Raw genomic sequence first — 57,671 nt, forward strand, 5'->3', positions numbered from 1 at the left:
TTTTTACTTGATTTATTGTATAATATAATAATTTGGAAAATATATCTGTGATATTGTTACATATACGAAAATATTTAAAACTAAAATGTATCTATAATGCTGCCACCACCAATAACCATATCATCGCTATAAAATACTGCACTTTGTCCAATAGCAGGTGCACGTTCTGGTTTATTAAATTTAACTAAAACTTTTTCGTTTTTCAAATTATATACAATACAATCTATAAAATATCCCCATTGGCAAACTTTAACTTTACAGCTAAATTGTATTTTGTCTTTAAATTCATTATTTATATAGTTTATATTATCTACATATATTTTATTTTTATATATGTCAATTTCTTCATCGGTTAAAATTATTTCATTATTTTTAGCATTAATCTTCATAACATAATAGATTTTAGAAGTATTTAAATTAAGACCTCTTTTTTGACCAATCGTATAGTTGAATATTCCTTTATGGTTACCTAGAAAATTTCCATTTTTATCTACAAAGTTTCCTTCGCAGTTTTTTAAATTTTTTTTGTTCTTTATATAATCAGCTAGGGTAGTGCCAATAGTAAAGCATAAATCAGTGCTGTCTTTCTTTTTTGAAACAAGAGGCATTATGGGCAATAACTTTTTTCTTACGTCATCTTTATGTTTAAAAGAATTCAGAGGAAAAATTATGTGCTTTAGTTTTTCCTGGGTTAAATGATATAGAAGGTAAGACTGGTCTTTTCTTTCAATATTAGATTTCAGAAGATGATAGGTGTTATTATTTTCATCGTACTTTATTTTTGCATAATGACCAAATGCAATATAATCAGCTCCGAGGCGTATGCTTTCATCCAATAGTTTTCCATATTTTATTTTATTATTGCATATAATACATGGATTTGGAGTACCACCACTTAGGTAAATATCAATAAATTTATCTACAACTTCTCTGGAAAAATCATTAGAGTAATCAACGATATAATGTTTTATACCAAGTCTATTAGCAACATATATGGCATCTTCAACAGATTGTCCTTCAAATACCTTCATTGTTATTCCAAACACATTATAGCCTTGCTGTTTTAATATATAAGCAGAAACTGCACTGTCAACTCCACCACTTAGTGCAACTGCAACTGTTTTAGTATTCATATAAATTATTCCTTTAATATTTATTTCTACTGCATATTATACATGTAAATGGAAAAAATAAAAAGAAGTAATTTTTAGAATTAAAAACTACTTCTCTAAACTTATTTTATGATATAATTTTTTATATATTGTAATCCGTCTTTGTATCCTAAATTAATCATGTGGGATATTTTTTCTTTGTTAAAGTTAAGCGTTCCACTAAATAGATTACCTAAGTCAAAAGATGGTTTGATGAAATATATTGTAGAATTTGGATATCTACTCTTTAGTTTTGCATTTAGCACATTTCTGCATGAAATAGCTATTATGTGTTTGTAATACAAATTATTAATAGGGTTGATAGGAAGATTATCCGTTAAACCACCATCTGCATAGTATTTGCCATTTATTTGGACAGGTTGGTAAATTAAAGGTATTGCTGAACTGGCTAAAAGTATTTTATAAATAGTTTCTTCTGTTTGGTTGTTTATAGGTAAATAAGAGGCTTTACCATATTGTTTATTGTTATACCATGCAGTTGCTATTTCAATATTACTTGATTTTGAAGTGGTTTTTGTTACATCTGTACAAGTAGCGAATAATTTATTTTTACTATAGGAAAGATTTTTCAATTTAATTGATTTGAAAAATTTAACTAAACCAACTCTATCTTTTAAATAAGCTTTATCTGGAGGATTAGAAGTTTTAATAGTTCTAAGCATATCCATTATTTCGCTGGTACTTATGTTGTCATTAAAAAGAATCCTTCCTATATCATTTTTCCATATATCAATAGCTTCAAAAGTGCTTAATTGCTGTGTTAATACCATATTTAGTGCACCGATTGAAGTACCTGATATAGCAGTAATTTCATTATAAATTTCATAATGCGATAGTGCATGTAATACACCAATTTGGTACGCACCCTTTGCACCGCCACCCCCTAATACTAGACCATAATTTTTTATATTATCACCTCTAACATAAGTATATAATTTTATATTATTAATTTATGTTATATTACGATTAGTGTTGAATTAAATTTTTAAAAATTATTGAAAAGATAAATATTTCTTAATTTACTGTAAAGGTTTAGTGTGTTATAATATATGAATTATAAGTGAGAGGTTTATTTTATGTTTAAAAAGGAAAATAGATTTATTAAAAAATTTGACTTTTTACTATTGTTGACAACATTTGTGTTAGTATTTTTTGGACTTGTTATAATTAAAAGTTCTACTATGAGTTATGCTTCAGGTAGTTATAGATATCTAAGAACTCAAACATTAGCATTTGTGCTTGGTTCAATAGTAGTAATAGTGTTACTTCTTATAGATTATGAGATATATGGTTATTTTTATATTCCTATATATGTTATTTCAAATATATTGTTAATTGCAGTAATATTGTTTGGACATGGTGCAGCTGAGTGGGGGGCAAGTAACTGGTTGAAAATTGGACCAATAAGCTTTCAACCATCAGAAATTGCAAAGTTTGGTATTATTATTTCTTTAGCAAAATTCATAGATAAAAATAAAGAAAAAATAAATGAACCATTTATATTAATAAAAATTTTGGCTTTTGCATTTTTGCCTGTTGCATTAATTTTATTGCAACCTGACTTAGGAACAGCTTTAGTATTTGTGTTCTTTATTATTATTATGATTTTCTCGGCAGGATTGAGCTATAAATACATATGGCCATTTGTTTTGCTGGGTATAATACTTTTGATTGCTGGTGTAATATTCTTGAATTTCTATGTTGATGATTACATTATTGGTGATAATTATATGCTTGATAGAATAATGATGTTTCTATATCCTGAAATGGATCCTTCGGGGAAAGGTTATCAAGTTATACAATCTAAAATTGCAATAGGCTCAGGTGAAATGTTTGGTAGAGGTTTGTTTTTAGGTGTACAAAATCAATATGGATTTTTACCAACAAAGGAAACAGATTTTATCTTTGCAGTTGTATGTGAAGAATTAGGATTTGTAGGTGGAATAGCGCTGATTATGCTATATGCATTGCTTCTGCTCAGACTGATAAAAATAGCAAAAACTGCAAAAGACACATTTGGTTCTTTGATAGTTATAGGAATTATGGGAATGTTTTTGTTTCATATATTAGAAAACATAGGTATGACTATGGGGTTAATGCCTGTTACTGGAATACCATTACCTTTTGTGAGTTATGGAGGAACATTTATGCTAATGAATATGTTTAGTATTGGTTTGGTTTTGCAGGTAGGACTCCATAGGGGAAAACAGGATTTATATAATTAATGTTTCAATAATTTAGCTGTTAGATATAAAAAGCGTCTACAAAAAACAAATAGTAGACGCTTTCTTTATGTTATTTAAATTGTATATTCTCTAAACTAGAGAATAAATTTAAACTCATGTAGAGCATGTTGCTTTAATTGGCATAGAATTTTTCATCCAACCGTTATTCATTCCACCCATAAGAGAACAAGCATCATATCCTAAAGTTTTAAGTACACCAACAACTTGACCTGCAGTTTGTCCACTATAACAAATTACAACTATTTTCTTATCAATTGGTAATATATCTTCTTCGATAAAATCAAATACTTCGCTCCAATCACAATGAATTGAACCTTCAATATGGTTTTTAGCAAAATCTTCTTTTTTTCTAATATCAAGCAAAAACATATCTTCTTTTGCTTCAATAAATTTGTATAAATTTTGACAATCAATTAGATTATTGCATCCATTTTTTACATCTGAAAAATATTTTTTAACTGTATCTTGTTTAATAACCATAAAATCCTCCTAAAATTTGTAATGTTTTGTCATTATTATAACACATAATGTAACAAAATAGAATAGATATTGTGAATTTTTTATTTTACTTTTACAATAGATATCAAATTATCTAATAATTTCAATATTTGTTGAATTTTCTACTGCGATCAGCGTGACAGATAGTTACTTCCAGGAAAACAATTATATAATATAAAAATAAATATTATAAGTATTTTAAATTTTAAATAGTAAATTATATTTACTTTTTAAATGGTGAGTGCTATAATAAAATATATAGTAAAAATAACATATAATGTATATTATAGGAGGGCGTTATGATAAAATTTAAAAATTTAGTTATTATGTGTTTTGTATTATCGATATTGTTGTTTAGTGCTGGTTGTGAAAAATCAGAGAAAGTTATTTCATATGATTATACTGAATATGAAGGTATAGTTCAAGTTGGGGGATATTTAACAAAATTTAGTACAACGTCTACTGATAGTGTAGAGTATTATTTTTCTAAAGATGAATACAGTGAAGAGGAAACAAATAAATTTATTTACGAGTACGAAAAAATTATAAAAGTTATTAAAAATGAATGTAATTATGCATTTGATGGAAAATTGAAAGTATATGTAAGTGATAAATTACTTTGCTATGGTAACGAAAACAATGTCTATATTAATTCTATAAATGATATAGATGTAAATACTATAACATATACATTAAAGGCTTTAAATAAATCTGGGACAAGCTATGGATTATGCTATGGATTAGCTGGTGCTATAAACGAAAAAGTCTTTAAAAAATCAATTGAACAGGGATTAACAACTAAAGAAATTGTATCTTTTCTGTCAAATGATGAAGAAAGATATATGTTAGATTTTACAGTTCCAACATTAGAAACTACATACTTTACTGAAGAAGAAAATAAATATGCAGGCGCGATATCATATTATTTTGTTAAAGATTTGATTAAAAACAATGATTATAAATATGTATATGAATTAATTAAAAACTCGTCAAATCTTGATATGCAATTTGATAACAATATTACATCGCTTAAAAATGATTGGTTGAAATCTATAGGTTCTGATTTAGAATGTGTAGCTTTAGAAGTGCCAATTAGGTATGAAAAAAACTATGAGAGAGATAATACAACATTTCCGTATATTACATACACCAATTCAACTATTTCATATGTATCTAAAACAATGGTTGAACCGTCAATTGAAGTTGATATGGATTATAAATATTGTCAAGAATATTTTACTATGTATGAAAAGGATATAGCAGAGTTAAAAGACTATTTGTCTCCATATTTTGATACTGATTTGGAGCCTGTAGAGTGTTATTTCCTTGAGGAACTTGATGTAAACTATTCTAGTAGTTATATAATTCAATACACAACGCCACTATATGCAGGACTTCATGAATATGTTCATCACATTACACATAAATCTGGTGAAAGAAGGCCATTTTGGTTAATTGATGGTTTAGCTGAGTATTGCCATTATTATAATTTTAAAAATTTATCATCACGTATGACTAAAGAAATTTTTTATAATGACAGGTTAGAAAATAAGTTTGTAGTACAAAATAATGAAATAGTTTGTAATTATACAAATGAAGAGTTGGAAAAATATTTAAACTGTGTAAATAAGTTAAGTAAAGTAATAAAAAATCCAGATAGCATAGATAAAAATTACTTTTTTATAGAATTGTTTGTAGAAATAAATGCTATTAATGATTATTTGAATCCGGAAAGTGCAAGTACATTTGCAAGTACGTATCTATTTAATGAAATAGGTAGTAATTTAACTTATCCAACAGCTGCTTCTATGGTTAATTATCTGATAGATACATATGGAGAAGAAAAATTCTTTGAATTGTACAAGGATGGCTATAACTATCAGGAGTTATATGGAAAGTCATTTGAGGAGTTATATGAAGAGTGGGAAGCATATATTAAACCGTATGCTGATATAGTAAAAGAAGCATTTGAGAAATAGTAGTATAAAAAGAGAAAGCTTAGAATCTTAAACTTTCAGAATATCTATTTAGAAAAGAAAATGGATTTAATTTTGTAACATTCATGTAGTGTAGCTGAAATTGCACGAAGTTAAACGGAATGCCCTTTGGTCAAGGTTGACTGACCTGTACCCCGTTCAGCGCATTTGACCATTATAGAGTGTACTGAAGTTACAATTTTCTACACGCAATGTGATTATAAAATTAATGTAGTTTTATTTTTGCTTCATAGGCTAGCTTTATTTATTGAAATTAAAAAAGTCTGCTTCAAAAAGCAGACTTTTTCAACAAGGAGAAAGCTTAGAATCCTAAGCTTTCTCCTACTAATACAACTTTTATACGATTGTGAACTTTTGATAGTCTTGTTATTAACATTTGAGCACAAATAGATGTGTCAATACAATTTGTACATTTGCCTGTTACCGAACATGGATTTTTTAAATTAAATCTAATACAGTTTGGTGCACATGCATTTGTATGAACTCTATCAATTCCAGTTTCTACATTTGCTACAACCTTGTTCATCCCAGCAACAACTATTACGTTTTCTGGTCCGAAACATATTGCAGCAACACGGTTTGCATTGCCATCAATATTTATTAACTCGCCGTCAAGAGTGATAGCATTAGTACTTGTTAAAAAATAGTCGCATGTTAATGCATCTTTCATAAGCTTTTTCTTTTCTTCAGGAGTTTTTCCGTTGTCTCTATTAATTACATTTAAGTTTTTATTACCTAACGCTTCTTTTATACCAATTTCGTCAAGCGTCATTGAGCCACCCCAAGAAACAGACGAATTTTCACTAATTAAAGAAAGCACCTTGGTTTTAGCTTCTTCTTTAGTTTTACAATAATATCCTTCCATAAATCTTTTATTTAAATTTTTAATTATGGTATTAGCTTGTATTTTATAAGTCTCGTTTACAAAATTCATATGTTCAACCTCCTAATATTCTTTATCTTATTATAATTAATACTAGAAGTTTTGTCTATAAAAAAGTTGCTACGCAACACCGCTAGGGTGACCTATGTACTCTTCGGTGTAAAAATACTTAATTCATAAGCATTTTATCAATAAATGATTTCAAATTTCAATGTTTTTTATAAATTAATTAATTGCTTATATATTAAAAATATGATATATTATAACTACGAAAGTATCAAGTATAACTTCATAATATCATTTTGATGCACATGGGAATGAGATTCTTTGAAAAATATCAAAATAACTATTGACAAGCTAGTAAAATTTTGATAAAATTTTATCTTGTAAGAAACCGCTCGAATCAGGTTTATTAAACATTTTAAATGTACCTGCAATGGCGAGACTCAGAAAGAGGAGGTGCACTATGTACGCAGTAATTGAAACAGGTGGAAAACAGTACAGAGTTCAAGAAGGTGACGTTTTAAGAGTTGAAAAACTTAACGTAGCTGACGGAGCAGCAGTAAAATTTGACAAAGTTCTATTAGTAGCTAATGATTCTAACTTAAACGTTGGAAAACCATATGTTGAAGGTGCTATAGTTGAAGCAACAGTTGAAAAACAAGGCAAAAACAAAAAAGTTATAGCTTATAAATTCAAACGTAAAATTGATTATAGAAACAAAAAAGGACATCGTCAACCATATACACAAGTTAAAATAGAAAAAATAGTTGGTTAATCATATGACTAGAGTAACAATACATAAAACAAACGATAGAATTGTCGGTTTTATTATTGACGGTCATACTGGATTTGCTAATTCAGGGGAAGATATAGTATGCGCTTCCGTATCGCTTTTGGCAACAACTGTTATTAATTCACTTAATATAGTTGCTAAAATTGATGAAAAAGATATAAATTTTTATATTGACGAAGAGCTAGGTTTTTTAAGCCTAGATACCAAAAATAGTATTAATGATAAGTCGGATGTAATATATAATACTTTTTTAGTAGGAATTCAATTATTAATACAAGATTACAGTGATTATATTACACTCAAACTAGAGGAGGTGTAAAGAATGTTATTGAAGTTAAATTTGCAATTATTTGCACATAAAAAAGGTGTTGGTAGTTCTAAGAACGGTCGTGATAGTGAGTCAAAAAGACTTGGTGTAAAAAAAGGCGACGGACAACACGTTGTAGCTGGAAACATACTTGTTAGACAAAGAGGAACTAAGCTTCACCCAGGATTAAATGTTGGAATCGGTAGTGATGATACATTATATACAAAAATTAATGGTGTTGTTAAGTTCGAAAGAAAAGACAAAACAAGAAAACAAGTAAGTGTATATCCATTTGTAAAAGAGGCACAATAAATAATAACCTACCTATTAAGGTAGGTTTTTTTAAATAATATAGCACATTAAATTAATTATTATTATTAAGGGCGTGAAAATATGTTTATAGATATAGCCAAAATATATGTTAAAGCGGGAAATGGTGGAAATGGTTCCATGGCCTTTAGAAGAGAAAAATATGAACCAATGGGTGGACCAGCTGGTGGAGATGGTGGACATGGCGGAAGTATAATTCTTGTAGCTGATGAAGGTTTAAGGACGTTAATGGATTTTAGATACCAAAAGCATTATAAAGCCAAAGCTGGTGAAGACGGAAGAAATAAGCAACAGTATGGATCTAAAGGTGAAGACTTATATCTAAAAGTTCCGATTGGAACATTGGTTAAGGATGAGGAAACAGGGATTGTTCTTGCAGACTTAAAAGACCACAAGCAACAATTTGTTGTTGCTAAGGGTGGACGTGGTGGAAGAGGAAATATAAAATTCAAAACTTCTATTAGACGTGCACCACACTTTGCTGAGCCTGGTACAAAAGGTGAAGAAAGAAATATTGTATTGGAATTAAAGCTAATTGCAGACGTTGGATTGGCTGGTTTCCCAAATGTAGGAAAGTCAACTATATTATCAATTATTACAAGTGCTAAGCCTAAAATTGCTAATTACCATTTCACAACACTTAGACCAAATTTAGGGGTTGTTAATGTTGGCGTTGGTCAAAGTTTTGTTGTAGCTGATATTCCTGGATTAATTGAAGGTGCTTCTTCAGGAGCAGGACTTGGTCATGAGTTTTTAAGACATGTTGAGAGAACTAAGTTATTATTGCATGTACTTGATACCTCAGGACAAGAGGGTAGAGATCCGATAGAAGATTTTTACAAAATAAATGATGAATTAAAAAAATATAGCGAAAAATTATCTTATAAAAAGCAAATTATAGTTTTGAACAAGATGGATATACCAGAATCAAAAGAAAATGCTGAGAAAATCAAAAAAGAATTTGCTGATAAATTCGATATATATGAAGTTTCAGCTGCTACTGGCGAAGGGCTTGACGTATTAAAAAGAGTAGCATATGAACAGTTATTAAAAATAGAAGACGAAATAGAATTTGTTGATGAGACTGAAGTTGAAAAATTCTATGATGTAAAAGAAAGAGATACTATTGTTGTAAGAAGAGAAAACAAGACCTACATTGCTGAAGGTGAATTCTTAGAGCGTTTAGTTAACTTTACTAACTTTGATGATTTCGAATCATTTAGCAATTTCCAAAAGGTACTTATCGATAAGGGCGTTATTCAAAAACTTAGAGAACTTGGAGCTCTTGAAGGTGATGAGATTAGCGTATGTGGAGTTGTATTCGATTTTGTTGAATAAATTGGAGGTAAAAGGTGCTTACAGGAAAACAAAGAAGCTATCTAAGATCTTTAACTAATACATTAGAACCAGTTTTAATTATTGGAAAAAACGGTGTTACTGAAAATGTTATTAAACAATTAGATGATTTATTAGAAGCTAGAGAATTAATAAAAATAAAATTATTAGATAATAGTGGATTGAGTGCTAAAGAAGTTGCTAGTGAAGTATGTGATATACTTAAATCACAATACGTACAAAGCATTGGTAGTAAGTTTACTATATACAGAGAATCAAAAGAACCACTAATAAATATTCCAAAATAAATAGGATATACTAAGATTATTAATCTTAGTATATTTTTTTGGAGGTAATGATAATGAAAGATAGTAATTTTGAAAAACTACAAAAATTATATGAGCAGGGATATAGATGTATTAGGTACGATGATGTTAAAGATGAAAAAATGAATATTTACTTGCAAAATTTTGATATAGAAGAGAAAACAAAAGCGCTTGAGGTTTTAGATTTTAACGAAAAAGTTCAAGTAATAGATTTTATAAATAAGAATAATCTCTTTAAATAATATTTTAATTTATTATGTGTTATGGTATAATTGTATAAAGTGATTTTGGGAGGAAATATTAGATGAAATCAAACTTAAAAGTAAAATTAGTATCATATACACAAGATCCTGAAAAATTAGTTGCAGCTTCGGCTAAACTGTGTTATTCACAGTTTGGTGGTGATGAAATAATGGAGGATTTGACAGATGAAAATATTGAGAAATTTTTAAATATTCTCATGAGTTATGGTCATCAGTCTCCAATAGAGCATATAAGTTTTTCTTTTGCAATAGAAGGTGTATCAAGAACACTTACGCATCAATTAGTGAGACATAGAATAGCTAGTTATTCACAGAAATCTCAAAGATATGTAACAGAGGGACAATTTCAATATATAGTTCCACCAGCTATTCAAACTGATGAAAAGGCTAAAAAAATATTTATAGAAGCAATGGAAAATGACCAAAAATCTTATGATAAGATTGCTAATATTTTAAAGGATAAATATATCAAAGAATATATAAATGAAGGATTTAGCGAGAAAAAGGCTAAATCTACAGCAGAAAAAAGAGCTATTGAAGATGCTAGATACGTTTTACCTAATGCTTGCGAAACAAAAATTATGGTAACAATGAATGCCAGAACATTATTACATTTTTTCAATGTTAGATGTTGTAATAGAGCACAGTGGGAAATTAGAGATATGGCAGAAAAAATGCTAATTGAAGTTAAAAAGGTTGCTCCAAATATCTTTAAAAATGCAGGACCATCTTGTGTAGGGGGTGCTTGCGTAGAAGGAAATATGACGTGTGGTAAAGCAAAAGAAATGAGAGAAAAATTTTTAGAAATATAATATAACAATGATAAAGAAACATTTGCATAATATAAAATGTTTCTTTTTATTTTATGTAAATGTTTAGTATTATGTATATATATAAGTGGGGGAATATTGTGAAGAAAAAATTTAATATTGATGTTTTTATTTATATAATGGTTGCTATAATCGTTGTAGCTATAATTGTTTTGCCACATTTTGGTGATGAATTGCAAGCATTAGAAAAAGCTCAAGCTAAAAGAAATATAAAATACAAGTATTCAATACAAGAAAAAGATGGATATTATCAATCTGATTATATTAAATTCAACGTTGAAGAGTGGGATGATTTATATCTAAAGTATAGTGGATACAATGAAGTTAGCGAGTTCTTACATTATTTTGATAGACATGTTTGCGAGATAAATAAAATTTTAAAAACAGATTTACTTAATAACAAAAAAATACTATTTACACTGGATTCAAAGGGGTATGGGTATACAGATACTCAAAATTTAGTTATTTGCTATTCAAAGGGATGTTTTCTATTTGATGTAAAAAAAGCATCATTTATTAATGAATTATTATCAATTATGGTAGCACCAAGTAAATCAGATACACTTACATATGGTCTATATTATTATTTAGAACAAAAGGTCAACCTTGTTTTAAGAGTAAATGCTGTAGAGGCAGATATTATATGTCAATCAAAGATTAATTTAAATGAAGAAAATCAAGAAATGTTGAAATTTATTGGTACAAGTGTAAGTATTCCGAAAATAAAAGATGATGGAACTAAATATTTAGATAGACAGATATATTCAACATATCAATTCGGAAAATCTTTTGCAAGGTATTTGATAGATACATATGGACTTGAAAAATATATAGAGTTATATAAATCTGAAGATATTGAATCATCATATGAAAAGCTTTTTAATAAATCATTAGATGATATTAAGGTAGAGTGGATAGAATATATATATAAGAGATATAAAGAAGTTTATGGAGTATAATATAGAAAATCACACAGTTCATATTACTGTGTGATTTTTGTATTTATATTATTCAGTTTCTACTATACATGAATTCTTTGGTTGTTTGCTATATATATATTTAAATACTGTACTTCCAATCATTCCAGCTATTACACCACCTGCAATACCTAAAAGTATTGCTAATATAACATTTATTGGGTTATTGAAAGCAAAAGGTGCTAGTAATCCAGGAATTGGTGAAGCAGTTCCTGGTGCATTATTTATAATTTTAAATGCTGCTGCGGCTATACCAGCTAATCCACCACCCAAAAAGTTTGAGCAATAAATTGGCATTGGATTTTTTGTAATAATTTCTGCCTGTGTTAATGGCTCTAGCATTACTGCCATGATATTACTTTTGTCACCAAGATTCAATCTTTTAAATATTAAACCGTTAGTAAATGAACCTCCAACGCATGCAATAGAAGCAATACCCATAGCAAGCCCATTTAACCCTAGCATAGCTGTTAAAGCCATAGAACTAAGAGGTGAAGTACATATCATCTTAATAATACCACCTAGTAAAAATCCCATAATTATTGGGGACTGATCTGCAGCAAGTGTTATAGTTTCACCAATTTTTAAAAGTGTAGCATTTACAACGGGGTCAACGCCTATAGCAATGATTCTAGCTAATGGAGCAATAAGTAAAGCTCCAAATATTATATTTATACCTATAGGTAATTTCTTTTCAATAATAGGTGCTATCAAACCAACTACATATCCAGCGACAAAACCAGGAAGAATTCCATATCCGCCAACAGCAACACCTGCAACAACAGCAAATACTGGATTGACACCCATTGCTATCGGAACCATAATTGCTGCAGCTACACCACCCAAACTACCCGATGTAGCTCCTAATACTTGAAAGAAACCGATATTTAGTATATTGCCGAGTATATATTTATGCACAGCTTCTATCAAAAAACTTGCAATAGCTGCATTCGCCATTCCAGACATTGCTTGTTGTCCCTTTGGCATCTTCATACTAAATAAAGAGAATAAAGTTAATGTAAATAATAATAATCCTATACCTGATAATAAAGTTAACATATTTGCACCTCACCATTCTTAAGTTATCGTTTTCACAATCTTAATTGCTTGGTTACAAGAAGTTACACAAAGTTTCAAAAAATATAGAATTATTTTGAAAAATATACTCTAAAATCAAAAAGTAAAATAAAAAATTAACATGTTTAATAATTTTTAGTGCTATAATGTACCAAGGAATTTAAAAAATTTTTCATTGATATCTTCCCATGTTTTTTGCTTTTACCTCTTATGCAATCCATTTCTTTTTTTACTTGTTCAAAATTGTATAATGAACTAGAGAATTCTACAAATGTATCATTACTATAATCTTCAATTCCAAGATTAGCTATGTTGATAAGTCCTGTATTTGCAGCTCTTCTGATTCTTTGCTCTACAGTTTTAGGGTTTGAACTTAGATTGCTAAAAATATTAATTAGTGGAGTATCATGTATAGTTTCATTGTTGTCTATCAAATATGTAATTACATCAACGATGTCTTTACTACCTAACTCACCGATAATTCCTAGACGTTGCATTATATTTTCAAGTTTAGTTATGTATTTTTTAGGTTTGCTATTTTGAGTAGAGTTGGTTTTATCATCTACAGATAACTCATCTAAAAATAGATTTTGCATTTTTTTAAAGGCTCTTTCCATTGAAACGTTTTTACTAATCTTTGTTATAACTTTTTCAATCTCTATGCTATTTATAGGCTTTTGAATATAAAATTCAATACCACTATTGTATGCTGATGCAACCATGTCTTTAGATGAAACTTGTGACAACATAATAAAAGCAGCGTTTGGCAAAAGTACCTTTGCTTTTTTTACAAATGAAATTCCATCTATTACAGGCATCAATAAATCAACAATTATAATATCAGGTTTAATTATAGCGATATCATCTAATGCATCTTCTGCATTAGTAGAAATACCACAAATTTTTCCTAGGTTTCTTTCCTTAATAATAATTTTAAGAATGTTTACTATATTCTTATCATCGTCTATTAAATAAATTTTCATAGTTAATTCTCCATTGTGTTTACTGGTATCTCAATATAAAAAGTAGTTTTTAATTCAGTTGATTTGACATTTATTTTTCCTTGTAGTTTGTTTTCTACTAAATCTTTGACTAAGCAAAGCCCAAGACCTCTATTAACAATACCTGTAGAGTAATTAATTTTAGTAGAAAATCCAGGTTCAAATAGCTGATCTAAGTGTTCTTCACTAATCTTATTAGCATAATTTGAAATATAAAACACATACCACAATTGTGTTTTATATAATGCAAATGATATTTTGATATAATTATCTTCATTTTTATAGGCTTCAACAGCATTATTTAGAAGATTTCTTAGTATGGACAATAGCAGATAATGTTTGTTTGTTATAAAATCGCATTTACAATTAATATCCCACAGTATTGTCTTACCTTCATTTTTTCCATCTAAATCAATTTTATCCTTGAGCATTTGCAATAATTCACTAAATTTCATGCTTTTATCCTCAAAGCTATTGTCTAGAGCATCTGTAATTCCTCTGATAATCAAATTATATTCCTTCTTGATTTCATGTATATCCTTTGCTACTTCCAGTGCGGAGCCACTTAATGTACTATCAATATCAGAATTTATTAAATTTTCATATAATTTATATGATATACTCATTGTACTTTCAATATTAGCAGCATTTTTGTTCATCCAAATAATTTCACTTTTAAGGTTAGATATCATAAGAAGTAGATTCTTGTATCTTTGTGCATGTTCATTCTTAAGTAGATAAAAATTTTGATATTCCAATCCAATCCAAAATATTAGTATCATTAGAGTTCTAACTAGCGCAATAGAAACAAGTATTAATTGCATTTCTATTGTAAATGTATCATTGGAAATTCTAAAAAGCATTTCTGATGAATTAGCAATATAATCAATTAATGCTAGGGGAAGTATGTATATTGGTTTATTTATTTTGTAATCAATTAAATTATAATAGAAATATGTAAGTAAACCATAAACAAAATAAAATGAAATTTCCGGTCCGTACGACGTAAAAGCATCCATGAAACTTCCTGTTTCTACTAATAAGTAAAGAGCTCTAGAAAAAAATACACCAGGAGCAACAATCAATGTAATTGGTAACACAGGAAATTTTCCAAACAATATTGAAAATAAAGGAAATAAAATAATAGCGACTGCTATCTTAAAGTCGCTATTATTTAAATTTATATTAATTTGTGCAGCTATAATAATAAGTATACTAAAAAGTAATGTTTTACGTTTCATTTTACCTCTCTTGAATTATCGCTTGAGCTGCTGAAAGTCTTGCAACAGGCACTCTATATGGAGAACATGAAACGTAATCAAGTAATGCTTCATTAAAAAATTTAATTGATTCTGGATCTCCACCATGCTCGCCACAGATACCTAATTTAATTTTGCTATTTGTTTGTTTTCCTAATTTGACACTAGTTTTTAAAAGACTACCAACTCCAACGGTATCAATAGATTGGAAAGGATCACTATCAAGTATTTTAAAATCCTTGTAATCTCCAATAAATTTACCAGCATCGTCTCTAGAAAAACCATAAGTCATTTGAGTTAAATCATTAGTTCCATAGGAGAAAAAGTCTGCAATTTCTGCAATTTCATTAGATGTTACGCAGGCTCTAGGCACTTCAATCATAGTACCAATTAAATATTTAATATTTGAAGACTTTTCATTTTTTACTTTTTCAGCTGTTTCGACAATTATATCTTTTAAATATTTTAATTCTTTTACGTTACCTATTAAAGGTACCATAATTTCAGGAGTAATGTCAATGTTTTCTTCTTTGCAAACCTCTATAGCAGCTTCCATAATTGCTCTTATTTGCATTTTTGTTATTTCACTATAAGTTATAAGAAGTCTACATCCTCTATGTCCAAGCATTGGATTGAATTCATGCAAACTGTTTGCTTTTTCTTTTAATAAATATAAATTAATATTCATTGAATCAGCAAGCTTTTTGATTTCATCATCAGTATGTGGCAAAAATTCGTGAAGTGGGGGATCTAATAATCTTATAGTAACAGGTTTTATACCCATAATTTTATATATTTCTTTAAAATCATTTTTTTGCATAGGCAATATTTCTTCTAATGCATTTTCTCTATCTGAAATATTATCTGAAAGTATCATTTTCCTAACTGAGAAAATTCTTGATTCATCGAAGAACATATGCTCAGTTCTACATAAACCTATACCTTCAGCACCAAAATTTATGGCAGCTTGTGCATCTTTAGGTGTATCAGCATTTGTTCTAATTGACAACCTTCTAAAATCATCAGCCCATTTCATAAGTGTGTTAAAATTACCTGAAATTCCAGGTTCAACTGTTTTTATTACTCCATTGTATATTAAACCTAAGCTTCCATCTAAAGAAATGTATGAACCTTCTGATATTTTTTCATTATTTACTATAAATATTTTTAATTCTTCATCTACATATATATCATCGCATCCAGCTACACAGCATTTTCCCATTCCTCTGGCAACTACGGCTGCATGGGATGTCATACCACCTCTTGAAGTTAATATTCCCTCTGCCATTGTCATTCCTTCTATATCTTCTGGAGATGTTTCTTTTCTAACCAATATAACTTTTTCTCCGCTTTTAGCAGCTTTTACAGCGTCTCCAGCAGTAAAGTATATTTTGCCTGTGGCAGCACCCGGTGAAGCAGGTAGTCCTTTTGCAATTGGTTTTGCTTTTCTTTGTGTATCAAGATCAAATGTTGGATGTAGTAATTGGTCAAGAGATTTAGGGTCAATTCGCATAATTGCTTCTTGTTTATCTATTAAATTTTCATTAACCATTTCTACAGCAATCCTAATTGCTGCTTCGGCTGTCCTTTTACCTGTTCTTGTTTGTAGCATGTATAATTTGCCCTGCTCAATAGTAAATTCCATATCTTGCATATCTTTGTAGTGTTTTTCAAGTATACCTGCTATTTCTATAAATTGATTATAAATATCAGGCATTATAGATTCTAATTTATATATCTGCAATGGTGTTCTTATTCCAGCAACAACATCTTCACCTTGTGCATTGATTAAAAATTCACCGTATAAATATTTTTCTCCTGTCGAAGGATTTCTTGTAAAAGCAACTCCTGTACCAGATGTTGCCCCCATGTTTCCAAAAACCATCGATTGAATATTTACCGCAGTTCCAATGTTATGGTCAATATTATATAAATTTCTATATGTTATTGCTCGTGTATTATTCCAAGAATTAAATACAGCTTCAATTGCCATTAGAAGTTGTTCGTTAGGGTTCTGTGGAAATTCTATACCAGCTTCTTTCACAAAAATTTTTTTATAAGTTTCTATTAATTCTTCTAAGTCTTCCTTTGTAAGTTCAGTATCATTTTGATAATTTTTATTTTCTTTAATATCATCAAGTACATAATCAAACTTATATTTTGGTATTGATAAAACAACATCACCAAACATTTGGATAAAGCGTCTGTAACTATCAAATGCAAATCTTTTGTTTTGTGTTTTGTTTGCTAATCCTATAACTGATTTATCATTAATACCAAGATTAAGTATTGTATCCATCATACCGGGCATTGATATTGCGGCTCCAGAACGAACTGAAACTAATAATGGATTTTCAATATCACCAAATCTTTTTCCTGTTTCGATTTCTAAAATTTTAATATGTTCATAAATTTGTTCAACTATTTCTTCTGATAGCTTTTTGTTGTTTTTGTAAAATTCATTACATGCTTTTGTAGTAATTGTAATTCCACCAGGCACTGGTAAATCTAAATTTGTCATTTCTGCAAGGTTCGCGCCTTTTCCACCAAGCAAAGACTTCATTTCTTTACTGCCTTCTTTAAATAAGTAAACCCATTTATTATTCATATTGTCCTCCATATATAAAATTGATTAAATAATTTAAATAATTTCTTATATTTAACAGCTAATTCAACTAATTTTAATTTATTGAATATTAATCACTCCTAATATATAATATAACATATATAACATATTTGATTATATAATATAACATATATCATAAAAAGTACAGCATTATTATTTAAATAATATTATTTTTTTTGCGCATTATAATTAATATATGCTTTTTGACATATTTTGCTTAATTATAGTTGTTAAATAACATAACTAATAAAAGTATTATTACCATTTTTTCTTTACTTATAAAGGTAATAATTATATAATACAGTAGGGCGTTTAAAAATATGTATATTGTTATGAGAGGATATTATGAATAATATATTATCAAAGATTAACACACCAGAAGATTTATATAATTTAAGTTATAAGGAAATGGACGTGTTATCTAGTGAAATAAGAGAATACTTGATAGATGTAGTTTCTAAGACGGGAGGACATTTAGCTTCTAATTTAGGAGTTGTTGAGCTTACAATCGCTTTAGAGTATGCATTTAATTTAGAGAGAGATAAAATTATATGGGATGTTGGACATCAAGCTTATATACATAAGATATTAACGGGTAGAAAAGATAAGATGTATTCTATTAGACAGTTAGGTGGCATAAGTGGTTTTCCAAAGCGTGAAGAGAGTAAATACGATATTTTTGATACTGGTCATAGTAGTACATCTATATCAGCAGCTATTGGTGTGGCTAGGGCTAGAGATTTAAATAAATATAATTATAATGTAGTTTCAGTTATTGGAGATGGTGCATTAACTGGAGGAATGGCTTTTGAAGCTTTAAACGATATTGGTAAAACAAAAACAAAAGTTATAGTTGTATTAAATGATAATGAAATGTCTATATCAAAAAATGTTGGTGGGTTATCTACGCATTTAAGTATTGTAAGATCAAGAACTAGATATTTAACTACAAAAAAAGATTTGGAAAGTTTTTTAGAAAAAGCTCCTATTATAGGAAAATATATAAGAAAATTTCTTCATACAATCAAAGAGGGTATAAAAAAGATGATTATACCTAGTATGTTATTTGAAGAAATCGGATTTACTTATTTAGGTCCGATTGATGGACACGATATAGAGGATTTAGTTGAAGTATTTGAAAATGCAAAAAATATAGATGGACCTGTACTTATACATGTTTGCACAAAAAAAGGTAAAGGATATAAATATGCAGAGGAAAAGCCAAATAATTATCATGGCGTATCTCCATTTGATATAGAAACAGGATTGCCATTGAAAAAATCTAATGCTAAATCTTATTCTAAAGTATTTGGAGATAAGCTTTGTGAAATAGCAAAAACAAATAAGAAAGTTGTAGCTATATCTGCTGCAATGATTCAGGGTACAGGACTAGATAAATTTTCGAAAATGTATAGAGACAGAGTTTTTGATGTTGGAATAGCTGAACAGCATGCAGTTACTATGGCTGCTGGAATGGCAGTAAACGGTGTAACACCGGTTGTTGCATTGTATTCATCTTTTTTACAAAGAGCATATGACCAAGTAGTTCACGATGTAGCGACGCAAAATCTTCATGTAGTTTTTGCGATAGATAGAGCAGGTATAGTTGGAAATGATGGTGAAACTCATCAAGGTGTATTTGATACAGGATTTTTAGTTCAAATACCAAATATGATAGTTATGGCACCTTGTGATAATCAAGAGTTAGAGGATATGCTAGAATTTGCAGTAAATAAACATAAAGGACCTATTTCTTTAAGGTATCCAAGAGGGAATTCTAATTTGATGGTTCCTAAATCTTATAAACAAATAGAGCTTGGTAAAGGTGTTATGTTGAAAGAAGGTAAGGACATAACAATTGTTGCATATGGTAAAATGATAGAAATTGCTATACAAGTAAGTGATATTTTAAGTAGTAAAAATATATCAAATGAAATTATAAACCTACGATTTTTAAAACCTTTAGATATGGCTTTAGTCAATAAATCTTTAAGTAAAACTAAAAATCTACTGATTATAGAGGAAACATCGATAGATGCATCTATTTCTTACAAAATCAAATCATTAATTGATAGTGATATAAATATGGAAAATATAATAATTAAATCATTCCCTGATAAATTTATTAGACATGGAAATGTTAATGATATATTTGATAAGTATGAATTGAATGCACAATGTATATCAAAAGAAATAGAAAATTTAATTATTAAGAAATAAGCAGGAGAAATTATGGAACAATATTTTACTAAGAATCCAACTACAAAGGAAGAAATATACTCGTTTAAATGGAATGCGATAGATGAGGAATTTAACTTTAGCACAAGTAACAGTGTATTTTCAAAAAGTGCTGTAGATTTTGGTTCTATGGTGATGATTAATACATTTGTAGAAAATGAAAGTAATTTTATAGGTAATATTTTAGATTTAGGGTGCGGTTATGGACCGGTTGGAGTAATTTTAGCAAAAATTTTAGACAAGGTTGAAATTACTATGGTTGATATAAATGAAAGAGCTGTTAAGCTTGCAAAAATTAATTCTGAAGCTAATAAGGTTGCAAGCAAATTAAATGTTTATCAGTCGAACATATTTGAGGGAGTAAATGAAAATTTCGATAGAATATTGACTAATCCTCCAATAAGGGCTGGTAAAAAAACTGTATACGCTTTTTTTGATGGTTCTTATGAGCATTTAGAGGTCGGAGGAAAGTTGTATGTTGTAATACAAAAAAAACAGGGTGCAAATAGTGCAGTTGATAAGCTTAAAAGTTTATTTGGTAATTGTGAAACACTTTATAAGAAGTCAGGGTATTTTATACTTTGTAGCGAGAGATTAGGCTAGTTAAATAGCGTAGAACAGAATAATTATGATTATGCTGAATTAAAAAACCACTGATTATATTTCGTATCAGTGGTTTTAATATTATATTTCGTATCCTTTATCAAATGCATTAATGTTCATTTCAATAGCTTTTTCTGGAACAGAATCTTTTATAATTTGTTTCCAATTAATATTTTCAAGCTTAAACATTTTTACTAAAGCGCCAAGTAATACAATGTTCATACATTTTATATTTCCTAGTTCTCCTGCAATTTTATATGCATCTATAACATTAACATTTTTCTTTCCAACAACTTTATCATACTCTTCAATGATGTTGTTAGGATATTTACTAGCTCCAATGTTAACTGTTACTGGATATATTTCCTGAGTATTAATGACTAATATCCCGTCTTCTTTTAAATAATCTAGAAATCTTAAAGCTTCACTTTTTTCAAAAGCAACGATTATATCAGCGCTTCCTTTTTCTATAACAGGTGAGTAAACTTTTTCCCCATATCTTATTTGTGTAGTAACGCTACCACCACGTTGGCTCATACCATGAATTTCAGCCATTTTTACATCATATCCATTTTCAACAAATCCCTTTGAAAGAATTTTTGAAGTAAGAATAGTACCTTGACCGCCAACTCCAACTAGAAATATATTTTTTATATTTGACATATTATTCACCTATCCTTTCTATAGCATCAAATGGACAAATCTGAATACAAACTCCACATCCATTACATGAATTTTGATCTATACTAATTTTTTCACCTAAAATTAATGCCGGACAACCAGATTTTAAGCACATTTTACAAGATCTGCATTTATCAGCATTTACAACGGCTTTAACTTTAGCTCTTTGTTTTATAACTGGTTTCAACAAAGCACAAGGACGTTTTGTGATTATAACAAAAGGTTCAGTTGCTTCGTAACCTTTTTTGATAGCCTCTTTAGTTGCAGCTAAATCATAAGGATCTACAACTATTAAGTTTTCCTTTTTGATACCACATGCGTAGCATAATTGAACTAAATCTACAGCTGGAGCAGGGGCACCTGTAATATTTTTACCAGTTCCAGGATTTTCTTGATGTCCAGTCATAGCAGTGATACTGTTATCTAATATGATAGTTGTTATAGAAGAATTGTTATAAACACTATTGATTAATCCAGTAATGCCAGAGTGGAAAAATGTTGAATCTCCTATTATAGCAAAAGCTTTTTTAGAAGTATCGTTTGCTATTTCATTTGCTTTTGTAAATCCATGAGCACCTGTTATTGAAGCACCCATACAGATAGTTGTATCTAGGGCATTAAGTGGGCTTGCAGCTCCTAGTGTGTAGCAACCTATATCTCCACTGAAAAAAGCTTTGTCTTTATATTTTCCAAGTTCAAAGAATAATCCTCTATGAGGACATCCAGCACATAAAACTGGTGGTCTTGAAGGAGCTTGCATTTGTGTTTGATATGTACTAACCTGTTTTTTACCTAATAAAAGTTCTCTAATAAGTGCAGGTGAAAATTCTCCACAAATTGGGAATAAATCTTTTCCTATACAGCTTATACCCATTGCTCTAACTTGTTCTTCTATGAATGGGTCACTTTCTTCAATTATATATAATTTTTCTACTTTTGATGCAAAGTCTTTTATCATTGTATCTGGTAGTGGATTTAAGAAACCAATTTTTAGATATGATGCATTATCTCCCATTACTTCTTTGCAGTATTGATAAGAAACACCACTTGTGATAATACCTATTTTTGTTTTATTCATTTCAATTCTGTTTAAAGAACAGTTGTTAGAATATTCTTTTAAACCAGCTAATCTAATGTTTTCTATCTTAGGATGTCTTAATCTTGATATAGCAGGTAACATCAAGTTTTTACTTGGATCTTTAACATATTCTTTAATTGGTGGAACTACTCTTTCTTCTAAATTAACTCTTGATTTAGAGTGACAAATACGTGTAGTAATTCTAAATACTACTGGTGTTTCAAATTTCTCGCTTATATTAAATGCTTCTTTCATAAAATCAATGCATTCTTGAGAATCAGAAGGCTCGATAAGCGCAGTTTTACCAAATAAAGCATAATATCTATTGTCTTGTTCGTTTTGAGAAGAGAACATATTTGGTTCATCTGCAGTTACTAGAACGAAACCTCCATTAGTTACATGATATGAATATGACATAAAACCATCAGCAGCAACATTTAATCCAACATGCTTCATAGCGCAAAAAGCACGGGCTCCACGTATAGAGGCACCAGCTGCAACTTCACAAGCAACTTTTTCATTTACCGCCCATTCAGAATGTGCACCCTTATATTTAGAAAAGTTTTCCATTATTTCAGTACTAGGGGTACCAGGGTAAGCTGAAGCTACTGTTACACCAGCTTCGTATGCACCACGAGCTATAGCTTCATTACCAGTCATTAACGTTTTCATTATATAAAATCCTCCTTTATTTATCTTATATTCTATTTTATTTGTATTTAATGAGAATGTCAATATGCAAAACAGCTTTTATAAAAAAAGTTATTTTAATAATCTAAATAAAAAAATAAGTTTATATTATAAATAAACTTATTTTAATAATACTAAATTTATCTAGATAATATTTCCAAAATCTTATCTAGATCACTTCCAGATACAATAGTGAAGTCTCCAGCTTTTAATTTTGTATCAAGCTTTAACGTACCACATCTTTCTAAAAAGGTATCCGTATCATTTATTAAACCATTTTCAAGTAAAATATCAGCTATTTTTCCTGAAAAGCTTCCGGCAGGAATAGTAAAAGTTATCTCTTTTCCAGGCTCTTCTGTAACATTTGTATTTTCTTCTTGGTTAGTATTGTCATCAGTATTACTATCACTGGTATTTTCATTTTCATTTGCTTTAGTTTCTGTATCTATATCTGTATCTTTTTCAGTATCTTCTTCAGTATCCTGTTTATTATTGCCTGAGGTTTCAGACTCTGTATTTTCACTTACATTATTATCAATTTGAATGGGTGGTTTTTCATTTGCAATAGTTTCCTTGTCCACTTTTAAATTAAATAGTATGTTAAGTCTCCAAACTAAAATTAGAGCAACAACAACTACTACACCTATAATTAATGTATAATCAGTTAGACAATAAAATAAATTTTTAAACCAATCAATTATTTTTTTCACTTTAACCTCCAGAAGAATAAATATAATACAATTATGTTAACATAAAAAAACTGTTAATTCAACATTTTTAGCAAAAAAATATGATTGTTAAATTAAATTGGTAATATAAATAAACTATGTTATAATAAAAATAGTATATCATTGTTTATATGCTGTTTTTGAGATTGTAAATAGTATAAAATTAGCTACATTTACTATGACTATTAAGATTATAGAAATACAAAAAAGTTTCATTAATTAAACTAAGAGGTGTGATATGAATATAATTAATATTGGAAACAAAAAAGTAAATATTAAAAGAAATACATCATGTTACGAGGTTCTTAAAGAATTGCACAAAAATGATTATAAAGATTATCTAGCGGTAAAGGTAAATAATACACTTAAAGAATTATCGTATGACAACCTTAGTAATGGTGATTTAGTTGAGTTTATTGATATAAAAAATAGAGATGGACTTAGAATATATATTAGAACTTTGTCTTTAGTTTTTATTAAGGCATGTAGAAAGCTATATAATAATGCTGATATCATCATTGAACATTCACTAAATAAAGGATTGTATTGTGAAATTAAGGTAGGTGAGTGCTTATCAGAGAAAAGCATAATTAATATAAAAGATGAAATGCAAGAAATAATTGATAGGCAAATACATATTAAAAAATTTATGTTAAATATTAATGAAGCGAAAAAAATTTTTCAAAGTCAAAAAATGCCTGATAAGGTAATGCTATTAGATTATTCTAATACTGAGAATGTTAGGACTTATGAATTAGAAGGATATTATGATACTTTTTATGGATATGTTGCACCGAACACAAATGTGCTAAAAGCATTTGATATTAAGTTGTTTGGACAGGGCGTCATCCTTAGATTTCCTATGCTTGGTAACAATTATAAACTTCCTGAATATGTTGAAGATGTAAAGATTTCAAAAATATTTAAAGAAGCAGAGGATTGGGGAAATATAATGGAAGTAAGTCATGTTGGAGCCCTCAATAAGAAAATAGTTAATAATTTAATAAATGATTTGATACTTGTGAATGAAGCATTGCATGAGAAAAAGATTGCATATATAGCTGATGAAATATCTGCAAATGATGAAATTAAAATAGTTTTGATTGCTGGGCCATCTTCTTCTGGCAAAACTACATTTGCACAAAGATTATCTATTCAGCTTAGAGTTAATGGAAAGAAAACTTATGCAATTTCTTTAGATGATTATTTTGTAAATAGAGATAAGACTCCATTGGACGAAAATGGCAATTACGATTTTGATACTATTGACGCATTAGATTTAGATTTGTTTAATGACCAGTTATTAAAATTGATGAATGGTGAAAAAGTTCAGGTCCCTACATTTGATTTTAAAAAGGGATGCAGAGTATTTGATAAGGAACCAATTAAATTAACTAAAGATCATATAATCGTAGTTGAAGGTATACATGGATTAAATGATAAATTAACAGCTCAAATAGAAAAAGAAAATAAATTCAAAATATATATTAGTGCATTAACTCAGCTTAACATTGACAATCATAATAGAGTATCTACTTCTGATACAAGGCTAATTAGAAGAATTGTTAGGGATAATCAATTTAGAGGTCATAATGCTGAAAGAACAATGGAACTGTGGAATAATGTAAGAAAGGGAGAAGAAAAATATATATTCCCTTATCAAGAGAATGCAGATACAATGTTCAATTCCTCATTAACATATGAGCTAGGTGTATTAAAAAAATATGCGGTTAAATTAATTGAGGGGATTAGTGAAAATAGTAAATTCTATGCAGAAAAGCATAGATTATTAAAATTTTTAAGTTATTTTAATTCAATAGATGACGAAAAAACAATACCTAGAACTTCTATTATAAAAGAGTTTTTAGGTGGAGGTTTAGTAGAATAAAATATGAGGGTAGAAGCTATTGTTAACTATTTATTTTGGTTTAGCAATAGCTTTTTTATATACAAGGAAAGTTTTACTCGTAGTATTTTACTGAGCAACTTTTTTATGTAAAAATTTAAGTTTTTTAAAAATCATTATTTACATTTTCATAATAATGTATTATTATATTATTCTACTTTCTTTAGTGGAGGAAATATGTACGATATTGAGAGAAAAAAAGAAGAAGAAAAGTTAAATTATATATTAGAGCAAATTGAATTAAATATAGAAAGCAATGGAGCTCACAAAAAACAATTAAATGAAAAAATAAAAACAGCTTCATCTAGTGAATTAAATGTTTTAACTAACATTATTACGATAGTTGAAAAAAGTTTAGATAATAATTTGAACTCTGTTAATAGTCCTTATTTTGCTAAAATTGATTATTTTGATTATATTGAAAATAAAAATTGTATACTGTATATAGGAAAATGTGGGCTTGAAGATACTCATGAAAAAATATTAACGGTTGATTGGAGAGCACCGATTTCTTCTGTGTACTATGATTGCCAGCCAGGTAAAAATACAATAAAAACTTATGATGGTGAAGAATTAGATTTAGATCTTAATTTAAAACGTACATTTGAAATACAAAATAGCGTTCTTTTAGATTTTTATGATGTTAATACTATATCAAATGATGAGCTATTAACAAAATATTTGGCTAAAAACAAAGAAGCAGTATTAAGTGAAATTGTTGCTACAATACAGAAAGACCAAAACGAAATAATAAGAGAATCTTGTTCGAAAAATGTTATTGTACAGGGTGGAGCAGGTAGCGGAAAAACAACGGTTGCTATGCATAGAGTTTCGTTTTTACTATATAATTTCAGTAAAATTTATAATTCAGAGAATTTTTATATACTTGGAAATAATGAAATGTTTCTAAACTATATAACAAGTATATTACCGTCATTAGATGTCAAAGATATAAAACATAGATTGCTGTCAAACTTTTTTATTGATTTTATAGATGATTATGTTCCATTTAAAAATGGGAAAAATAAATTTATAGATATATTTAAAATACAAAACAAAGATTTATTAGCTTTAAAAGGAAAAATTGGATTTGTTAAAGAATTAGGTAACTTTATTGCAGAATATGAGGATTTAAATATACCAATACGCTCAATTAAATTGCGGGGCAAGGTTATAATGGAAAAATCAAACATGATTTCATTGCTCAGGACATTTAAGTATAAATCTATGCAAGAAAAAATTTCATTGCTTAATGAACAATTTAAAAAGCGTCTTTCAAATGAGCTTGAATTATTAAATGTAAATAATGCTGAAGTTATTATGAAAAAAAATGCAAATGTATTTGGAAAAAGCAAAATAAAAATTAGTATTTTAGACATTTATAATGAATTTTTAGAAAATTTAATAGAGAAGATTCAAAACAAAGAAATTCAAAATATTGAAGAATCTTTAGTACAAGGTATTATTGATAATATAAAGAAAAAGCAATTTGATATATTTGATATAGCTAATTTAACACTAATAAAAAGAAAAATCTGTACTAACAAAAAATTTGAAGATGTTAGGCATATTGTTATTGATGAGGCACAAGATTTTGGAGTATCAATATTTTATGTGTTGAGAAATGCATTTGCAAAATCAACCTTTACAATTGTTGGAGATGTAACGCAAAATATAAACTATAATATAGGAATGAATGATTGGGAACATTTAACTAATAATGTTTTCAATGAGTCAAAAGATAAGTTTTATATACTTAAAAAAAGCTATAGAAATACTATAGAAATATCAGAATTTGCATGTAGTATACTTAAAAATGCTAAATTTAAAACTTATGAAATTGAACCATATGTTCGACATGGAAGTAATGTTGAAGTTTTAAATGAAAACTCTTTTGAGGCTATGATAGAAAAAACAAAGTTACTCATCAAGCAAATATTTGCTAAAGAATATAAAACTGTTGGTATCATATGCAAAACAGAAGAAGAAGTAGAAATGGTTAAGTCAGAATTATCAAAATTCATAGAAATAGTTAGCTTTAATAATGAAGATACTAGCTTTTCAAATGGTGTTATGATTATGTCTGTTAAGATGTCAAAAGGCTTAGAATTTGATACGGTAATACTTTGGAATGTGAATGATAATAATTACAAAAAATGTGATAGTGATGTAAAACTATTATATGTTGCCATAACACGTGCATTGCATGAGTTATACGTACTTTATGAAGGAAAGATAACTGCATTGTTAGAAAATTAATATATATATAACATTGGTGTCAATATTTGACGAAAATATAACTTGACATCTTATCGTTTTATGAATATACTGATATTGTGTGCATAAATTATTGACGTAGGTTAATATTACTATTGTAATTAAAATATATTTATTTTAATTGTTCTCTAGTAAAATTAATATATCACAGGACCAAAGGGCCTGGAAAAAGAGGTTTTTAAACCTCTTTTTATTTTTTTGTTATAATATTAAACATTATAAAATTCTAGTTTCTAATTGATAAATTAGATAAAAGTGCCTTATGAACTATAAACTTGTTTGAAAAGTTAGGGTATGGTTCAGGGTCAAGATTTGTTTTATAATACCAAGAAATATATGATTTTTTGGTGGTGGTTCCCTCAACATTTGTAACAATTCTAGTCCATAAATTGCCTAAAATGCCTTGGTAGTACATGCATCTTATAGCTTCTTTTAGATTATCTATATTTGTATAATATTCTTTGTTGTTTTCAAAGTAATCTTCAATTTCTCTAAATAAAAAGCTGGTTTTTTTATAATCTCTCAAAAGTTTTAATGCATCATTTAACATTGGCGCATTTTCGTGTATACTTATTTCATTTTTCAACTCATTAAAAAATGATTTATAATAGTACCTTTTATACATTTTAAAGTATTTTGGGTCAAAAGTAGTACTGCTTTTTTCTTTATCTCTTATTATATTTAAATAAGAGATAATATCTCTAGGTCTTCCAAAACTATTGTCTAGTAAATAGGTTAATACATCTTTACCAGCAACATGTTTAGGAAAAATAGTCTTGTAAATTTCTTTGTCAGTTTTGTTTTTATAATAGCTATTTGAGTTTTTAATCTTTAGTAATATCATTTTCATAAGTGGGTGTTTGTAGGGAAAATTATAATCGACAGTATCCCACCAATCAAGTACTATATCTTTGCAGCATATAGATTTATTTGTGTTTGAGTCATTTTCATTTAGATATGTAATTATATCATCTCTTAAAAGAATAATAATTTTTGATTTAAAATTTTCATTGCTAAATTCGTTGTTAATTTTTTTAGATGTATTCAATAAGCTTGAAATACATTTAATATAGTTCTTATCCATTTTGGTGCTAATATTGAGACAGTCTAATTCATCAATAATTAAAATGACACGATTGTCTTTTAATTGCTTGAAAATAAGTTTTTTTAATCTTTTTAGTTTATCAAAAAAACGAGCTTTCGCATAACGCACATCAGTTCCTCTTGAAAGTTTTGTTGCTATTGTAATATTATTAAGAGATGCACCAATTTTATTATCAGAATTGGATTTTTTTACATAGTCTATGATTTTAAAGCTATCAGTTTTGTTTTCTACAAATTTTTTTAAAATTCTATAGGTATAAGATGGCAAAATTTTAACCAATTTCGAAGTGTTTTCAAGTATAATATTGGCAATTAGTGTATAAATTGTGTATTCCCAATAAGTTTCATATTGATTAATAAGTATAGTACTATCTCCTATTTCTAAGAGCTTTTGTAAATTAATTTCGTTTGAGCCACAAACTTTACAAAAAAATTTTGTAGATTGCTCATCAATTTTTTTCTTAACATAGTGTGCGAGTAGTGTTTTACCAGTTCCTTTCCTGCCAATTATAACGTATTTATCACCGTTTATGATACTATCAATTACTTCCTTTTGACAATAAAACAAATTATAAAAATTCTTACATTTAGCAACTTCAGTTTCTCCATCTATATCTCCTAAATATAAGTCAACAAGCTTGGCCTTTTCAACCATTTTTATCATCTCCAAAAAAAGTATATATTAATAATATCACGAAAAAAATGCGAAAACTAACGAAAAATAGCGGACAAATATTAAGTTTTTATAACTTTTACGTATAATTATACGTAAAAGTTATATGAAATTGAACCCAAACTAATTAAGGTGTTTAGTAGAGGGTAGATCTAAAGTTATTGCATAAAGAAATTACTTGTTTATTAAAGTTATTTTTTTTTCAATAATTAATTTTTCTATAACATCGGCACCTAGCATTACCGTTTCTAAGCAACGTGTTTCAGGTTTTTTGTATTTTTCCATAAGTACATTGCATTCTGTACTGCCAAGTGTATCTTCAAATGCTTGTACAAATTCCTTGCAATCATTCCTAAATGATTCAGATTTAGTGTCTAATAATTTTCCTAATGCAGCAACAGCACCTGTAAGCGTTCCACAAGTCTTGCCACATCCCATTCCACCACCAAATGCAGTAACTAATTCTATTTCACTATCAGTTAGATTTAATTTATATTGCTCGCTAATTGCCATAAGTATTGATTGTGCACAATTAAATTTTTGTTCTAAATAATAATTTTTTGCTATATCTCGTAACATATAATGCTCCTTAAAGTTAATTTGTAATATGATTAAAGGAATCTATTTTTTCCTTTAATCATATATTCATCTATAATAGTTCTGTACTAAAATATCTTTCAATTCTATCAGGTAAAACTGTGGTTATATTTTTGTTGCTTCCGTATTTTTTAGCTATTTCTTTACATGCCCATACATTTGCACCAGACGATGTACCACAAAGTAAACCTTGTTTTCTAGCAAGTATTCTTGTAGTCTCAAATGCATCTTGGTCACTAACTTCAACTATATCATCTATTAGGCTACTATCTAAAATTTCTGGAATAAAACCATCTCCTATACCTTGTATACTATGAAGTCCTGGTTCATGACCAAGCAAAGCAGATACATTTTTAGGTTCTACTGCAACAATTTTTATTTTTGGATTTTTCTCTTTCAAGAACTTACCAATTCCTTGTAGAGTACCACCACTGCCAAGACCAGATATGAATACATCAATTTTTCCATCAAGCTGTTCATATAATTCAGACGCTGTAGTTTGATAGTGAATATTAGGATTATCTATATTTTTAAATTGTTGTGGCATAAAATATAGCTCTTTATTGCTTTGCGAAATCCTTTCAGCTTCTTTGACTGCACCATCAACACTAAGTTCTTTAGGAGTTAAAATTAAATTTGCACCAAGTGAACGGATAATTTTTTTCCTTTCAGTACTCATATTCTCAGGCATAACTATACTTACATTGTAACCTTTACACAATCCAACTAGTGCTAGACCTATTCCTGTATTGCCTGAAGTAGGTTCGATTATTGTCATTCCTTTTTTTAGTATTCCTTTTTGTTCTGCCATTTCAATCATATTTTTAGCAACTCTATCTTTTATACTACCACCAGGATTTAAATATTCTGCTTTAGCATAGATATTTAAATTTGTAGATGGCTTTAAATATATCAATGGTGTATTGCCAATTAAATCTAAAATGCTTTCTGTATACATAAAACATCACTCTCCTAAAATATATGTTCACCAATTATAACAGTATAATTCAATAAATGCAAAAAATTATAATGTGATACAACAACGTTGATAATTATTGATTTATTGTTCATAATACTTACTCCTGCATGCCACAACTTTCGCAAATGGCTGAAACATTAATTTAATAAATGGTATTTTTATCATTACATCGCATATGCACCAGGAGCGCAAAAACTACATGCAGTGATGTCTCCTTCAAACTGTATTTTTAGTTTTACATGATATGCATCAATTGGAATGTTGTATTGAGTATATACATTGGCAAATTCATGATAAATTTGTGTTGTAATGTCATGCTCATTTTTTATAATCATTTTTTCATTATAATCAAAAAAATCAGCTATAAATAAAAGCTTAGTAACAGCAATGGCTCTAATAATAAAACCAAACATTAGATAAGAAATTTCACTTACATCTATTAATAAATCATATTCAAAAGTAGAAATGTTATTTCCACTATCTGTTATACTACAAGTTTTATATCCATTTAATTCAAAGTTATCAAATGTAATATTCCCGTTTATTGTGAAAAATTCAGGACTACCGTTTAAAACAGATATCCACTCAGGATTTAAAAACAAATTCTTCATATATATCCTCCAATATAAGTTTATTTATATCTATAATAAAATTTATTACAATATATCTACTATTATGTTAGATTATTTAAATTTTTATAATACAGTAAAATGTTCATAGTACTTAAATTATGGTATACCTTCAAACATCTCTTATACTGCAGGTACATACGTTTGTAATGATGTAACGGACACAGTTGTGTAAATATTTTTAAAATATATATGTAAAAGTCTAAAAAATTAAGTGTAAATTAAGGCTTTATATGGTATAATGCATATTATAATAAATAGAATGAAAGGGATTTTACAATGAAAAAAATATTATTACTAACATTAGTTACATGTATGCTTTTCGTAACTGCTTGCTCTAAAACAGATAGCAGTGATGAGATAAAGACTGTTAATGAAACTAAACATGAAATAAAAGATGAAGAGTATGACAAAGTATTAAATGATTACAAAAAGATGTATGAGCGACAAGTAGGCGAAGAGAGTTGGAAAACTTTAAAAGATGATGAAGTATTCCAATCAAAATTAGAAGAAATGGTTTTAGATACTATGACTCTTGAGAAAATTTTCATAGATGAAGCTAAAAAAAATAACCTTAGTGTAACTGATGATGAGGTAGCAGCTGAGTTTGATGAATTTAAAGCTAATTATGAATCTGAAGAAGCTTATCAAGAAGATTTGAAAAATAATGAATTAACAGAAGATTTAATTAAAGATAGAATAAATAAACAATTAATAATAAACAAATTTATAGGATATAAATCTGATTTAATCAATAAAATTACTCCTACTGACGAAGAATTAAAAGAGTTTTATGACACTAATAAGCAGTTGTTCAACAAAATTAGAGCAAGCCATATTTTAGTTGATGATCAAGAAAAAGCACAAAATATTAAGAAACAACTAGATGAAGGTGCTGATTTTGCTGAGCTAGCTAAAGAATTTTCTAAAGACGCAAATAAAGATCAAGGTGGAGATTTAGGATATTTTTCTCCAGATAAAATGGTTAAAGAATTTTCAGTTATTGCATTTAGTTTGGATAAAGATGAAATAAGTGAACCTGTAAAAACTCAATATGGATGGCACATAATTAAAGTTACAGATAAACAAAATTCATATGAAAGTGTAAATAAAGAGGAATTAACTTATAATTATAAAACTGATGTATATGATAAAATGTGTAACAATTACATTGAAAATGCAAATCTAAAAATTTCTGACAGATTAAAAGCTATTAGAGAAAGATCAGCTGCAGTTAAAAATCAAGCAGAATAGAAAAAATATATAAAAAAAGCACTACTTTTGCTAATAATAAAATGTAGTGCTTTTTTTATATTATATATGGGTAACGAGAGGAACTTTTTTATTTCTGTAATTTTTTTATGAAATATGGTGCAATTCCAAATCCCCAAAATCCGACGAAGAAATATCTTATAAGGCTAAATATTAACGTTGATGGAAAAAATAATTTAAGAACACTTTTTATTAATAATAATCCACCTAACATTATAATATATGAAAAGACTTTATTTTTAAATGACATTATATTAGAAAAGTTAATATATTTATTCTCTAAAACATATCCAACTGAAAGTCCTAATAATAAACCAGAACTTTTATAAAAATCATTATCGCCAAATATCAATGTCAAAATTGTAAATATAACAGAGCAAAAAATTATTATATAATAATTTTTGCTTTTATATATATAGTCAAAGGCTTTATTAATTAGTAGTGCCCATGAAAATCCAAATATTGCTGCAAACACAACGTCTGTTGGCCAGTGTACTCCTAAATATATTCTTGATAAACCAACTAGAAAAATAAGTATGATAGAAAAAATGTATAAGTACTTTTTCTTGAATATTAAGCATAAGGTTGTCCAAAATGTTGATGAAGCTTGCGTATGACCACTAGGAAATGAGTAACCAGTAGCAGTTTCTACTCTTTTAGATAAAATCCCTTCAATTCCAATTGGACGTTGAATTTTAAATATATTTTTTATAATAGCATTAAAGCAAGTTCCCGATACAATTGTGAAAATTAATTTGTAACCCTTATTTTTATCAATACTCAAAAATACATAAGAAGCGATAACAACCAATAACGTTTCCTCTCCGAAAAGAGTTAATGCTTCAAAAAAAACATCAAGAAAAGCATTGCTAAATGTTTGTATAAATTTTATTATTTCGATCTGAAATTCCATAAATTACCTTCCTTAAAACTTTGTATGTGTATTATATAGTAAATACAAATAAATACTAACATAAAATTAACAAATATTCTATAAATGTATTTAAACTTTTTTGGTTAGATTTTTTGATAATTGAAATAATAATATAAGTAGTAATAAATAAAATAGTAATAAATAAAAAAATACTTGTAATTTAAAATGTATAGTGGTAGAATAAAATGTTGTGTAAAATCATATATAAGGAAGAAAACAAATTAATGAAAATTGAAAACATCGAAATTAGTGAAAAAATCCAAAAAGGACTAGAGGAGATGGGCTTTGAAGAACTAACTCAAATACAGTTAGAAGCAATTCCTCACATTTTGGAGGGTAAAGATATTATTGCTCAATCTAATACAGGCACAGGAAAAACTGCTGCATTTGGTATACCAGTAATTCAAAGTATAGATACTGAAATTAGAAAACCACAAGCTATTGCAATATGTCCGACTAGAGAACTAGCAGTTCAAGTTGCAAACGAATTTAAAAAAATGTCAAAGTTCGTAGAAGGATTAAAAATTGTTAGTGTTTATGGTGGAGCAGATATAAAAAGGCAAATTGATAAATTAAGAAATGGAGCGCAGATAATTATCGGAACTCCAGGAAGAATTATTGATTTAATTAATAGAGGCGTAATAAAGTTAGAACAATTAAAAACAACAATATTAGACGAAGCAGATGAAATGCTTAAAATGGGCTTTAAAGAGGATATAGAGTTAATCCTTAGCAATGTTCACCACAAAACACAAACGTTATTATTTTCAGCTACAATTCCTGCTAGCATAAAAAAAATTACAAAGCAGTTTCAAAAAGATCCTGTAGAGATTAAAACTCTAAGAGAAGGAATTACTGCAAAAGAAGTTAAACAAAGCTATTTTATTGTAAAACATTCTGATAAAATTGAAGCATTATCAAGAGTTATTGACACATACACAACCAAATTAGCTTTAGTATTTTGTAATACTAAAAGAAGTGTCGATGAGTTATTTGATGTATTAGTAGATAGAGGATACAATTGTGATAAGATACATGGTGATATAAATCAAGCACAAAGACTTGATACTTTAAATAAATTTAATAATGGTTTAGTTGATGTTTTAATTGCTACAGATGTTGCAGCAAGAGGACTTGACATAAAAGAAGTTGAGGCTGTTATTAACTTTGATATACCAGTAAAAGAAGATTATTATGTTCATAGAATAGGTAGAACTGGTCGTGCCGGTAGAGAGGGTTTATCATTTACTTTACTAACAAATAAAGAAATGAGTAAGCTACGTGCTATCGAAAAATACACTAAAAAATCAATAAGAAAAAGATCTATTCCTACAATTGATAAAGTTAATGAAATAAAGCAAGATAAATTCATTAGACAAATTGAAGAACAAATAGCTAATTGCAATACTGATGAGTATGCATATATTATTAAAAGATTGTTTGAAGATGGAAACTCACCAGAATCTATTATTAATGCTTTAATTAAGGATAGGTTAACTTTTAATAATGCTGATAATGATAAAGATTTAAATGATAATACTCCTGAAAGACGTAAATCTTCTAGAAAAAGAGAAGATGAAATAAATAGATCAGGTGTAAGATTCTTTGTAAATGTAGGAAAAAAAGATGGTATCAGACCTAAAGATATACTTGGTGCTGTTGCTGGTGAATGTAATATCCCAGGAAGTGATATTGGCGCAATTGAAATTTTAGATAAATTTTCATTTTTTACTGCTGCTAAAGAACATAAAAATGTTATTTTAGACAAAATGAACAATTCAGCAATTAAAGGTAGAGATGTAGTTGTAGAGATAACAACATCTAAAAAAAGCAGTTCAAAATCATCGTCATCAAATTATAATAAACCATATAAGAATAATGGAAGAAGAGATAGTGGTAAGAAAGATGGCGGTAAATTTTATGGAAGAAGAAAAAAATAGTATGATTATTTGCATCAAATATATTTTATAATATATATTTGGTGCTTTTTTTCATGATTTCATCTGTACCCTTTTAAAAATATAATTCTGTATCTTTTGAAATGAACAGAATGATGTATAATGTTATTATAATAATTTTAGGGGGCTTAGATAATGAGCAAAAAAAATATAAAACAATTAGTATATACAGCATTATTTGCAGCACTAATTTATGTTACAACCTATGTAATTAAAGTACCATCAGTTGTAACTAATGGATATACGCACTTAGGAGATGGATTTATTTTTCTTGCAGTAATATTATTAGGTAGAAAAAATGGTGCAATTGCGGCTGCTATCGGTGCATCTTTGTCAGATTTATTAGGTGGATATTCTCATTATATTATACCTACTTTTATCATAAAATTTGTGATGGCATACATTATGGGTTTTATAATAGATAAAAATAAAGAAAGAAAATATTCTTGGTTAATAGGTGCTTTAGTAGGAAGTGTATGGCAAATTATTGCTTATTACATTGTAGGTTCTGTATTTATGGGTAGCTTTATATCAACACTTTTAGATATACCGGCAAATTGTATACAATCTGCATTTGGAATTATAATAGCTTTTTTATTAGGAAATCAGTTAAAGAAATTTATTAAAATAGATGAATAAAAATTGTTGACATTTCTATTAATTGATAATATACTATATACACTATATAAATATAGACTAATGCTATGAAAGATCGAGTAAGTTATAAACAATATCAAAGAGAATAAATGCCATGGGCTGAAAGCATTTTATATATGTGTAGCTGAAAACTAATCTAGAGCAAAATCTGAAACTTATTGATTAAGGTAAGGATTTGGTTAAGCGCCATAAGCTTTTGAGTCCCAATTAGGGTGGAACCACGAAATTACAACCTTCGTCCCTAAACACATTGTGTTTAGTGATGGAGGTTATTTTTATTTATAAATATTTTTTAGGAGGATTATTATGATTAAATTAACAATGCCTGATGGCAGTGTTCGAGAGTACGAAAAAGGAACTAAAGCTATTGATGTAGCAAAAAGTATAAGTGAAGGATTAGCAAGAGTAATTCTAGCTGCAAGCTATAATAATAAAACGATAGATTTACAACAAGAATTACAAGAGGATGGAACAATTAAGTTCTTGAAATTTGAAGACGAAGATGGAAAACATGCATTTTGGCATACTTCATCACATATATTGGCGCAAGCTATAAAAAGAATATGGCCAGAAGCAAAACTTGCTATAGGTCCTTCAATTAAAGATGGATTTTACTATGATATTGATTTAGATTATAGAATAGTAGAAGAAGATTTAGAAAAAATTCAAGCTGAAATGAAAAAAATAGTAAAAGAAAATATTAAGCTTGAAAGATTTGAATTACCAAGAGATGAAGCGTTGAAGTTTATGTCAGATAATAAAGAACCTTATAAAGTTGAGTTGATTAATGACTTGCCTGAGGATTCGATTATTTCTTTCTATAAACAAGGAGAATTTACTGACCTTTGTGCTGGTCCTCATATTGAATCAACAAAAAAAGTAAAAGCAATAAAGTTATTAAGTATCGCTGGAGCTTATTGGAGAGGTAGCGAGAAAAATAAAATGCTTCAGAGAATTTATGGTATAACTTTTGACAAAGCAAAAAATTTAGAAGAACATTTAAACATGTTAGAGGAAGCTAAAAAAAGAGACCATAGAAAACTTGGAAAAGAATTAGGATTGTTCTTTATGTCTGAAGAAGGACCTGGATTTCCATTTTTCTTGCCAAAAGGTGTAGAAGTTAAAAATGAGTTAGTTAAATTTTGGAGAGAAGTACACAAGGAAGCTGGATATGTTGAAGTTGAGACTCCTATTATCTTGAATAAACATTTATGGGAAACTTCAGGACACTGGTCCCACTATAAAGAAAATATGTATACTACTATGATAGATGATGAAGATTATGCAATTAAACCAATGAACTGTCCAGGTGGAATGTTAGTTTATAAAAATTCACCTCATTCATACAAGGATTTCCCTATTAGAGTAGGCGAGTTAGGTAGAGTTCATAGACATGAGTTGTCTGGTGCTTTACATGGTCTTATGAGAGTAAGAACATTTACACAAGATGATGCACATATATTTATGTTGCCTAATCAAATAAAAGATGAAATTAAAAATGTTGCAAATTTAATTGATAGAATATATAAAACTTTTGGATTTAGTTATAGTGTTGAGTTATCTACTAGACCAGAAGATTTCTTAGGAGATATTAAAGATTGGGATATAGCTGAGAATGCACTTGAATCTGCACTTAAAGAATTAGGCTTAGATTATAAAATAAATGAAGGTGATGGTGCTTTCTATGGTCCTAAAATAGACTTTAAGATAAGAGATTGCATAGGCAGAGAATGGCAATGTGGAACTATTCAGTTAGATTACCAGTTACCACAAAGATTTGAACTTGAGTATATTGGAGCTGATGGGCAAAAACATAGACCAATAATGATTCATAGGGTTGCACTTGGTAGTCTAGAAAGATTTTTTGGAGTTTTAATTGAGCAATATGCTGGAGCTTTTCCAACATGGATAGCACCAGTACAAGTTAAAATATTACCTATTTCAGATAAATTTAATGATTATGCTATGTCTGTTAAAAAAGATTTAGAAGCAAAAGGTATAAAAGTAGTCTTAGATGATAGATCTGAAAAAATAGGTTATAAAATTAGAGAAGCACAGCTTGAAAAAACACCTTATATGTTTGTTGTTGGAGAAAAAGAAAAAGAATCTAACACTGTTGCTGTAAGAGAAAGAAGCAAAGGTGATATAGGTTCAATGTCAATTGATGAAATTGCTTCAACTATAATTAATAAGATAGTAAATAGAGAAAATGATTCACCACAAGTATAGACTGTTGCAATTAAAAGACTTTTCCAAGTAAAAATGGAAAAGTCTTTTTTTTATTCATATATTTTTTAATTAAATATATTACAATTTCTAATTAATTTCTAATAATTGGTTAAAGATTAACTAATTATTAAAATATATAATATCATTAATAAATAAATTATATATAAATGGAGGCAGGATATGAAGGTTACAATTGAATTGATAGACGAATTAAGAAGTAGAGTGAATGTTTCTTATGAGGAAGCAAAAAGTGTTCTTGAACGAAATGACGGTGATTTAATTAAATCAATTATAGAATTGGAGAATAAAAAAGGTATCAAATCAAAAAACGTAAAGCAACACAATACAGATTTTTCTGAATTTGCCAATAAGGTATTTAGGTTCAGGTTTAGTGTTAAAAATAGGGATGGTGAAGTAATAATAAATATTCCGTTAATATTAGTAGCAGTAACACTTATAATGGCATTTTGGGTTGTAATTTTTGGTGTTATAATAGCAGTATTAACTTCATGCAATATGAAAATTTACAAAGCAAAAAGTTATCATGGATATGATAATATAAAAAAAGATGTAAAACATACGGTTAATAAAGTAAAGGATTCTGCTGATAAAATTTTTGACAATGATGAAACTATAAATAAAAACAAGTCCGATAATAAAAATAAAGCAGATGATAATGATGATGATAATGAAATAATTATAGAATAAGATTTAAATAAATTAGCGTTTTAGAAATAATTCTAAGGCGTTAATTTTTTTGACAAATTATAGAAATATATAGTATAATATTAAAATAGTAAAATATGTTTTACATGGAGAATGATATGGTTTTTTCTAGTATATTTTTTATTTATTTATTTTTTCCTATTGCTATGGTTTTGTATTTTGCTAATAAAAATATGAAATATAAAAATATAATATTGATTATAATATCCCTAACTTTTTATGCGTGGGGCGAACCAATATATGTTTGCATTTTAATTTTTAGTTCAATAGTAGATTATACAATAGGACAAATTATTGAAAGGAACCGCAATAATAAAGTATCTAAAATTGCAGTAGTTTGTTCTGTGGTAATAAATTTATCGTTGTTAGGAGTATTTAAATATGCTGGTTTTATAGTTCAGAATATTAACACTCTTTTCAATGTTAATTTGGAGTTTACTCCATTGGCATTGCCTATAGGTATTTCGTTTTATACATTTCAAACTATATCTTATAGTGTAGATGTTTATAGAGGAAATGTAAAACCTCAAAAATCTTTTCCAAATTTTTTATTATATGTTTCATTGTTTCCGCAACTAATTGCTGGACCAATAGTTAGATATTCTGAAATTGAAAAACAAATTAATTATAGAAATACATCAATAGATGATTTTAATAGTGGTATAAATAGATTCATTCTAGGATTAGGTAAAAAAGTATTAATTGCTAATGTTGCTGGTAGTATTGCTACATCTATTTTAGACTCAAAAATTAGTTCGTTAACCCTTGTATCAGGATGGACTGGCATTATAATGTTTACAGTTCAAATATATTTTGATTTTTCTGGATACTCTGATATGGCAATTGGTCTTGGTAGAATGTTTGGATTTACATACAATGAAAATTTTAATTATCCTTATATATCAAAAAGTATAACTGAGTTTTGGAGAAGGTGGCATATTTCACTTAGTTCTTTTTTTAGAGATTACGTTTATATTCCTTTAGGAGGAAATAAAAAACATCAACTATTTAATTTAATTATTGTTTGGTTATTGACAGGACTTTGGCATGGAGCATATTGGAATTTTGTACTTTGGGGAATTTATTATGGAGTATTTTTAATTATAGAAAAATTCTTTATTGCAAAATATTTAGATAAATCTTCAAATATCATAAAACACATCTATACACTTATTATAGTTGTTTTGGGTTGGGCGATTTTTTATTATACTGATCTAAGTAAATTAGGACAGTTTTTACTAGTTATATTTGGTGCTAGCAAAAATAGTTTTATTGACCTAAGCACAAAAATCTTATTGCAAAATAATTTCATTTTTATGGTTGTCAGCTTCATGTTATGTACACCTATTCTAAAAAAATTAAATGAAATAATATTGTTAAAAATTAGTTCGAAAACAATTTATGAAAATATTTATTATATTTTATTAATTACTTTAAATGTGTTAATTATAGTTTTAGTTACTGCTGCTTTGGTACAAGAAACATATAATCCATTTTTATATTTTAGATTTTAATAGGAGTTAAGTATGAATAAAGGTTTTTATAAAAAATTTAATATTTTGGCTTTTTTAGTAATTATTTTTATGTTCTTTCTGCTCAATTTGGTTTTTAATGATAATTCAACTGTTTCGTTAAGGGAAAAAAGAAAATTAACACAAAAGCCTAGCTTTTCTAAACAAGGATATATTAGTGGTTCATTCTTTAAAGAATTCGAACAATATTTTTGTGATAATTTTTTTTGTAGGGAAAATTTTATAGATATAAGCAATGGATTTGCTCATTTAAGAGGATATTCAAGTGATGGTGTTGAAATTATTAATACTAATAAAAGTATGATAGATATAGGGGAAAAAGATAATGAAAACAAATCAACAGATAAATCAAATGATAAGAATATTTATGAAAATAGTATTAGTGACTCAACAAACGATGTAAGAGTTTTTGATAATAATAATGTAAATAGTGATAGTAAAAGTACTAAAGAGATTGCAGATAATATATTGATAAAAAAGAAAAATAAAGACACTAATGATGAAATTGATGAAGAAGACAATAAGGAGTTAAACCAATATGGGCAATTTATAATAGTAAATAATACTGGATATGAATTATTTTCGTATAACGAATATTTTATGAGCTTTTATTTTAACGCAATAAACTATTATGCAGATAATGTTGATGAAAGTGTAAAAATATATTCATTGATAGCACCAACGTCAAGTGAATTTAATTTGCCAGAGAAATATAAAGAACTCTCAGATGCTCAATTGAGTGGTATAGAATATATAAATGGTAAACTTAGAGATAGAGTTGAGAGAGTTGACATATATACAAACTTACAAAATCATAGTGATGAGTATTTATATTTTAATACTGACCATCATTGGACTGCATTAGGTGCTTATAGAGCGTATGAAGCTTTTTTGAATTATAAAGGTGAAAAGCCAATTACACTTGATAATTATAAAGAAGTTAAGTGTAAAGATAAATATTTAGGTTCAATATTCAATATGACAGCTAGCAAAAAACTTACAAAAAATAAAGACGATATTTGGTATTATAATATAGATGAATCAATCACATATGAGGTGTTTGACAAAGAAAAAAATAGTACTATTCTTAATAGTGTTTTTTATACTGGATATTTTAATAAAGAAAACAAATATGCTTTATTTATGGGAGGAGATTTCCCATTTGCCAAGATTACTACACAGCATGATGATAAAGGTAAAATATTAATAATAAAGGATTCCTATGCGAATGCATTTATACCATTTTTGATACCTCATTATAGCGAAATTTATGTGGCTGATCCAAGAAGTTGCCCTTTTAACGTTATAGATGTTATCAATGATAATTGTATTAACGAATTAGCATTTGTAGACTACGCAATGGCACTTAAATTACCAGGTTTTTCGGATATGATTAAAGGTTTAGCTACAATAGAAGATAAGATAGATGAAAACGTAGATGAGAACGTAGATGAGAACGCAAATGAAAATGTTGATGAAGATGAAAATGAAAATACAGATGAAAATGAATAATTTCTAATGTGTTTTTAATTATTAGCTAAATTTAAATTAATTATATATATATATGATAGACAAAAGAAGTTAAAGGAAAGTGATTAAATGAATGATAAAAAGAAAATACTAATTGTTGAAGATGAGCAAAAAATTGCAAGATTTTTAGAGTTGGAATTAAATTATGAGGGCTATGAGGTAGTGATAGTTAATGACGGAAGACAAGGTTTTGAAAAAGGTAAAGAAAATGATATAGATTTGATTGTGTTAGATGTAATGTTACCAAGATTGAGCGGAATCGAGGTTTGTAGACGGATCAGGCAAACATCAGAGGTTCCTATAATTATGTTAACAGCCAAGGATGACATATCAGATAAAATAACAGGTCTTGATATTGGTGCAGATGACTATATGACTAAGCCTTTTGCGGTAGAGGAGTTGCTTGCAAGAATTAGAGTATTATTAAAGAGAAAATTTATAGATAAAAAATCTATAAATGATAATATTATTAAATGTGGTGAATTGTGTTTATATAAGGAAAACTTTAAGATTACTTATAGCGATGAAATAATAGAATTAACAAAAAAAGAATTTGAATTATTAGAATATCTTTTAGAAAACAGGGATATTGTTTTATCAAGAGAAAAAATATTAAATCATGTATGGGGATATGATTATTTTGGAGATACTAATGTAATAGATGTTTATATTAGGTATTTAAGAAGTAAAATTGATCAAAAGTATAATATAAGGTTAATAGAAACTGTGAGGGGAATTGGTTATACAATTAGGTAATAATAATGTTAAAAAAATTATTTTATTATATTTGGGTATTGCTTAAGTTTCCTTTTAAATTAATTAAACAGTTTTTAATAAGAATTTTGAAAAGATTAAAATTTTCTATTACATTTAAAATTTCTGTTTCTTATTTTTTACTATACGTAGTTGTTATTTTGGTCGTAACTGTGACAACGTCCGTTGGATATTTTATATATATACTCAATGATTTTAAGGAAACAACCATTGATAATCAACTAAATATTATTATGCAAAATATTGATAATTTAGAACGCATAAATGATTTGGGTGATGATGATAACATAAATAATATTAATATATATAATAGTAATTACAGAATGATATACTCTAAAAATGCAAGTTTGAATAATGTGAAATATACCAATAATATTATTTTAGTAGTAGAAGAAATTCTTAAAAATAAAACTTATGTTCATTCTGCTGAGTTTGAGATAAATGAAAAATATTATTATGTTAATATATATTATGATGTAAATTTTTTGATTTCTCAAACATTATATATAATTATATTGGTTTTTATTTCTGGTATATTAGGTCTTCTAATATTTATACCAATAGTTTCTAGGACAAGTGGTAAATTAATTAAGCCAATAAAAAAGATGACTCAAATAACTAAAACTATATCAGTTAATAATATAAATACAAGGCTTGACATAAGAGACAGCCAAGATGAATTAAAAGAATTATCCAGTACGTTCAATGAAATGATGGATAGAATTGAAGAAGGATATAAAACACAGCAACTATTTGTTTCTGATGCTTCACATGAGTTGCGTACACCTATAGCAGTTATAAAAGGGTATGTAAATATGCTTGATAGGTGGGGTAAAAATGACAAGGACGTTTTGGATGAATCTATACAAGCAATAAAGAATGAAACTGAAAATATGCAGGATTTAATTGAAAAGCTTTTGTTTATTGCTAGAAATGATAAACATACCTTGACATTCAATAAAGAGGATTTCAAAATTTCTGAAATTCTATATGAAATTAAAAAAGAAAGTTCTATGATTGATACCAAGCATCTATATGAGTTTAATTTTGCAAATGATGCAAATGTTTATGCTGATAAAAATAGAATTAAACAGGCAATTAGGATATTTATCGAAAATGCAATAAAATTTACTCCTGAGGGTGGGAAAATAGCTTTGTATGGTTATTTAGATGACGAATATTATGGTATAAAAATAGCAGATAGTGGAATTGGAATAGCAAAAAAAGACTTATCAAGAATATTTGATAGATTATATAGAGCTGAAGAATCACGAAATAGACAAATCGGTGGTCATGGATTAGGTTTGTCTATAGCTAAAATAATTATTATTGGACATAAAGGTAAAATAAAAGTTAAAAGCACAATTGGTAAAGGTTCTGAATTTACAATATTAATACCTCATATATAAAAGTACAAAATTTATTATATAAAGACAAAACAAGACAAAATAAATTAAAGCAATTTTTTTAATGTTATATTATAATAAGTTTATTATATATGAAGGGGATGTGAACTTTAAGTGAATGTTGTGTACATAGAAAATGGACAAGACTTATTGATTAAGCTTAAGGGGGAATTGGATCATCATTCTGCTACAGAGTGTAAAAAGATAATCGATGAGAAATTGACATCAGGTAAAATAAATAACTTAACTATTGATGTGAAAGGCTTAGACTTCATTGATAGCTCAGCAATAGGATTTATTATAGGCAGATACAAGGTTTTAAAAAAGAATGAGGGTAATTTAGATATTATTAATACTTCTCATAAATTAAAAAAAGTATTAGATATGAGTGGTATAGGCAAAATAATCAAAATAAAATAGGGGGAAAAAATGCAAGAAAATTATGTATATATTAAAATTCCAAGTTATTCAAATAATGAATCTTTTGCTAGAAGTGCAGTAGCGGCTTTTTGCTCCTGCCTAAATCCTACAATAGAAGAAATATCGGATATTAAAACAGCTGTTTCTGAAGCTGTAACCAATGCAATAATTCATGGCTATGAAAATAAAATAGGGGAAATAGCTATTGAATGCAGAATAGAAGGTAGGTTAGTTGAAATAATTATTGAAGATTTTGGATGCGGTATTTCAAATATTGAAAAAGCCAAAGAACCATTATTTACGTCAAAACCAGAGTTAGAGCGTTCTGGTATGGGATTTACAGTAATGGAGACGTTTATGGACGAATTAGTAGTATTATCTGAAAAAAGCATTGGAACAAAAGTAATTTTAAGAAAAAAAATTTCACAGAAAAATGAAAATATTAACAGAGTTAAATAAAAAAGGCACATAAAGTGCTTTTTTTTATGCATTATTAGTTAAAAAAAGCAAATAATAATGTTGAGGTGAAATATATGAAAAAAACATTAATTTTTCTTCTATTAGTTACAGTAATTTGTATAACTTTTTTTACAATAACTAATAATATTGATAAATCAATAAAGAAAATGCCAGAAAATGCAGTATTATTATAGGAGGTATAAATGAAGCAAAACAAACAAACTTATGCAAAAGTAGTTGATGAGTTTACTCCAAAAAATAAAATAATTAAAAATTGTATTTTAGCTTTTATTTTTGGTGGAGCAATTTGTACAATTGGAGAAGTGGTAAAAAATATACTAATTAATTTAAATTTTACTTCAGAAGATGCTGGTACAATGTCATCAGTTATATTAATTGGAATGACAGCATTGTTAACAGGGTTTGGAGTTTATGATAAACTTGGAAAGTATGGCGGAGCAGGTACTATTGTACCAATAACAGGATTTGCAAATTCAGTTGTGGCACCAGCTTTGGAATTTAAACGTGAAGGCTATGTATTAGGCTCAGCTGCAAAAATATTTACTATTGCTGGTCCAGTTCTTTTGTTTGGATATAGTAGTTCAATGCTTGTAGGATTTATAAGCTATGTATTAAAATTATTTGGCTTTTAAAAGGATGATATTATGAAAAAAATTGGAAAACAAACATACGTCATGGCTAATGATGTATTTATTAGAGATGCTTATACAATAGCAGGTACCAAAGAGGGCGAAGGTCCTTTAGGTGATAACATTGATTATATAATGAGTGATAGCACTTGGGGAGAAAAAACTTGGGAAAAGTGTGAAGCTAAAATGCAGCAATATTCTGTTGAAAATTTAATTTCAAAAAACAATTTGAAAAAGTCAGATATAGATTTAATGCTAGCAGGGGATTTATTAAATCAAATAGTTTCCTCGTCATTTGCAGCAAGAAGTCTAGAAATCCCATTTATAGGTCTTTATGGAGCATGTTCTACAATGGCACTTAGTATGGGAGTTGGTGCATTGTTAATAGACGGTGGCTTTGCTGAAAACGTTGTCTGTGTTACATCTAGTCATTTTTGCTGTGCCGAAAGGCAATATAGGATTCCGTTAGAATCAGGGGGTCAAAGACATATGTGTGCTCAATGGACTGTAACTGGTTCGGGTGCAGTGTGGTTATCCAAAAATAATGATAATAAAGACTTACCAAAGATCAAAAATGTTACATTTGGTAAAATTATAGATTTAGGGGTTACGGATTCAAATAATATGGGTGCAGCTATGGCACCTGCAGCTGCAGATACAATTAGACAAAATATAATTGATACTAATGTAAATATTGATTATGATTTAATAGTTTCTGGTGACTTAGGTACAGTAGGAAAGTCTATAGCCAATAAACTATTGCAAGATGAAGGAATAAATATAGAAAAAAAATATGATGATTGTGGAACTATTATTTATGATATAGATAAACAAGATGCTCATGCAGGTGCAAGTGGATGCGGATGCTCAGCGGTTGTCTTTGGTTCATTTCTGTATAAAAAGTTACTTAAGAAGGAAATAAATACTTTATTGTTTACAGCTACCGGTGCACTTCATTCACCTACCGTCTCATTACAGGGTGAAAGCGTACCTGGTATTGCACACAGTATAGGAATTTCAAATTAAGAGGTAAATATATGAATTATTTAATGAGTTTTATAGTAGGGGGGTTAATATGTGTTATAGGTCAATTAATTATGGATTTAAAAAAAGCGAACCCTGCCTACATACTAGTATCATTTGTAGTATCAGGAGTAGTACTTGGATATCTAGGAATATATGATAAAATAATTGAATTTGGATATTCAGGTGCAACTGTAACATTACCTGGCTTTGGGTACACACTCGCTAAGGGTGCTGTAGAGGAAACTGCTAAAACTGGTTTTTTAGGAGTATTAAGTGGAGGTATATCAGCTACTGCATCTGGAGTAGGTGCATCCTTAGTATTTGGATATATTGTTTCATTGATATTCACAGCAAAATCTAAATAACAAAAAACAGCTTATCTTTTAGATAAGCTGTTTTTTGTTTAATCATTAGTTATTATATCTATGTTGCTATCATCACCTGGTTCTTCTTCTTCTCCAGAATTATCATCACCATTGTTGTTTCCATTACCATTTCCATTACCGTTGTTGTCATCGTTATCGTTTCCATTATTATTATCTTGATTCTCATCATCAGGATTTTCAGGAGTCTCAACATCTCCATCTTCGTCATCGTTTTCATCACCATCTGATTTGTCTTCGTCATCTTTTATTGAATCATACCAAGTATTATAATTATGAACATTACATGGGTATATTGGTTCTTGATATTGAAAATCTTCTGTAAACATCGTTCTATATTCAAGTTGATCAACTGGTATACCATATATGCTTAATATTTCAATTGTTTGTTTAGTATTGTTGTTATCATTATTATTAATATTTGTAATCTTAAGGGTTACAAGACCAGGATAAGTATCTAGTATATCTTGTTCTGTAGAACCATTTCTAATATCTTGTTTTATTTGAAGATACAATTTGTTTGCTTCCAATAATTTTTCATAAGTAGCATTTTTAACATCGGGATATAATGATGGATTATATAAAACCTCTCTTGTTATAAATACCTTATCTATAATTGATGATTCAGGACAGAACTGATTTGGTAGCAAATTTGAATCTTTACAAACTTTTCTTGAAACGTGTGTTTTACAAGTTTCTTTTGGTTCTGTTCCTTTAACAAAATACTCAGTTACAATTTGACTTCCTCTTGGATCTTGAGAGCAAAGTTCAGTAGGTATTTTGCCAGATTGCTTACAAACTTGTACTTGAACAACTCCATCGGGAACTTCAAATTTAGCTGGTTGTTTATCTGAATGTATTGTCGTCATAATAGCTCCTAATAATCTAGCTGTCGTCGTACTGCTTTGAGATAACTTCATCGATGCATTATCATTACCTACCCAAACAGATGCTGTATAATATGGTGAAAATCCAATACACCATAAATCACCATTGTTTTGAGTAGTACCAGTTTTAGCAGCCATATCAATGCCTAATGCTTTTAATGAAGCAGCTGATGATAAACCATTTGTTACTGTTGTACGTAACATATCTTCTACAATAAATGCTACTTCTGGGGCTACTGCAACATTTGTTTTTGGAGTATTATCTATTATTATTTTTCCTTTGCTATCTATGACTTTAGTGTAACTAATTGGTTCCGTATATACACCACCATTTGCGATAGTTCCGTAAGCTGCAGCCATTTTTAATGGCGAAAAACCTTTTGTTAATCCTCCTAATGCTAATGAAGAAGGGTTAATGTCATTGTATGCTCGATTTTCTTCTGGTGTAACAAAAGTATCATTTTCAGGATTTTCTTTATCAATTAAACCTAACTTGGATAAATAATCGATACATGTTTCTGCTCCAAGAGTATTATACATATATACAGCGTTGGTATTGATAGATTGCTCAAGTGAGTAACGAATTGTTGTTAATCCTGAGTATTTAAAAGGTTTTGAATTATAATATTCAAACCAGTTTTTAGGCCATCTTTGACCTTTTTCATTGTACATAGGAATATCATCAATTATTGATGATGATGTATATCCATGGTCTATAGCTGATAAATAAACACAAATTGGTTTAATTGTAGAACCTGGTTGTCTTGCTGAATCTACGGCTCTATTAAATGTATTACTACCAACGATATTTCTACCACCAATCAATGCTTTTATTTGACCAGTTCTATGATCAAGTATTACTGTAGCTGATTGCGGCTGAACTATACCTCTTTCTTCATAAGTGTAATAATTGTTATTTATATATATAACATTATCTGCATCTATACTAAAGAAATCAGGTGATTTGTCTAAAAACTCTTTAAATATTTTAACTGTTCCTTTAGTTCCTTTTTTATCAACAATTTCATAATTATTTCCTATATTTAATCCAGATACATTGTGTGTTACTAATTGATTTTTTTCATCAACTGTATAACAGTTCACAATGTCTAAAGTTGAAGTATAAATATTTAATTTTTTTGAAGTAATTATTAAATTTCCATCTTCATCATTAGTATATTCACTAGGAAGTAGGTATACAGTATTTGAGTCATCCATTAAATTGTTATGTTCAAAATATAATACATGACCTGTGTCATTTAATACGTTGTTATATTTGTCTAGTGTTCCTACTCCAGTATTTCCTACCCATCTAAAACCTCTCCAATCTTGTAATAATGGTTTGCTTTCAGGAGGTGTTTTTCCTAGAAGGATTTCTCCAAAGTTTTCATACGTTTTTTCAATAGTTTTTTGCATTTCTACATCCATAGTGGTGTAAATACTTAAGCCACCTTTGTATAAATAGCTTTGTGCTTCTTCATATGTTAATTTATGAACACGCATAAGGTCTGCAATAACCTGTTTTTTTACATAGTCAGTAAAATTGTTTGCAGTAATTCCTTCAATTTTCTTTTGTCCTGGTTTTAAAGTAGTTCTTATGTCCTCGTTTATTGCTTCATCATATTCCTCTTGAGTTAATTTTCCTGAATTAAGCATTTCTTTAAGAACTATCTTTTGTCTTTTTAAACCAGTTTCATTGAATACACAAGCATATTGTATAGAGTCAATATAAACATATCCTACAATATCTTCTTCAGCTATACCCTCCAGATTATATAATGATACTCTATTGAAAGGTGCATACTTAGTTGGACTTTTTGGAATTGCTGCCAAAGATGCGCTTTCAGCAATTGTTAAATCTTCAACATTTTTAGAAAAATAAGCATATGCAGCAGCTTCCACTCCATAAGTACTTTGACCAAGTGATATTGTATTCAAATAGTTTTCAAGTATTTGACTTTTTGTAAGTTTTCTTTCCATTTGAATAGCGAGATACGCTTCTTTTATTTTCCTTTCTAAAGCTTTATCGCCAGTTAGGTATAAATTTTTAACTAGCTGTTGTGTTATTGTACTTGCACCTTGACCAGTTAAATTTCCACTCTTAAAGTTGCTTAATAATGCACCAAAGATACGTTTTATATCTATACCAAAGTGAGTTTCAAATCTTTTGTCCTCAATTGAAACAAAAGCATCTTGTAAATGTTTAGGCATTTTCTCTATCTTAACTATATCACGATTTTCATTCGCATCATGTATTTGCTCAACAAGATTACCATTTTGATCTAAAATAACTGAACTTTGAGGTAATGTACCAAGTATATTTGTTGGATCAATTTTTGGAGCATCTCCAATTACTTTAATTACCATTACACCTACTACTATGGCAGTTATAATAATTGCTGCAAGTAACATTAAAAGTAATACTCGCCATATTTTAATTTTCTTTTTTTTCTTTTTAGGTTTTTTGTTTTTGGGGTCTTTACCTTGATTGTTTTTTATATTTTTATTATTATTTGTCGACATTATAACCTCCGTATAATAAAATCTATGACATTATAACATAATGTAATGAATTATGCAATATAAGCAATTCTTAACAACTTTAAGCATATAATATAATATAGGGGGATAGTAAATTGAAAAAGTTGAAAAAGTTAAAAAAGTCTCATATTAAAATATTATTATTTACATTATTGGTTATATTTATACTTGTTTATTACATTATTGAAGTTCGAATAAAACCGGTTTTAGCTTCGATATGTGAGGTAAGGGCTAGAATTATTGCAACACAAGCAATAAACAATGCGATAAAAACTGAATTGCAAAAAGATGATCTGAAGGAACAGCTAATTGTATCTACATATGATAATGAAGGAAAAATAAATATGATAAGTACTAATGCTAATATTATGAATATACTTTCAGCAAATATAACAGCCAATGTTCAAGGAGCTTTAAAAGGGCTTACCAAACAACCATTTAGTATAAATTTAGGGTATGTTTTAAATAACTGGTTATTGCCAGACCTAGGACCTGAATTAGAGTACAATATTATTCCTCAAGGTAGTGTGTTAGTAGATTTTATAACGGAATTTGAGGAGTCAGGTATAAATCAAACAAGATATAAAATTTTTATTACTGTAACAGTGGAAATAAGAGTTATTAGTCCAGCTGTAACTAATGACACATACACAGTAAGCTAAATAGATAGTTAAGTTGCTCATCAAATTATGAGAGCTTTTATTGTTTTGTAAAAATAATTGAAGAAAACGTCGAAATATTTTCCAATAATGTTATGTAATAGTTAAAATTTTATGATAATATTAAGGTAGTGTAAATTGAGCTATAGAAAAACGGTTGAAAGTATTAAGCAAAAAATATATAAATAATGAGGTATTAAACATGAATAACTTAATTGAAATCAGTCATATATCTAAAAGTTATAAAAAAACATGTATATTAAAAGATATCAATTTATCAGTTCCTAAGGGAGAGACAATAACCTTAACAGGTCATAATGGGTGTGGAAAAAGTACTTTATTAAAAATAATTTGTGGATTGGCATCAATACAAGGTGGAAAAATAACTTATAGTCATAAATTGAAATTTAATTACGTTCCTGAAAAATTCCCCAAATTATCAATTACTCCTAAACAATATATTACTAAAATTGGGTTAATTGAGGGGCTGAGCAATAAAGAAGTTATTAAAAAAAGTGATTACTTTTTTAATGCTTTTCATATGGAGCAAATGATTGCAACTCCTATTATGTTTTTATCAAAAGGAACAATGCAAAAGTTAAATGTAATTCAAGCCATGCTTGTTAAGCCAGACGTATTACTTTTAGATGAACCGTTGTCAGGTCAAGACTTTGCTTCGCAAAAGCTTTTTATTAATATGTTAAAAGAACTGAATAAACAGGGTGTATCTATTGTTATGTCTTGTCATGAAAAGTTTCTAATAAATTTAATCTCTGATATATCATATGAAATAGTTAATGGTACATTGAAAAGACTTGATATTATGAAAAATAATGAAGAATACGATATATTACTATTTAAAAATGAAAATAATAATTTATATAACATTGATTCCATAATTAAGTTTACTGCTAAGGTTGATGTAATTGAAAATAATATTATTATTTATTTAAAAAAGGAATATAGTAATGATGTTATAAAACAAATGATGCAATTAGGCTTCAATCTAAGGAGGATGAATTTTGAAAATATATAGACATTTATTATCATATTTTCGCATTAATTATTTTAAAACTAATAAGATGATTATACCTGTTGTTACGTGGATAATTTTTTTAATTAGTTATTACTCAAATATTGGACAAACATGGATTGAAAGTGTTGTATTTTCAAGCATTTTTCTATTTGTAATTTCTGCTTGGATAGCGTATGTATACATGGATGGTATTAATATAATAGACGAGCAATTACTAATGTTAAAAGTTAAAAACTTTAATGTATACTATAATAGTAAAATAATTTTTGTATATTTAATAGGCTTTTGTTTGGGCTTGATGGGAATTGTTCTACCAATTATGTTAAATTATATACGTAAGTTTGCTTTATTTGGTGAGATAATAGATATTAAAAGCATATTTGGTGCATTGATATTTTATTTTATTATCAGTATATTAGCTGGAACTTTAGGAATGTTTTTTCAGCCACGGTATTTTAAAAATAGGAAAATATCAGTTACATTAACTGTGCTAATTACAATTATGACTATTGTTAAAAGCAGTATAATTAGAAAATATAAATTATCAAAATATATATTATGGATTCTCCCTCCTTTTTCAAATATTATTCAATGTTTTGATTCTAAACATATTTTTAATTTTTTAGGTTTAGGTATAGCCTTATGCTATTCATTTATCTACAGTTTTATTATGTTGATGGTTAGCAGATATTTGTTAAAGAAAACCCTTTTTTAGAAATTTATCTATTTAAAGAGTTGTTACTGTTTTATAGAATTATTAATGCAGTTGGATATACAAATTAATGATTTAATATAGAATAAAAAAGCTAGAGGTGAGAAAATGGACGAGGAAAAAATAACACAAGTATTTTCAAAGAGACTTGGGAGAATTTATGTTTTAGCAGCAATATTTATTCTAGTAATTGTTCCTATAACATTGTTTCTAACATGTTTCAAATTATTTCATTTCGTTAAAATACTTATGATAATTGTCTATCCCATAATAATGATATGTATAATTTATAATTTTAGATGCCCAAAGTGTGGTTTGCCCCCTGGTAGTTTTGTACATTTAAATAAAACATGCGATAAATGTGGAGCTAAATTGATTAAGTAATTAGTTAGGAGATTAATAAAGTGGTAAAAAATATTTTAATAGTTATAGCTATACTTGTCATTGCGTTACAAAGTGTTTTTATATTTAATCAGTTTAAAAGAATAGAAAGCTATGAACATTATGTTAGTATAGGGAATTCTATTATATTAATGGATACAGTTGAAAAAATAATTAGTATTCAAAACATATTAGATGAAGCTTTATCTAATAATAAAATTGATTTAAAAGTTTTAGATGATATGTTGTTAGATTATAAAAAAATTGACAAAGATAGTACAATAGTTGAGTTTCTATATAAAGCAGGTAATAGAAAAAAAAATAATACATATTATGAAATAGTGGATATGTATAATATGTATGAAGATTTTATATTATACACTAAAAGAAATATAGAAAAAAACAAAGAATTAAAAAGTACAAAAAGTTTTAATGAAATTTGCAGAAACAACAAAATTTTTATAGATATTATGGTTGAAATGGAAATAGTTGAATTTAGAGAAAACAAGTATATTACAACTAATAAATTTGTAGTATCAGAGCTAGTTAAAGATGATGCATATGTATTTAATTTATTTTACAAATATTTAAAACAATTAAGCGATGAACATTTAGAAAAAGTGAGGAACAATTAGAAAAATAATTAGAATAGTATAATTTTTATATAAGCAGGTAATAGAAATAGGTATTATTGTGAATAAAAAAAGCATATATAAATCAGTACTAGTTATTATGGGGTGTTTTTTAATGATAAAATTTATAACAGAATATGTAGTTGATTATATTCCAGACAATATCATATGTAATATTATGTCAATTATTGTTGAGGTACTTTTCATTCCACTAATTATATTAATTATTAATAAATTATTCAGAAATATTAAGAATAACAACAAAGCAAATCTAGCCTTTATTGCTATTTTTATAGTTAATTATATTTTCTTATTGATTATTTCTGAAATGTTTATTATTGATTTATTTCCATTTAGCGTAATTACTAATATAATTTCACTTTTCTTTGTTATTATAGTATTTCCAGTTATTGATACCATATTTGTAAAATTTATTTCTGATAGTATTAGACATTAATAATACGAGCTAATACATGACAGAAATCAGATAAGACTTAGGTAATATGACAGTTTAGTTATATCAAACAATGATACGTGGTGTCATATAATATTATTGATGTAGTACAAATTATAAATATTTATAAGGGGGCAATATGAAATATAAAAAAATTATAATTCTAGCTATTTTCTTCAATATTCTTTTTTTAATATTTAACGTATATTGTTTTAATAAAATGAAAATTACAACAATAGACGATGCACCTCTTGACTCAACAAGTAACCAAATAGAAAGTAATAATAACTATGACATTGATCTTTTGAAATTGGCAGATTATTTTAATCTTGGTTATGATAAAGCAATGATAAGTAATGAGTTTAAAGTTATAAAGGATTGCATAGATCCTTTGTATCATTTTAAAGATAATAATGTATTTTCTATTTCTTATGGTCTGGAAGGAGCTTATAAGATAGATAATAACACTTCTGTTAAAATTACAATTATAAAGGATGATACGTTAAATAATGGTAGCTATATATTTACAAATGCTGAAAAGTCCTTTGAATCATCAATGTATAAAATTAATAATACTTTTTTAATCTTTGATATTTTTACAAATGCTGATCTAGATGATAATGAAATAACAAATACTATGATTAAAGTCGGTGATTTTAAACAAAAATTTTATAATTTATATAATAATTATTTTGATAGTCTTAAAATAAAATAATAATAATTTATATTGAATTATAAAATTATATTATAAGGTAAAGAGTTTTGATACAAATCATTTATAATTTTTGATTAATTAAACGGTTTGTATTCTTTTTTTGTATGCAAAATTAATACAAAAAGTTAAGAGATTCGGTATTGTTATAGTAATTGCATTCTTAGTCATGTAAGAATTTACATGGCTACAGCTTCAAAAAAGAATTTAAACTGATTTATTTTCAGAAAAATCAAACATAGTGTACCCCTCTTTTACAGGTAGTATGACAAGAGTATAAATATTTATTGAAAAATCATATTTTTTATTAGGCGTAGTATAAAAATACAATTCTAAGGAAATACGATAAATATGTTGCTAAAAGTAAAAATATGTAATATAGTATATAAAAAAGTAAAACAAGAAAATAATATGTATTAAGTAAAAATGTGTTGTATTCAAAAGAGAAAACGCATTAACTATATAGGAGAAGTTAATAATATGAAAAAACTAATACTTTTAATATTAATAATATCAACATTAATGTTTAGTGCTTGTGGCAAAGAAGATTTACCATACACTATTGAAAAAATTGAAGCATCAGAAGAATCTGAATCAAAATATGTCATGTATGACCCAATTGATAAGATGGAAAACACAAAATGGCGTGATATGACTTTTGAATCATTTAAAACTAAGAATATAATATATTGGTTTGATAACTCAGTTGAAATGGATAAAAGAGTAAAATATGTATCTGATACATATATGGTTATAAATTATTTAATAGAAAAATATAACTTAAATGAAATTCCAGAGTATTATATAAGCCCTGATTTCTATAACCATATTGAAAAGGATGCTGTATACCTTAAATTAGATGAAGAGAGCAGTTGTATAGAAGATTTCATAATTCAGACTATGTTTAAATTAACTGATACAAAGTGCAATTATGGGTTAATATATGGAATTTCAAAGTCTATTGAAGATGAATTAAATACAGTTGCAAGTAAACAGGAGATTATAGAAAATTCAGATATATCAACATTTATAGAAAAAAATACAGAGATTATGGATTTAACACTACCTGTATTTATAACAGAATATTACAAAGAAGAAGATATAGAAAAGACAAAATATATAGCAAAAGATTTTGTTAAATATATATCTGAAAAGTATGGAGAGGACAAGCTTAAAGAGCTTCTATTAAGTTCATCGGAGTTAATACTTGACTTTGATAAGGAATACAAAATGTACTGCGATGAATGGCTAAAAAGTATAGGTTGCAATATAGCATTACAGGACGAAACATTGCCTGTCAGATATGAGATATATGGTGATGAGCATTATCCGATTGCAATAGTAACAAAATGGATGACATATTGTTTTCATAGAGAATTTAAGGATGAATGTGCAGAAATAACAGGATATAACGGTACATATCAGAATATGAAAGAATGTATACATACACTTGAAAAAGATATGAAAGATGTAAGAGACTTCTGGCCAGGAGAGTATAAAAAAGAAAATGTAGAAGATTATGTGACCTATTTTTATAATATAAAAGAATTCATGGAATTCCCAGGTACTTCAAGTCTGTACAAAATAACTTGTTA

General features: G+C 27.7%; 54 protein-coding genes (1 of these 54 running past the window's edge). 37 read left to right on the forward strand and 17 right to left on the reverse strand.

Annotated elements, in window-relative coordinates; all coding sequences use genetic code 11:
* Positions 1–80: 80 nt before the first annotated feature.
* Both mnmA and JYG23_RS02495 read right to left on the reverse strand, forming a co-directional pair.
* Entirely contained in the window at positions 81–1,133 is a 1,053-nt protein-coding gene (gene mnmA, locus JYG23_RS02490; protein WP_207236877.1) for a tRNA 2-thiouridine(34) synthase MnmA, read from the reverse strand.
* Positions 1,134–1,234: 101 nt separating this feature from the next.
* Positions 1,235–2,122: a patatin-like phospholipase family protein gene (locus tag JYG23_RS02495; RefSeq protein ID WP_207237926.1), complete on the reverse strand. Its 888-nt coding sequence runs from the start codon at positions 2,120–2,122 to the stop codon at positions 1,235–1,237.
* 126 nt (positions 2,123–2,248) lie between these two features.
* Here JYG23_RS02495 and rodA point away from each other — a divergent pair, with 126 nt between their 5' ends.
* Complete coding sequence (gene rodA, locus JYG23_RS02500) at positions 2,249–3,397, forward strand: rod shape-determining protein RodA (RefSeq protein WP_207236878.1); 1,149 nt, start codon at positions 2,249–2,251, stop codon at positions 3,395–3,397.
* 114 nt (positions 3,398–3,511) lie between these two features.
* Here the strand turns inward: rodA and JYG23_RS02505 are convergent, their stop codons facing one another.
* A complete protein-coding gene (locus tag JYG23_RS02505) occupies positions 3,512–3,898 on the reverse strand; it encodes a rhodanese-like domain-containing protein (RefSeq protein WP_207236879.1) in 387 nt (128 codons plus the stop codon).
* 317 nt (positions 3,899–4,215) lie between these two features.
* Between JYG23_RS02505 and JYG23_RS02510 the strand changes: the two genes are divergently transcribed.
* Positions 4,216–5,895 (forward strand): hypothetical protein, encoded by a 1,680-nt coding sequence (locus JYG23_RS02510; RefSeq protein WP_207236880.1) that lies wholly within the window; start codon positions 4,216–4,218, stop codon positions 5,893–5,895.
* 319 nt (positions 5,896–6,214) lie between these two features.
* Here the strand turns inward: JYG23_RS02510 and JYG23_RS02515 are convergent, their stop codons facing one another.
* On the reverse strand, positions 6,215–6,847 hold the full coding sequence (locus JYG23_RS02515; protein ID WP_207236881.1) for a lactate utilization protein: 633 nt from the start codon (positions 6,845–6,847) through the stop codon (positions 6,215–6,217).
* A 415-nt stretch (positions 6,848–7,262) separates the two neighbouring features.
* Between JYG23_RS02515 and rplU the strand changes: the two genes are divergently transcribed.
* The 8 genes from rplU (at position 7,263) to JYG23_RS02555 (ending at position 11,942) form a co-directional block, all read left to right on the forward strand.
* Positions 7,263–7,574, forward strand: coding sequence for a 50S ribosomal protein L21 (gene rplU / locus JYG23_RS02520; protein WP_207236882.1), 312 nt, complete (start codon positions 7,263–7,265; stop codon positions 7,572–7,574).
* A gap of 4 nt (positions 7,575–7,578) precedes the next feature.
* The gene (locus JYG23_RS02525; protein WP_207236883.1) at positions 7,579–7,911 is read left to right on the forward strand and encodes a ribosomal-processing cysteine protease Prp; all 333 of its coding nucleotides are present in this window, start codon (positions 7,579–7,581) and stop codon (positions 7,909–7,911) included.
* Positions 7,912–7,914: 3 nt separating this feature from the next.
* Positions 7,915–8,211 (forward strand): 50S ribosomal protein L27, encoded by a 297-nt coding sequence (gene rpmA / locus JYG23_RS02530; RefSeq protein ID WP_207236884.1) that lies wholly within the window; start codon positions 7,915–7,917, stop codon positions 8,209–8,211.
* An 81-nt stretch (positions 8,212–8,292) separates the two neighbouring features.
* A complete protein-coding gene (gene obgE / locus JYG23_RS02535) occupies positions 8,293–9,567 on the forward strand; it encodes a GTPase ObgE (protein ID WP_207236885.1) in 1,275 nt (424 codons plus the stop codon).
* A gap of 14 nt (positions 9,568–9,581) precedes the next feature.
* Entirely contained in the window at positions 9,582–9,872 is a 291-nt protein-coding gene (gene yhbY, locus JYG23_RS02540; protein ID WP_207236886.1) for a ribosome assembly RNA-binding protein YhbY, read from the forward strand.
* 53 nt (positions 9,873–9,925) lie between these two features.
* Positions 9,926–10,132, forward strand: coding sequence for a hypothetical protein (locus JYG23_RS02545; protein ID WP_207236887.1), 207 nt, complete (start codon positions 9,926–9,928; stop codon positions 10,130–10,132).
* 62 nt (positions 10,133–10,194) lie between these two features.
* Positions 10,195–10,965: an FAD-dependent thymidylate synthase gene (thyX, locus tag JYG23_RS02550; RefSeq protein ID WP_207236888.1), complete on the forward strand. Its 771-nt coding sequence runs from the start codon at positions 10,195–10,197 to the stop codon at positions 10,963–10,965.
* Between the two features lie 98 nt (positions 10,966–11,063).
* A complete protein-coding gene (locus tag JYG23_RS02555; RefSeq protein WP_207236889.1) occupies positions 11,064–11,942 on the forward strand; it encodes a hypothetical protein in 879 nt (292 codons plus the stop codon).
* 48 nt (positions 11,943–11,990) lie between these two features.
* Here JYG23_RS02555 and JYG23_RS02560 read toward each other — a convergent pair whose 3' ends face one another.
* The 4 genes from JYG23_RS02560 to ppdK all read right to left on the reverse strand — a co-directional run bounded on the left by JYG23_RS02560 (position 11,991) and on the right by ppdK (position 17,905).
* Complete coding sequence (locus JYG23_RS02560) at positions 11,991–13,019, reverse strand: PTS sugar transporter subunit IIC (protein ID WP_207236890.1); 1,029 nt, start codon at positions 13,017–13,019, stop codon at positions 11,991–11,993.
* Between the two features lie 143 nt (positions 13,020–13,162).
* The gene (locus JYG23_RS02565; protein ID WP_207236891.1) at positions 13,163–14,020 is read right to left on the reverse strand and encodes a response regulator; all 858 of its coding nucleotides are present in this window, start codon (positions 14,018–14,020) and stop codon (positions 13,163–13,165) included.
* Positions 14,021–14,022: 2 nt separating this feature from the next.
* Complete coding sequence (locus tag JYG23_RS02570) at positions 14,023–15,279, reverse strand: ATP-binding protein (protein ID WP_207236892.1); 1,257 nt, start codon at positions 15,277–15,279, stop codon at positions 14,023–14,025.
* Position 15,280: 1 nt separating this feature from the next.
* Positions 15,281–17,905: a pyruvate, phosphate dikinase gene (ppdK, locus tag JYG23_RS02575; RefSeq protein WP_207236893.1), complete on the reverse strand. Its 2,625-nt coding sequence runs from the start codon at positions 17,903–17,905 to the stop codon at positions 15,281–15,283.
* Between the two features lie 363 nt (positions 17,906–18,268).
* Between ppdK and dxs the strand changes: the two genes are divergently transcribed.
* Both dxs and JYG23_RS02585 read left to right on the forward strand, forming a co-directional pair.
* A complete protein-coding gene (gene dxs, locus JYG23_RS02580; protein WP_207236894.1) occupies positions 18,269–20,143 on the forward strand; it encodes a 1-deoxy-D-xylulose-5-phosphate synthase in 1,875 nt (624 codons plus the stop codon).
* Between the two features lie 12 nt (positions 20,144–20,155).
* Complete coding sequence (locus JYG23_RS02585; protein ID WP_207236895.1) at positions 20,156–20,764, forward strand: class I SAM-dependent methyltransferase; 609 nt, start codon at positions 20,156–20,158, stop codon at positions 20,762–20,764.
* Between the two features lie 81 nt (positions 20,765–20,845).
* Here the strand turns inward: JYG23_RS02585 and JYG23_RS02590 are convergent, their stop codons facing one another.
* The 3 genes from JYG23_RS02590 to JYG23_RS02600 all read right to left on the reverse strand — a co-directional run bounded on the left by JYG23_RS02590 (position 20,846) and on the right by JYG23_RS02600 (position 23,923).
* Complete coding sequence (locus tag JYG23_RS02590; RefSeq protein WP_207236896.1) at positions 20,846–21,427, reverse strand: indolepyruvate oxidoreductase subunit beta; 582 nt, start codon at positions 21,425–21,427, stop codon at positions 20,846–20,848.
* Position 21,428: 1 nt separating this feature from the next.
* On the reverse strand, positions 21,429–23,195 hold the full coding sequence (gene iorA / locus JYG23_RS02595; protein ID WP_207236897.1) for an indolepyruvate ferredoxin oxidoreductase subunit alpha: 1,767 nt from the start codon (positions 23,193–23,195) through the stop codon (positions 21,429–21,431).
* A 158-nt stretch (positions 23,196–23,353) separates the two neighbouring features.
* The gene (locus JYG23_RS02600; RefSeq protein ID WP_207236898.1) at positions 23,354–23,923 is read right to left on the reverse strand and encodes a hypothetical protein; all 570 of its coding nucleotides are present in this window, start codon (positions 23,921–23,923) and stop codon (positions 23,354–23,356) included.
* Positions 23,924–24,179: 256 nt separating this feature from the next.
* On the opposite strand from JYG23_RS02600, the gene JYG23_RS02605 reads away from it, so the two are divergent.
* Complete coding sequence (locus JYG23_RS02605) at positions 24,180–25,829, forward strand: nucleoside kinase (protein WP_207236899.1); 1,650 nt, start codon at positions 24,180–24,182, stop codon at positions 25,827–25,829.
* A gap of 195 nt (positions 25,830–26,024) precedes the next feature.
* The gene (locus JYG23_RS02610) at positions 26,025–28,106 is read left to right on the forward strand and encodes a 3'-5' exonuclease (protein ID WP_207236900.1); all 2,082 of its coding nucleotides are present in this window, start codon (positions 26,025–26,027) and stop codon (positions 28,104–28,106) included.
* 244 nt (positions 28,107–28,350) lie between these two features.
* Here JYG23_RS02610 and JYG23_RS02615 read toward each other — a convergent pair whose 3' ends face one another.
* The 4 genes from JYG23_RS02615 to JYG23_RS02630 all read right to left on the reverse strand — a co-directional run bounded on the left by JYG23_RS02615 (position 28,351) and on the right by JYG23_RS02630 (position 32,088).
* Positions 28,351–29,883, reverse strand: a complete 1,533-nt coding sequence (locus JYG23_RS02615) for a P-loop ATPase, Sll1717 family (RefSeq protein WP_207236901.1) — start codon at positions 29,881–29,883, stop codon at positions 28,351–28,353.
* A gap of 192 nt (positions 29,884–30,075) precedes the next feature.
* On the reverse strand, positions 30,076–30,480 hold the full coding sequence (locus JYG23_RS02620) for a C-GCAxxG-C-C family (seleno)protein (RefSeq protein WP_207236902.1): 405 nt from the start codon (positions 30,478–30,480) through the stop codon (positions 30,076–30,078).
* Positions 30,481–30,550: 70 nt separating this feature from the next.
* A complete protein-coding gene (gene cysK / locus JYG23_RS02625; protein ID WP_207236903.1) occupies positions 30,551–31,456 on the reverse strand; it encodes a cysteine synthase A in 906 nt (301 codons plus the stop codon).
* Positions 31,457–31,641: 185 nt separating this feature from the next.
* Positions 31,642–32,088 carry a hypothetical protein gene (locus JYG23_RS02630; RefSeq protein WP_207236904.1) on the reverse strand — a complete coding sequence of 149 codons (447 nt, stop codon included), beginning with the start codon at positions 32,086–32,088 and terminating at the stop codon, positions 31,642–31,644.
* A gap of 136 nt (positions 32,089–32,224) precedes the next feature.
* On the opposite strand from JYG23_RS02630, the gene JYG23_RS15095 reads away from it, so the two are divergent.
* Positions 32,225–32,281, forward strand: coding sequence for a hypothetical protein (locus tag JYG23_RS15095; protein ID WP_371818638.1), 57 nt, complete (start codon positions 32,225–32,227; stop codon positions 32,279–32,281).
* Between the two features lie 104 nt (positions 32,282–32,385).
* Positions 32,386–33,360 carry a peptidylprolyl isomerase gene (locus JYG23_RS02640; protein WP_207236905.1) on the forward strand — a complete coding sequence of 325 codons (975 nt, stop codon included), beginning with the start codon at positions 32,386–32,388 and terminating at the stop codon, positions 33,358–33,360.
* An 88-nt stretch (positions 33,361–33,448) separates the two neighbouring features.
* On the opposite strand, the gene JYG23_RS02645 is transcribed toward JYG23_RS02640, so the two are convergent.
* Positions 33,449–34,291: a phosphatase PAP2 family protein gene (locus tag JYG23_RS02645; protein WP_207236906.1), complete on the reverse strand. Its 843-nt coding sequence runs from the start codon at positions 34,289–34,291 to the stop codon at positions 33,449–33,451.
* Positions 34,292–34,497: 206 nt separating this feature from the next.
* On the opposite strand from JYG23_RS02645, the gene JYG23_RS02650 reads away from it, so the two are divergent.
* The 13 genes from JYG23_RS02650 (at position 34,498) to spoVAE (ending at position 48,044) form a co-directional block, all read left to right on the forward strand.
* A complete protein-coding gene (locus tag JYG23_RS02650; protein ID WP_207236907.1) occupies positions 34,498–36,252 on the forward strand; it encodes a DEAD/DEAH box helicase in 1,755 nt (584 codons plus the stop codon).
* A gap of 153 nt (positions 36,253–36,405) precedes the next feature.
* Complete coding sequence (locus JYG23_RS02655; protein ID WP_207236908.1) at positions 36,406–36,909, forward strand: ECF transporter S component; 504 nt, start codon at positions 36,406–36,408, stop codon at positions 36,907–36,909.
* Between the two features lie 324 nt (positions 36,910–37,233).
* Complete coding sequence (gene thrS, locus JYG23_RS02660) at positions 37,234–39,156, forward strand: threonine--tRNA ligase (protein ID WP_207236909.1); 1,923 nt, start codon at positions 37,234–37,236, stop codon at positions 39,154–39,156.
* 180 nt (positions 39,157–39,336) lie between these two features.
* Positions 39,337–39,864 carry a DUF4342 domain-containing protein gene (locus JYG23_RS02665; protein ID WP_207236910.1) on the forward strand — a complete coding sequence of 176 codons (528 nt, stop codon included), beginning with the start codon at positions 39,337–39,339 and terminating at the stop codon, positions 39,862–39,864.
* 116 nt (positions 39,865–39,980) lie between these two features.
* On the forward strand, positions 39,981–41,396 hold the full coding sequence (locus JYG23_RS02670; protein WP_207236911.1) for an MBOAT family protein: 1,416 nt from the start codon (positions 39,981–39,983) through the stop codon (positions 41,394–41,396).
* 12 nt (positions 41,397–41,408) lie between these two features.
* Complete coding sequence (locus tag JYG23_RS02675) at positions 41,409–42,926, forward strand: DHHW family protein (RefSeq protein ID WP_207236912.1); 1,518 nt, start codon at positions 41,409–41,411, stop codon at positions 42,924–42,926.
* Between the two features lie 87 nt (positions 42,927–43,013).
* The gene (locus JYG23_RS02680; protein ID WP_207236913.1) at positions 43,014–43,700 is read left to right on the forward strand and encodes a response regulator transcription factor; all 687 of its coding nucleotides are present in this window, start codon (positions 43,014–43,016) and stop codon (positions 43,698–43,700) included.
* A 5-nt stretch (positions 43,701–43,705) separates the two neighbouring features.
* Positions 43,706–45,127, forward strand: coding sequence for a cell wall metabolism sensor histidine kinase WalK (locus JYG23_RS02685; protein ID WP_207236914.1), 1,422 nt, complete (start codon positions 43,706–43,708; stop codon positions 45,125–45,127).
* Between the two features lie 111 nt (positions 45,128–45,238).
* Positions 45,239–45,544, forward strand: coding sequence for an anti-sigma factor antagonist (locus JYG23_RS02690; protein ID WP_207236915.1), 306 nt, complete (start codon positions 45,239–45,241; stop codon positions 45,542–45,544).
* A gap of 9 nt (positions 45,545–45,553) precedes the next feature.
* A complete protein-coding gene (spoIIAB, locus tag JYG23_RS02695; RefSeq protein WP_207236916.1) occupies positions 45,554–46,003 on the forward strand; it encodes an anti-sigma F factor in 450 nt (149 codons plus the stop codon).
* Between the two features lie 203 nt (positions 46,004–46,206).
* Positions 46,207–46,656 carry a stage V sporulation protein AC gene (gene spoVAC, locus JYG23_RS02700; protein ID WP_207236917.1) on the forward strand — a complete coding sequence of 150 codons (450 nt, stop codon included), beginning with the start codon at positions 46,207–46,209 and terminating at the stop codon, positions 46,654–46,656.
* A gap of 12 nt (positions 46,657–46,668) precedes the next feature.
* Positions 46,669–47,679 (forward strand): stage V sporulation protein AD, encoded by a 1,011-nt coding sequence (gene spoVAD, locus JYG23_RS02705; RefSeq protein WP_207236918.1) that lies wholly within the window; start codon positions 46,669–46,671, stop codon positions 47,677–47,679.
* Between the two features lie 11 nt (positions 47,680–47,690).
* Entirely contained in the window at positions 47,691–48,044 is a 354-nt protein-coding gene (gene spoVAE / locus JYG23_RS02710) for a stage V sporulation protein AE (RefSeq protein ID WP_207236919.1), read from the forward strand.
* A 38-nt stretch (positions 48,045–48,082) separates the two neighbouring features.
* Here spoVAE and JYG23_RS02715 read toward each other — a convergent pair whose 3' ends face one another.
* Positions 48,083–51,472 carry a penicillin-binding protein 1A gene (locus JYG23_RS02715; RefSeq protein ID WP_207236920.1) on the reverse strand — a complete coding sequence of 1,130 codons (3,390 nt, stop codon included), beginning with the start codon at positions 51,470–51,472 and terminating at the stop codon, positions 48,083–48,085.
* 113 nt (positions 51,473–51,585) lie between these two features.
* Here JYG23_RS02715 and yunB point away from each other — a divergent pair, with 113 nt between their 5' ends.
* From yunB to JYG23_RS02755, 8 genes are all read left to right on the forward strand, one after another.
* Positions 51,586–52,152 carry a sporulation protein YunB gene (yunB, locus tag JYG23_RS02720; protein ID WP_207236921.1) on the forward strand — a complete coding sequence of 189 codons (567 nt, stop codon included), beginning with the start codon at positions 51,586–51,588 and terminating at the stop codon, positions 52,150–52,152.
* A 199-nt stretch (positions 52,153–52,351) separates the two neighbouring features.
* A complete protein-coding gene (locus tag JYG23_RS02725) occupies positions 52,352–53,185 on the forward strand; it encodes an ATP-binding cassette domain-containing protein (protein ID WP_207236922.1) in 834 nt (277 codons plus the stop codon).
* The gene (locus JYG23_RS02730; protein ID WP_207236923.1) at positions 53,172–53,900 is read left to right on the forward strand and encodes a hypothetical protein; all 729 of its coding nucleotides are present in this window, start codon (positions 53,172–53,174) and stop codon (positions 53,898–53,900) included. The genes JYG23_RS02725 and JYG23_RS02730 overlap by 14 nt, the downstream gene beginning before the upstream one ends.
* A 105-nt stretch (positions 53,901–54,005) precedes the next feature.
* Positions 54,006–54,281: a hypothetical protein gene (locus JYG23_RS02735; protein WP_207236924.1), complete on the forward strand. Its 276-nt coding sequence runs from the start codon at positions 54,006–54,008 to the stop codon at positions 54,279–54,281.
* 20 nt (positions 54,282–54,301) lie between these two features.
* The gene (locus JYG23_RS02740; RefSeq protein ID WP_207236925.1) at positions 54,302–54,913 is read left to right on the forward strand and encodes a hypothetical protein; all 612 of its coding nucleotides are present in this window, start codon (positions 54,302–54,304) and stop codon (positions 54,911–54,913) included.
* A 112-nt stretch (positions 54,914–55,025) separates the two neighbouring features.
* On the forward strand, positions 55,026–55,367 hold the full coding sequence (locus JYG23_RS02745; RefSeq protein WP_207236926.1) for a hypothetical protein: 342 nt from the start codon (positions 55,026–55,028) through the stop codon (positions 55,365–55,367).
* A 136-nt stretch (positions 55,368–55,503) separates the two neighbouring features.
* Positions 55,504–56,079 carry a hypothetical protein gene (locus JYG23_RS02750; protein WP_207236927.1) on the forward strand — a complete coding sequence of 192 codons (576 nt, stop codon included), beginning with the start codon at positions 55,504–55,506 and terminating at the stop codon, positions 56,077–56,079.
* 477 nt (positions 56,080–56,556) lie between these two features.
* A protein-coding gene (locus JYG23_RS02755) for a hypothetical protein (RefSeq protein WP_207236928.1) crosses the window boundary here: on the forward strand, positions 56,557–57,671 show its 5' portion. 502 nt of this gene lie beyond the right edge of the window; only the first 1,115 of its 1,617 coding nucleotides appear in the window; the start codon lies at positions 56,557–56,559; the stop codon falls past the right edge of the window.

Origin of the sequence: Sedimentibacter sp. zth1 (assembly GCF_017352195.1) — a bacterium.
GTDB lineage: Bacteria > Bacillota > Clostridia > Tissierellales > Sedimentibacteraceae > UBA1535.

Excerpts from the sequence above, each read along its gene's own strand:
- mnmA (WP_207236877.1), bottom strand. The coding sequence starts at position 1,133 with ATGAATACTAAAACAGTTGCAGTTGCACTAAGTGGTGGAGTTGACAGT.
- rodA (WP_207236878.1), top strand. The coding sequence starts at position 2,249 with ATGTTTAAAAAGGAAAATAGATTTATTAAAAAATTTGACTTTTTACTA.
- JYG23_RS02505 (WP_207236879.1), bottom strand. The coding sequence starts at position 3,898 with ATGGTTATTAAACAAGATACAGTTAAAAAATATTTTTCAGATGTAAAA.
- JYG23_RS02510 (WP_207236880.1), top strand. The coding sequence starts at position 4,216 with ATGATAAAATTTAAAAATTTAGTTATTATGTGTTTTGTATTATCGATA.
- JYG23_RS02515 (WP_207236881.1), bottom strand. The coding sequence starts at position 6,847 with ATGAATTTTGTAAACGAGACTTATAAAATACAAGCTAATACCATAATT.
- rplU (WP_207236882.1), top strand. The coding sequence starts at position 7,263 with ATGTACGCAGTAATTGAAACAGGTGGAAAACAGTACAGAGTTCAAGAA.
- JYG23_RS02525 (WP_207236883.1), top strand. The coding sequence starts at position 7,579 with ATGACTAGAGTAACAATACATAAAACAAACGATAGAATTGTCGGTTTT.
- rpmA (WP_207236884.1), top strand. The coding sequence starts at position 7,915 with ATGTTATTGAAGTTAAATTTGCAATTATTTGCACATAAAAAAGGTGTT.
- obgE (WP_207236885.1), top strand. The coding sequence starts at position 8,293 with ATGTTTATAGATATAGCCAAAATATATGTTAAAGCGGGAAATGGTGGA.
- JYG23_RS02545 (WP_207236887.1), top strand. The coding sequence starts at position 9,926 with ATGAAAGATAGTAATTTTGAAAAACTACAAAAATTATATGAGCAGGGA.
- thyX (WP_207236888.1), top strand. The coding sequence starts at position 10,195 with ATGAAATCAAACTTAAAAGTAAAATTAGTATCATATACACAAGATCCT.
- JYG23_RS02560 (WP_207236890.1), bottom strand. The coding sequence starts at position 13,019 with ATGTTAACTTTATTATCAGGTATAGGATTATTATTATTTACATTAACT.
- JYG23_RS02565 (WP_207236891.1), bottom strand. The coding sequence starts at position 14,020 with ATGAAAATTTATTTAATAGACGATGATAAGAATATAGTAAACATTCTT.
- JYG23_RS02570 (WP_207236892.1), bottom strand. The coding sequence starts at position 15,279 with ATGAAACGTAAAACATTACTTTTTAGTATACTTATTATTATAGCTGCA.
- ppdK (WP_207236893.1), bottom strand. The coding sequence starts at position 17,905 with ATGAATAATAAATGGGTTTACTTATTTAAAGAAGGCAGTAAAGAAATG.
- dxs (WP_207236894.1), top strand. The coding sequence starts at position 18,269 with ATGAATAATATATTATCAAAGATTAACACACCAGAAGATTTATATAAT.
- JYG23_RS02585 (WP_207236895.1), top strand. The coding sequence starts at position 20,156 with ATGGAACAATATTTTACTAAGAATCCAACTACAAAGGAAGAAATATAC.
- JYG23_RS02590 (WP_207236896.1), bottom strand. The coding sequence starts at position 21,427 with ATGTCAAATATAAAAAATATATTTCTAGTTGGAGTTGGCGGTCAAGGT.
- iorA (WP_207236897.1), bottom strand. The coding sequence starts at position 23,195 with ATGAAAACGTTAATGACTGGTAATGAAGCTATAGCTCGTGGTGCATAC.
- JYG23_RS02605 (WP_207236899.1), top strand. The coding sequence starts at position 24,180 with ATGAATATAATTAATATTGGAAACAAAAAAGTAAATATTAAAAGAAAT.
- JYG23_RS02610 (WP_207236900.1), top strand. The coding sequence starts at position 26,025 with ATGTACGATATTGAGAGAAAAAAAGAAGAAGAAAAGTTAAATTATATA.
- JYG23_RS02615 (WP_207236901.1), bottom strand. The coding sequence starts at position 29,883 with ATGGTTGAAAAGGCCAAGCTTGTTGACTTATATTTAGGAGATATAGAT.
- JYG23_RS02620 (WP_207236902.1), bottom strand. The coding sequence starts at position 30,480 with ATGTTACGAGATATAGCAAAAAATTATTATTTAGAACAAAAATTTAAT.
- cysK (WP_207236903.1), bottom strand. The coding sequence starts at position 31,456 with ATGTATACAGAAAGCATTTTAGATTTAATTGGCAATACACCATTGATA.
- JYG23_RS02630 (WP_207236904.1), bottom strand. The coding sequence starts at position 32,088 with ATGAAGAATTTGTTTTTAAATCCTGAGTGGATATCTGTTTTAAACGGT.
- JYG23_RS02640 (WP_207236905.1), top strand. The coding sequence starts at position 32,386 with ATGAAAAAAATATTATTACTAACATTAGTTACATGTATGCTTTTCGTA.
- JYG23_RS02645 (WP_207236906.1), bottom strand. The coding sequence starts at position 34,291 with ATGGAATTTCAGATCGAAATAATAAAATTTATACAAACATTTAGCAAT.
- JYG23_RS02650 (WP_207236907.1), top strand. The coding sequence starts at position 34,498 with ATGTTGTGTAAAATCATATATAAGGAAGAAAACAAATTAATGAAAATT.
- JYG23_RS02655 (WP_207236908.1), top strand. The coding sequence starts at position 36,406 with ATGAGCAAAAAAAATATAAAACAATTAGTATATACAGCATTATTTGCA.
- thrS (WP_207236909.1), top strand. The coding sequence starts at position 37,234 with ATGATTAAATTAACAATGCCTGATGGCAGTGTTCGAGAGTACGAAAAA.
- JYG23_RS02665 (WP_207236910.1), top strand. The coding sequence starts at position 39,337 with ATGAAGGTTACAATTGAATTGATAGACGAATTAAGAAGTAGAGTGAAT.
- JYG23_RS02670 (WP_207236911.1), top strand. The coding sequence starts at position 39,981 with ATGGTTTTTTCTAGTATATTTTTTATTTATTTATTTTTTCCTATTGCT.
- JYG23_RS02675 (WP_207236912.1), top strand. The coding sequence starts at position 41,409 with ATGAATAAAGGTTTTTATAAAAAATTTAATATTTTGGCTTTTTTAGTA.
- JYG23_RS02680 (WP_207236913.1), top strand. The coding sequence starts at position 43,014 with ATGAATGATAAAAAGAAAATACTAATTGTTGAAGATGAGCAAAAAATT.
- JYG23_RS02685 (WP_207236914.1), top strand. The coding sequence starts at position 43,706 with ATGTTAAAAAAATTATTTTATTATATTTGGGTATTGCTTAAGTTTCCT.
- spoIIAB (WP_207236916.1), top strand. The coding sequence starts at position 45,554 with ATGCAAGAAAATTATGTATATATTAAAATTCCAAGTTATTCAAATAAT.
- spoVAC (WP_207236917.1), top strand. The coding sequence starts at position 46,207 with ATGAAGCAAAACAAACAAACTTATGCAAAAGTAGTTGATGAGTTTACT.
- spoVAD (WP_207236918.1), top strand. The coding sequence starts at position 46,669 with ATGAAAAAAATTGGAAAACAAACATACGTCATGGCTAATGATGTATTT.
- spoVAE (WP_207236919.1), top strand. The coding sequence starts at position 47,691 with ATGAATTATTTAATGAGTTTTATAGTAGGGGGGTTAATATGTGTTATA.
- JYG23_RS02715 (WP_207236920.1), bottom strand. The coding sequence starts at position 51,472 with ATGTCGACAAATAATAATAAAAATATAAAAAACAATCAAGGTAAAGAC.
- JYG23_RS02725 (WP_207236922.1), top strand. The coding sequence starts at position 52,352 with ATGAATAACTTAATTGAAATCAGTCATATATCTAAAAGTTATAAAAAA.
- JYG23_RS02735 (WP_207236924.1), top strand. The coding sequence starts at position 54,006 with ATGGACGAGGAAAAAATAACACAAGTATTTTCAAAGAGACTTGGGAGA.
- JYG23_RS02745 (WP_207236926.1), top strand. The coding sequence starts at position 55,026 with ATGATAAAATTTATAACAGAATATGTAGTTGATTATATTCCAGACAAT.
- JYG23_RS02750 (WP_207236927.1), top strand. The coding sequence starts at position 55,504 with ATGAAATATAAAAAAATTATAATTCTAGCTATTTTCTTCAATATTCTT.